Origin of the sequence: Streptomyces sp. PA03-1a, assembly GCF_033792805.1 — a bacterium.
Lineage (GTDB): Bacteria > Actinomycetota > Actinomycetes > Streptomycetales > Streptomycetaceae > Actinacidiphila.
The window spans coordinates 1-40,391 of sequence record NZ_JARAVO010000062.1; the positions used below are offsets into that span (position 1 = coordinate 1).

At 69.6% G+C, this 40,391-nt stretch carries 48 protein-coding genes, 1 tRNA gene and 1 pseudogene; 15 read left to right on the plus strand and 35 right to left on the minus strand.

The features are described from left to right. Positions 1-125: 125 nt before the first annotated feature. Genes PV341_RS16125 through PV341_RS16135 form a run of 3 tightly spaced genes read right to left on the minus strand, consistent with a single transcriptional unit; the run spans position 126 to position 1,233 of the window. On the minus strand, positions 126-383 hold the full coding sequence (locus PV341_RS16125; protein WP_500358158.1) for a hypothetical protein: 258 nt from the start codon (positions 381-383) through the stop codon (positions 126-128). Beyond that, positions 380-796 (minus strand): hypothetical protein, encoded by a 417-nt coding sequence (locus PV341_RS16130; protein ID WP_500324146.1) that lies wholly within the window; start codon positions 794-796, stop codon positions 380-382. The genes PV341_RS16125 and PV341_RS16130 overlap by 4 nt, the downstream gene beginning before the upstream one ends. Then, a complete protein-coding gene (locus tag PV341_RS16135; protein WP_500324145.1) occupies positions 775-1,233 on the minus strand; it encodes a hypothetical protein in 459 nt (152 codons plus the stop codon). Before PV341_RS16135 ends, PV341_RS16130 begins: the two co-directional genes overlap by 22 nt. A 1,164-nt stretch (positions 1,234-2,397) precedes the next feature. On the opposite strand from PV341_RS16135, the gene PV341_RS16140 reads away from it, so the two are divergent. Then, positions 2,398-2,709: a hypothetical protein gene (locus PV341_RS16140; protein WP_500324144.1), complete on the plus strand. Its 312-nt coding sequence runs from the start codon at positions 2,398-2,400 to the stop codon at positions 2,707-2,709. 2 nt (positions 2,710-2,711) lie between these two features. Here the strand turns inward: PV341_RS16140 and PV341_RS16145 are convergent, their stop codons facing one another. The 20 genes from PV341_RS16145 to PV341_RS16240 all read right to left on the minus strand — a co-directional run bounded on the left by PV341_RS16145 (position 2,712) and on the right by PV341_RS16240 (position 12,330). Further along, complete coding sequence (locus PV341_RS16145) at positions 2,712-3,161, minus strand: hypothetical protein (RefSeq protein WP_500324143.1); 450 nt, start codon at positions 3,159-3,161, stop codon at positions 2,712-2,714. 75 nt (positions 3,162-3,236) lie between these two features. After that, entirely contained in the window at positions 3,237-3,521 is a 285-nt protein-coding gene (locus PV341_RS16150) for a hypothetical protein (protein WP_500324142.1), read from the minus strand. Then, positions 3,518-3,760, minus strand: a complete 243-nt coding sequence (locus PV341_RS16155; protein WP_500324141.1) for a helix-turn-helix domain-containing protein — start codon at positions 3,758-3,760, stop codon at positions 3,518-3,520. The genes PV341_RS16150 and PV341_RS16155 overlap by 4 nt, the downstream gene beginning before the upstream one ends. After that, positions 3,720-3,986 carry a hypothetical protein gene (locus tag PV341_RS16160; protein ID WP_500324140.1) on the minus strand — a complete coding sequence of 89 codons (267 nt, stop codon included), beginning with the start codon at positions 3,984-3,986 and terminating at the stop codon, positions 3,720-3,722. Before PV341_RS16160 ends, PV341_RS16155 begins: the two co-directional genes overlap by 41 nt. Positions 3,987-4,005: 19 nt before the next feature. Beyond that, positions 4,006-4,287 (minus strand): WhiB family transcriptional regulator, encoded by a 282-nt coding sequence (locus PV341_RS16165; protein WP_500324139.1) that lies wholly within the window; start codon positions 4,285-4,287, stop codon positions 4,006-4,008. Then, on the minus strand, positions 4,287-4,595 hold the full coding sequence (locus PV341_RS16170) for a hypothetical protein (RefSeq protein ID WP_500324138.1): 309 nt from the start codon (positions 4,593-4,595) through the stop codon (positions 4,287-4,289). The genes PV341_RS16165 and PV341_RS16170 overlap by 1 nt, the downstream gene beginning before the upstream one ends. Further along, the gene (locus PV341_RS16175) at positions 4,582-4,842 is read right to left on the minus strand and encodes a helix-turn-helix domain-containing protein (protein ID WP_500324137.1); all 261 of its coding nucleotides are present in this window, start codon (positions 4,840-4,842) and stop codon (positions 4,582-4,584) included. Before PV341_RS16175 ends, PV341_RS16170 begins: the two co-directional genes overlap by 14 nt. Next, positions 4,809-5,303: a hypothetical protein gene (locus PV341_RS16180; protein WP_500358159.1), complete on the minus strand. Its 495-nt coding sequence runs from the start codon at positions 5,301-5,303 to the stop codon at positions 4,809-4,811. The genes PV341_RS16175 and PV341_RS16180 overlap by 34 nt, the downstream gene beginning before the upstream one ends. Continuing rightward, positions 5,300-6,211 carry a RusA family crossover junction endodeoxyribonuclease gene (locus tag PV341_RS16185; protein WP_500358160.1) on the minus strand — a complete coding sequence of 304 codons (912 nt, stop codon included), beginning with the start codon at positions 6,209-6,211 and terminating at the stop codon, positions 5,300-5,302. Before PV341_RS16185 ends, PV341_RS16180 begins: the two co-directional genes overlap by 4 nt. Further along, positions 6,208-6,900, minus strand: coding sequence for a hypothetical protein (locus tag PV341_RS16190; RefSeq protein WP_500324134.1), 693 nt, complete (start codon positions 6,898-6,900; stop codon positions 6,208-6,210). Before PV341_RS16190 ends, PV341_RS16185 begins: the two co-directional genes overlap by 4 nt. Continuing rightward, positions 6,897-7,151 carry a hypothetical protein gene (locus tag PV341_RS16195; protein WP_500324133.1) on the minus strand — a complete coding sequence of 85 codons (255 nt, stop codon included), beginning with the start codon at positions 7,149-7,151 and terminating at the stop codon, positions 6,897-6,899. Before PV341_RS16195 ends, PV341_RS16190 begins: the two co-directional genes overlap by 4 nt. Continuing rightward, positions 7,148-7,882 (minus strand): exonuclease domain-containing protein, encoded by a 735-nt coding sequence (locus PV341_RS16200; RefSeq protein ID WP_500324132.1) that lies wholly within the window; start codon positions 7,880-7,882, stop codon positions 7,148-7,150. Before PV341_RS16200 ends, PV341_RS16195 begins: the two co-directional genes overlap by 4 nt. Further along, complete coding sequence (locus PV341_RS16205) at positions 7,882-8,853, minus strand: recombinase RecT (RefSeq protein WP_500358161.1); 972 nt, start codon at positions 8,851-8,853, stop codon at positions 7,882-7,884. The genes PV341_RS16200 and PV341_RS16205 overlap by 1 nt, the downstream gene beginning before the upstream one ends. A 3-nt stretch (positions 8,854-8,856) precedes the next feature. Next, positions 8,857-9,891 carry a YqaJ viral recombinase family nuclease gene (locus PV341_RS16210; protein WP_500324130.1) on the minus strand — a complete coding sequence of 345 codons (1,035 nt, stop codon included), beginning with the start codon at positions 9,889-9,891 and terminating at the stop codon, positions 8,857-8,859. Continuing rightward, the gene (locus PV341_RS16215) at positions 9,888-10,352 is read right to left on the minus strand and encodes a hypothetical protein (RefSeq protein WP_500324129.1); all 465 of its coding nucleotides are present in this window, start codon (positions 10,350-10,352) and stop codon (positions 9,888-9,890) included. Before PV341_RS16215 ends, PV341_RS16210 begins: the two co-directional genes overlap by 4 nt. Continuing rightward, positions 10,349-10,678 carry a hypothetical protein gene (locus tag PV341_RS16220; RefSeq protein ID WP_500324128.1) on the minus strand — a complete coding sequence of 110 codons (330 nt, stop codon included), beginning with the start codon at positions 10,676-10,678 and terminating at the stop codon, positions 10,349-10,351. The genes PV341_RS16215 and PV341_RS16220 overlap by 4 nt, the downstream gene beginning before the upstream one ends. Further along, a complete protein-coding gene (locus PV341_RS16225) occupies positions 10,675-11,430 on the minus strand; it encodes a hypothetical protein (RefSeq protein WP_500324127.1) in 756 nt (251 codons plus the stop codon). The genes PV341_RS16220 and PV341_RS16225 overlap by 4 nt, the downstream gene beginning before the upstream one ends. After that, positions 11,427-11,657 (minus strand): hypothetical protein, encoded by a 231-nt coding sequence (locus PV341_RS16230; protein ID WP_500324126.1) that lies wholly within the window; start codon positions 11,655-11,657, stop codon positions 11,427-11,429. The genes PV341_RS16225 and PV341_RS16230 overlap by 4 nt, the downstream gene beginning before the upstream one ends. A 170-nt stretch (positions 11,658-11,827) precedes the next feature. Beyond that, positions 11,828-12,115, minus strand: coding sequence for a hypothetical protein (locus PV341_RS16235; protein ID WP_500324125.1), 288 nt, complete (start codon positions 12,113-12,115; stop codon positions 11,828-11,830). Next, positions 12,112-12,330 carry a helix-turn-helix domain-containing protein gene (locus PV341_RS16240; RefSeq protein WP_500324124.1) on the minus strand — a complete coding sequence of 73 codons (219 nt, stop codon included), beginning with the start codon at positions 12,328-12,330 and terminating at the stop codon, positions 12,112-12,114. The genes PV341_RS16235 and PV341_RS16240 overlap by 4 nt, the downstream gene beginning before the upstream one ends. A gap of 252 nt (positions 12,331-12,582) precedes the next feature. Between PV341_RS16240 and PV341_RS16245 the strand changes: the two genes are divergently transcribed. Both PV341_RS16245 and PV341_RS16250 read left to right on the plus strand, forming a co-directional pair. Next, entirely contained in the window at positions 12,583-13,038 is a 456-nt protein-coding gene (locus PV341_RS16245) for a helix-turn-helix domain-containing protein (RefSeq protein ID WP_500324123.1), read from the plus strand. A 4-nt stretch (positions 13,039-13,042) separates the two neighbouring features. Further along, the gene (locus PV341_RS16250; protein ID WP_500358162.1) at positions 13,043-13,654 is read left to right on the plus strand and encodes a hypothetical protein; all 612 of its coding nucleotides are present in this window, start codon (positions 13,043-13,045) and stop codon (positions 13,652-13,654) included. Positions 13,655-14,536: 882 nt separating this feature from the next. On the opposite strand, the gene PV341_RS16255 is transcribed toward PV341_RS16250, so the two are convergent. Both PV341_RS16255 and PV341_RS16260 read right to left on the minus strand, forming a co-directional pair. After that, positions 14,537-14,776 (minus strand): AMP-binding protein, encoded by a 240-nt coding sequence (locus PV341_RS16255; RefSeq protein WP_500358163.1) that lies wholly within the window; start codon positions 14,774-14,776, stop codon positions 14,537-14,539. A 165-nt stretch (positions 14,777-14,941) separates the two neighbouring features. Further along, complete coding sequence (locus tag PV341_RS16260) at positions 14,942-17,395, minus strand: SpoIIE family protein phosphatase (protein WP_500358164.1); 2,454 nt, start codon at positions 17,393-17,395, stop codon at positions 14,942-14,944. 271 nt (positions 17,396-17,666) lie between these two features. Here PV341_RS16260 and PV341_RS16265 point away from each other — a divergent pair, with 271 nt between their 5' ends. Beyond that, entirely contained in the window at positions 17,667-18,929 is a 1,263-nt protein-coding gene (locus PV341_RS16265) for a PucR family transcriptional regulator (RefSeq protein ID WP_500358165.1), read from the plus strand. Between the two features lie 53 nt (positions 18,930-18,982). Here PV341_RS16265 and mdlC read toward each other — a convergent pair whose 3' ends face one another. The 5 genes and pseudogenes from mdlC to PV341_RS16290 all read right to left on the minus strand — a co-directional run bounded on the left by mdlC (position 18,983) and on the right by PV341_RS16290 (position 25,953). Continuing rightward, the gene (gene mdlC, locus PV341_RS16270) at positions 18,983-20,566 is read right to left on the minus strand and encodes a benzoylformate decarboxylase (RefSeq protein ID WP_500324118.1); all 1,584 of its coding nucleotides are present in this window, start codon (positions 20,564-20,566) and stop codon (positions 18,983-18,985) included. Between the two features lie 111 nt (positions 20,567-20,677). Further along, positions 20,678-21,436, minus strand: a complete 759-nt coding sequence (locus PV341_RS16275) for a CoA transferase (RefSeq protein WP_500324117.1) — start codon at positions 21,434-21,436, stop codon at positions 20,678-20,680. After that, a pseudogene (locus PV341_RS16280) lies at positions 21,357-22,034 on the minus strand (CaiB/BaiF CoA transferase family protein); the annotation flags it as partial. The pseudogene PV341_RS16280 and the gene PV341_RS16275, both read right to left, overlap by 80 nt. A 36-nt stretch (positions 22,035-22,070) precedes the next feature. After that, positions 22,071-23,348, minus strand: coding sequence for an acyl-CoA dehydrogenase family protein (locus tag PV341_RS16285; RefSeq protein WP_500358171.1), 1,278 nt, complete (start codon positions 23,346-23,348; stop codon positions 22,071-22,073). Positions 23,349-23,985: 637 nt separating this feature from the next. After that, the gene (locus tag PV341_RS16290; RefSeq protein WP_500358173.1) at positions 23,986-25,953 is read right to left on the minus strand and encodes a SpoIIE family protein phosphatase; all 1,968 of its coding nucleotides are present in this window, start codon (positions 25,951-25,953) and stop codon (positions 23,986-23,988) included. A gap of 560 nt (positions 25,954-26,513) precedes the next feature. Between PV341_RS16290 and PV341_RS16295 the strand changes: the two genes are divergently transcribed. Together PV341_RS16295 and PV341_RS16300 are read left to right on the plus strand one after the other, a co-directional pair. Next, on the plus strand, positions 26,514-27,617 hold the full coding sequence (locus tag PV341_RS16295; protein ID WP_500324113.1) for a PP2C family protein-serine/threonine phosphatase: 1,104 nt from the start codon (positions 26,514-26,516) through the stop codon (positions 27,615-27,617). Positions 27,618-28,209: 592 nt separating this feature from the next. Next, positions 28,210-28,383, plus strand: coding sequence for a hypothetical protein (locus PV341_RS16300; protein WP_500324112.1), 174 nt, complete (start codon positions 28,210-28,212; stop codon positions 28,381-28,383). A gap of 392 nt (positions 28,384-28,775) precedes the next feature. On the opposite strand, the gene PV341_RS16305 is transcribed toward PV341_RS16300, so the two are convergent. From PV341_RS16305 to PV341_RS16315, 3 genes are all read right to left on the minus strand, one after another. Continuing rightward, positions 28,776-29,606 (minus strand): tyrosine-type recombinase/integrase, encoded by an 831-nt coding sequence (locus PV341_RS16305; protein ID WP_500358188.1) that lies wholly within the window; start codon positions 29,604-29,606, stop codon positions 28,776-28,778. 238 nt (positions 29,607-29,844) lie between these two features. Continuing rightward, positions 29,845-30,762: a site-specific integrase gene (locus tag PV341_RS16310; RefSeq protein WP_500358174.1), complete on the minus strand. Its 918-nt coding sequence runs from the start codon at positions 30,760-30,762 to the stop codon at positions 29,845-29,847. A 364-nt stretch (positions 30,763-31,126) separates the two neighbouring features. After that, a tRNA-Trp gene (locus PV341_RS16315) sits at positions 31,127-31,201 on the minus strand. 517 nt (positions 31,202-31,718) lie between these two features. On the opposite strand from PV341_RS16315, the gene PV341_RS16320 reads away from it, so the two are divergent. Next, on the plus strand, positions 31,719-32,255 hold the full coding sequence (locus PV341_RS16320; protein ID WP_500358176.1) for a hypothetical protein: 537 nt from the start codon (positions 31,719-31,721) through the stop codon (positions 32,253-32,255). Positions 32,256-32,363: 108 nt separating this feature from the next. Here the strand turns inward: PV341_RS16320 and PV341_RS16325 are convergent, their stop codons facing one another. Further along, positions 32,364-32,837 carry a hypothetical protein gene (locus PV341_RS16325; protein WP_500358178.1) on the minus strand — a complete coding sequence of 158 codons (474 nt, stop codon included), beginning with the start codon at positions 32,835-32,837 and terminating at the stop codon, positions 32,364-32,366. A gap of 733 nt (positions 32,838-33,570) precedes the next feature. Here PV341_RS16325 and PV341_RS16330 point away from each other — a divergent pair. The 7 genes from PV341_RS16330 (at position 33,571) to PV341_RS16360 (ending at position 38,391) form a co-directional block, all read left to right on the plus strand. Beyond that, positions 33,571-33,849: a DUF6510 family protein gene (locus tag PV341_RS16330; RefSeq protein WP_499509531.1), complete on the plus strand. Its 279-nt coding sequence runs from the start codon at positions 33,571-33,573 to the stop codon at positions 33,847-33,849. A 79-nt stretch (positions 33,850-33,928) separates the two neighbouring features. Next, positions 33,929-34,363 (plus strand): nuclear transport factor 2 family protein, encoded by a 435-nt coding sequence (locus PV341_RS16335; protein ID WP_500358180.1) that lies wholly within the window; start codon positions 33,929-33,931, stop codon positions 34,361-34,363. 77 nt (positions 34,364-34,440) lie between these two features. Continuing rightward, positions 34,441-35,637, plus strand: a complete 1,197-nt coding sequence (locus tag PV341_RS16340; RefSeq protein ID WP_500358182.1) for a PP2C family protein-serine/threonine phosphatase — start codon at positions 34,441-34,443, stop codon at positions 35,635-35,637. 207 nt (positions 35,638-35,844) lie between these two features. Then, positions 35,845-36,498, plus strand: a complete 654-nt coding sequence (locus tag PV341_RS16345) for a VanZ family protein (RefSeq protein WP_500358183.1) — start codon at positions 35,845-35,847, stop codon at positions 36,496-36,498. A 172-nt stretch (positions 36,499-36,670) separates the two neighbouring features. Then, positions 36,671-36,937, plus strand: a complete 267-nt coding sequence (locus PV341_RS16350; protein ID WP_500358184.1) for a DUF6400 family protein — start codon at positions 36,671-36,673, stop codon at positions 36,935-36,937. Further along, a complete protein-coding gene (locus tag PV341_RS16355; RefSeq protein WP_500324247.1) occupies positions 36,924-37,154 on the plus strand; it encodes a hypothetical protein in 231 nt (76 codons plus the stop codon). Before PV341_RS16350 ends, PV341_RS16355 begins: the two co-directional genes overlap by 14 nt. A 115-nt stretch (positions 37,155-37,269) precedes the next feature. Further along, complete coding sequence (locus tag PV341_RS16360; protein ID WP_499509536.1) at positions 37,270-38,391, plus strand: baeRF3 domain-containing protein; 1,122 nt, start codon at positions 37,270-37,272, stop codon at positions 38,389-38,391. Positions 38,392-38,484: 93 nt separating this feature from the next. On the opposite strand, the gene PV341_RS16365 is transcribed toward PV341_RS16360, so the two are convergent. Beyond that, a complete protein-coding gene (locus PV341_RS16365; RefSeq protein ID WP_500324103.1) occupies positions 38,485-38,928 on the minus strand; it encodes an SRPBCC family protein in 444 nt (147 codons plus the stop codon). 214 nt (positions 38,929-39,142) lie between these two features. Between PV341_RS16365 and PV341_RS16370 the strand changes: the two genes are divergently transcribed. After that, the coding region (locus tag PV341_RS16370; RefSeq protein ID WP_500358186.1) for a S1 family peptidase at positions 39,143-40,391 on the plus strand (1,249 nt) is incomplete at its 3' end.

Sequence of the window (40,391 nt, forward strand, 5' to 3'; positions counted from 1 at the left end):
CTGGTCGGGTGGGAGGGCGGTCCGGTCGCCGGCGGCGAGGCGCTGCAGGCGGCGGACGGACAGGGTTCGCCAGCCGAGCGCGGTCGCCCGGATCACGGCCTCCCTCAGCAGGTCATCGGGGTCGGTCACTCGAACTCCCTGGGGTCGATGAGGCCGAGCACGATCGCCGACGTGCACGGCCAATCCACGTAGTCGCGCGGCCACGGGCCGGGGGTGCCGGGGACGAGGCGCATGCACCGGGCGCACACGTCGCGCTCGACGCGATCACCGCAGGCGTCGCAGGCCCCGCACATGCCGTGGTCGATCCGCCGGGGCCGATGCCCGAAGTCCTCCCGGGACGGCGGGTAACGGACCAGGTCCTCGGCAAGCACCAGGCGCTTCACGGCTGGGTCTCCGGCAGGTCGCCCCGGTCGATCTCGACCCCGTACTCGGTGCCCGTGATCGGCCCGTACCTGGCGATCAGCTCGCCCAGCGGCTTCGGCGTGGCCCATCCGTCGCCGTCGGCGAGGAACGTCAGCTGCCCGTCGTCGTCGATCCCGTACGGCATCCACCAGTCCTGCCCACTGTCCAGGTGCCAGTGCACGGCGCTGTACGCGACGCCGTCGTGCAGCACCCTCGACTTGTGGCAGGCCGCGTCGTGTCCGGGCGTATCGAAGCACCGGCAGTTGTCGACCACGGCGGCCGAGCCGGCTTGCGCCTCGGCGGCCTCGATGTCCGCGAGGAGGTCGCCCAGCTCCCGGCGCACGGTGTCGGACATGTCGCCGTGCTTCACGATCACGGCCAGCGCGGAGGCCACGCCTCCCAGGGGGTTCGCCGTCGCGCCGCCCCCTCCCGCTCCTCAGGCTGGACCGGCCACGTGTTGCCGTCGCCGTCGTCGTGGTCCTCCCGGTGGTCGGGGTCCGTGTTCACGCAGTGCATCTCCGACCCGATGTCGTTGTGGGCCATCCCGTCGCACCCGGTGGGCTTCTCGGCAAGCACCGGCACGCGCTTCGTCTGCTGCGCCCGGTTCAGCTTCCGCCGGGTCTCCATGCGCAGCCGGATCTGCGCCGGTGTCGGCGCCGTCCACTCGTGGGACTTCGCCGACCGGCCGGTCTGGATGGCGTGCCCGAGCCTCGGCAGCCCGCACCAGCGGCAACCCATCGGCGTCGGCGGGGAGTCGTCGGCCCACCGGATCGCACTGCAGCGCATCCCGGACGGGTGGTGGACGAACGGCAGGGTCTCAAGAGCGCTCATCCGGCGCTCACCTCCAAGGGTTGGGCGTGCTCGCATTCCTGGCACCGGCCCGACTGGTGGGCTCGGTACGTCCGGCCGCAGCCGCAGGTGTGCTGCGGGGCGGTCGGGTCTTCGGGCTGCCACTGGGGCAGCGGCGCATCCGTGACGGGCTGCTCGGGCCCAGTGGGCACCGGCGCCATCAAGGGCGGCTGGATGACTCGCTGACGGCCTCGGGCGCCTCGGCGCTGGCCCGGCATCGGGGTCTCACGGTGATCGACGCAGCGGGGGCTTCCCGGGCGGATGAGCGCCTTCCGGCAGACCTCGCACCGGCCGTACGGCGTGTCGTTCTCGTGGGGCGTCGAAGGCTGATCGGTTTGCTCGTCCGAGCCCCCAACAACCTGAGGTTGAGTACCTACATCAACCACTACTTGGGTAACCCCCTGGGTTACCCCTGGGTTATTCGGGCCGCTGTGGCCCGAACCAATCGGGCCGCTGTGGCCCGAACCCATACGGGCCGCTGTGGCCCGAACTGGTTCAGGCCGCTGTGGCCCGAACTGGTTCAGGCCGCTGTGGCCCGAACTCTCCTCACTGGAGTTCGGGCCGCTGTGGCCTGAACTCTCCTGATCCGGGGACGGCGTGCTCCGGGTCCGCGCGGTGGCCTTGAGGTGATGAGCAGCCGCATCCCAGTCCGGCGCCCACTCGTCGCCTCGCAGGGGGTTCAGGACATAGAGCGTCGGCACTCCACGGCGACGTTCGCCACGGACTACCACCAGGCCGGCCAGGACAGCAGCGTCCAGGTACCGGCGCGCATCCTTCTCCCTGCACCCGGCGGCCTTCGCCAGGTCCTGAATCCGGATCGCCTTGCCGTCCTTGAAGCACAGCTTGCCGGAGCTGTCGGCCACATGCCGGAGGGCGTAGAGCATCGTCAGGAAGCCGCCCTTGAGGGCAGGCGGCATCACCCGAGTCCACTGCCAGGCGAGCTTGTTGCCGAACTCATGAGGCGCGCAGTGATCGGAAGTGTGGGAGCCAGCTCCCTCTGTACTCACTGGACTCCTCTCTCGGTCATACGGGCCGAAGGGTGGGCACATGCGGTGACCGTGTCGTGACTCGCGATCACCGCATAGCCAACATACACTTGGACAACTGCCTGTTGGCTGATGGACACAAGGGTGTGTCCAAGGAGCTGTGGCCAAGGCGGTGTGGAACGATCAGCGCATGCCAGTGGAGGACCCGTTGACCCGCCTGAGGGAAGCTGCCGCCGCCAAGAACCGCGCCGACCAGGAGGCGCAGGCCATCCGCGACAACGCCGCCGCGGCCTTTGCCGACGCCGTGGTCCGCGCCCTCACCCAGGACGGCATGAAGCCCAAGGAAGTCGCCGACGCCACTGACGTCAGCTACGAGACGATCCGGCGCATCGCCCGCGCCCGGGACATCGAGCGACTCCGCGAGCCGACCGTCACCAGCCGCAAGAAGGCCGGCGAGCCCGGCCAGTCCTGACGTCATCGGCTGGCCGCCTGCCGGGCGAAATCCAGCGCGGTCCAACGGCGGTTGAGCGCTCGCCGCTGTTGGCGGGTGAGCTGGACGTACCGGTCGTACACGGTGCGGACGCGGGCGGCCTCGACTGCCCATGACGGGAACAGGTCCTCGGTGGACGGCTCGACGTCGCCGACGGGCTCGACAACGTACAGGTCCCCCCGGGGGAACAAGGACGCATACCAGCGGGCGTACTCGCGGTCGCTGGTGAGGTAGACGCGGTCGGGGCGTTCGGTGAGCGGGTCGACGATGCCGAGGCCGGGCACGTGAGGCTGCTGGCCGGCTGCCTTCGCTGTGCAGATCGGGCAGCCGTCGACGAAGTTCGGTTCGTGCGGGGTGAGCAGGTCGCCGGGCCTGAGGCCAGGGATGCCGCCATGGAAGTACCTTGCGGGCAGCGGTGAGGCGCTGTTGGTCATGAGGGCTTTCCGGGGCTGTGAGGGCAGGGAGAGGGCCCCCCGGGGAGGCAGGTTCCCGGGGGGCCGGTCTAGGGGTCAGCCGCAGGGACCGAACGTGATGTCCACGTCCAGGTCTCTGCGGTGGCGGGGGGTGCTCGAGGACGTCAGGCCTGACGGCCGGGTGGCCTGCCGGGGCGGGTCGGCCTTCTTCCACGAGCTGGAGCCGCGGGTGGCCTCGGGGGCGACGGCCGCGCCGGCGAGGCCGAGGTTCGTGCAGTCGGCGGGGGGCGGGTCTCCGTCGACGTGGATGCACCCGGCCGCGATGAAGGCGAGGAAGACCGCGAGGAGGACCCAGCCCGGCCAGAACGGGCGGGCGTTCACGCGCGCCCTCCCTCGACCGCCGCGGTGCTCTTCTTGCGGGCCGCGCGGGTACCGCTGCGGGTGCGCATCTGCACGCCCATCTCCAGCAGCACGACCCGCGTCCAGCCGTACGACCGGCCGTAGTGGTCGGCGATCGCTCGGATCGACGACCCGGCCGTGTAGAGCGCGGCCATCTTCCCGGCCATCTCTGACCGCTCGTCACCCTTGATCCGCGTCCGGTAGTTCTTGCTGTACGTCACGCTGGCGTCTTCTCTCGTTCTCGTACGACTCGGCTTGCTCGGCGATCTGTCGGGCGATGGCCTCCTCCGCGCAGACCTTGTGCGCGGGCTTCCTCTTGGAGTCGCGCAGGTTGGTGAGGCCACCGCAGTAGCGGCAGGGCTTTTGGAGGTCCGACCAGTGGTCCCAGGACTTCCAGTTGAGGACGACCCCGGTGACAGGCGGCTTGTGCCGCTGCCCCTGGGGCATGGGTGGTTCCTTCCGTGCGTCATGCGGCGGTCCGGCTGCTGGAGCTGAGGGCACGTCTCTCGTCCGGGTCCAGGCCGCCCCAGATCCCCCAGGGGTCGCCGGTGTCCAAGGCCCGGCCGAGGCAGGGCAGGCGGCACGAGCAGCGGCCGCACAGCCGCTTGGCCTCCAGGACCGCGAGCGGGTCGCTCTCGCGTTCCGCGAACCACATGTCGGGGGCCTCGTGGTTCTGGCATTCGGCGTCGTCGCTCCAATGCGGCGGACGGTCGGTGGTGTCGGGTGCGTAGCGGCTTGGACGAGGCATCAGCGGTGATCTCCTCCCGTGAGCCCGGACATGTCCGGGCCGGCGTCCACGGACATGTCCGGAGACGTGTCCGCGCAGGTCAGAGCACCGCCCTCGGGCACCTCGGGGGCGGTGTCCTCCGTCCTGTCCCCGTGTCCGGGGACAGGAGTCTCGGGTGTCCGGACATCGCGGCGGCGGCCCGTCGGGCGCAGCCGCCACCACATGGCGCCGGCCACGGCAAGGCCCACGGGCGGCCCCCACACGAGGACCGTGCGGGCCACGGAGTCGACTGCGGCCCCGTACGCGAAGACCACGTCAACCCACGACATCGGCCGCCGCCTCCCGCCACCGTGCGACGGTCCGCTCGCTGATGCCGAGCCGTCGGGCAACCTCCTTGTCGCTGACCTCGGCCTGGAACATCAGGCGTGCGGCCACCCGCTGCTCCTTCTCCTGCAGCTCTGGCAGCGGCCAGTCGCCGCTCACGACCCGCTGCACGGCCACGTAGTCGACGTCGCGGTTCCAGGTGTCGCCCTCCATCGCCATCAGCGCCTCGCCGCCGTCAGGGCCCGCAGCCACGTGTCGGAGAGGTGGGCGCCGGCCACACAGCCCGGGTAGTCGCACGTCGACAGGTGCAGCACCGGCCCGTCAGGCTCCCGCCCGTGGTGGATCTCGAAGCCGATCCGGTACGCGGTGCGGTACCGCCTGCCCAGGCCGACCACGGGTGTCCCGCGCGCGCTGAGCGACCCGGTCCAGTGCACGTGGTCGCCGTCAACCGCGACGGTCCGCGCCCCGTACGCCTCCTGCCAGGAGTCGGCCGTCCTTCGCCGCCCGCGCGGGTAGGGCGCCAGGCCGATCTCCCAGCGGATGCGCGACACCCGGTCCTTTCGACAGCGCAGCAGGCGGGCCACCGACGCACACGACACGTCCGGCCCGGTCAGGGCCGCGGCGATCTCCTCGTCCGTCGCCCGCCGCACCACCAGCACCGAATCCAGGGCTTTCGCGATTTCCTCGATCGTGATGCCGCCCGCGCCGGTCACCGGCCAGCCCCCTGCCCTGGGTTGGGGTTGGCCTTCCAGCAGGCGCGGCACCGGCCGCCGCGGTTGTGGCTGAGCTGCGCGTCACACTGGGAGCACTTACTCCGGTTGTTGCGCCGGTTCCGGGGCCGCGCCTTCCAGTACGCGCGGCTGCACACGAACGAGCAGAACACCTGTGTCGCTGTCTTCCGCCGGAACGGCTCGGCGCACCCCTTGCAGTCGACCGGCTCGGACAGGTCTCGGCCCGCTGCCTTGTTGGAGCAGAGTTTCGAGCAGTGCTTCTGGGCGGCTGGCCGGTCAGTGTTGAAAGGCTTCCCGCAGTGAGCACATAGGCGGTCGTTGTCTGTTCCCCGCGCCAGCGTGGAGTGGTGGCGAGCGACCACGACGATGGTGCGCGGGTTATCGGCGTCGCACTCCGCGATGCCGTAGGCGGCGGTTACCTGCGAGTCGTCGACCCATGCGATGCCGTTTGCCGAGTCGCAAATGTGCTTGAGCATGTTGTCGACATCGATGCGCTGCCGGTTGGGCCGAAAGAACACACAGCCCAGGGCAACGTTCCCTGTCCAGGGGCCTTCTCCCTTGAACAGGCGGCGGAAGTGCCACCCGGTGCGCTTTTCGGCGTCGGTGTCCGCGTCTGTCTTGTAGGTCTTTCCACCACGGCCGAACCGCGGGCGGCTCTTACTGGCCGGCTCGCCGGGGATGACGAAGATCTTCGCATCAGCCGTACCTGGCGAGAGGGCAGCCATGAGGCGTAGAGCACGCTCGTTGTCCAGTTCGCGGCCGCCCTCGGGAAGGAGCGAGGATCCGCCGTAGCAACGGCGCGGAAACTCTGTCGGTTCTTCTGATGAGGGGGCAGCCCCCGCCGCAGGGGCGGGGGCATCTTCGAACAGCACCAGGTCGTCGGCGTTCACTCGGCACCACCGGCCGGACCGGCCCACGACGCGAGCGCCGGAGCCACGCGGATCTCCAGGAGCACGATGTGGTCGGCGTCCTCCACCGCACAGTTCGCGGCCGCGTCCAGGAACTTGCCGAGCAGGTCGCCCGGCTGGAGGCCGCTCGCGCCCACCAGCTGGTCAACGGGGACGGTCACGGGCTCGTCCGTCTTCCACGCGGTCACCACGACCTGCGCGGTGCGCGCCCGCTCGTCGACGTCCATGACGACGACCGGGCCCCGCTTCCACTCCCCCAGCCGGCGGCCCGACAGGTACACGTGCCCGAGGTCGGTGACCTGCAGCCTCAGGTCCACGAACCTGACGAGCCACCGCTTCGTGACTTCCTGCAGCGGCCCGAGCGGGCCGTCCAGCACCTCACCGTCGGCGAGGCCGCGCAGCAGCTCCTCCGCCTCCTCGGACAGGCCCTTCCCCATGGCCAGCCGGGTCAGGGCGATCTTCGCCGCGTGCCAGGCCGCGGTGCCCGTCGTCGACTCCGCCGAGCACGGGCAGCCATCGACGGTCGGCCGGTGCTCGGCTGGCGTCGACCCGGCACAGGCCGACACCGTCGTCCGGCCCCGCGCGCACAGGGCGGCGGTGCAGCAGGGGCAGTCGGGGCAGACCTGCCGTGCAGGTTGCACGTACTCCGGGCCGAAGGTCTCAACACTCATTGGTCACCCGCTGTCTCGTGTCCGCAGCTCCAGCACCGGCGGGACCCGTCGCCACGCATCGCGTGAGGGGTCCGGCGTCCTTCGCGCTGGCACTGGTCAAAGTCGTTGCTGTCGGCGTCGTCGACCACGCCCATCTCGGGGTCGCAGTCGTCGTCGAGGGCACCCAGGTCCTCGAGGAACGTCGTTGTGGCATCGGCCATCGCCGCCCGCAGGCGGCCAGCCCGGGCGCGGAGCGCCGCGAGGGGGCTCATACGCGCTCACCCATCCCCACCGGCCACGCCGGGACGATCGGCCAGTCCTCACGGACCCCCGCCGCCAGGTGCTCCCGGCCGGGAGTGCGGGCGAAGTAAGCCCGCAGGTCGACGGCTTGGTCCTTCGCCCAGCGGGCCTGGTCCTCGTGCAGGGACTCCAGGCTCAGGTCGGTCAGCCAGCCGTGCCGGGCGGCGATCTCCCACACCACCGCGCACGCGGCCTCTGCGTCGGCGTGCGCGGAGTGCGCGTCGACCAGGGGCACCCGGTAGTGCCCGCACAGGTCGGTCAGGGTCCGGCGGCCGGGCCGCCACGGATCGGTGTGCTTGTCCAGCACCCGCGGGTCCAGGACGTACGGCACGGACACCGAGAACAGGCCCCGCTGCCCGTACCGGACGGCCTCCGCCTCCAGCATCGTCAGGTCGAAGGAGGCGTTCATCGCCACGATGGGCAGACCGCGTTCCACGGCCTCCGCAAGCGCGACCTTCACTTCGGCCACGACCTCGGCGGCCGGGCGGCCCGCAGAGCGGGCCACCCGGGTTGAAACGCCGTGCACTGCCGTGGCTCCGGCCGGGATCTCGACGCCACCGGCGTCCGAGAGCCACGACCGGGAGTCGAGCGTCCGCCCGTTCTGCCAGTAGACGACCGAGGCAGTCACGATGCGGTCCGTCTCCGGGTCCGTGCCGGTCGTCTCGAAGTCGACGCCGACAAGGACCCCTTCGTGCCAGGACATCAGCGGCGCCCCTTTCGGATGGCGCGGCGGCGGAGCGTGTTCCGCTTCACCAGGACCGGGCGGGACTCGCGCACCCGGCGCAGGGGCAACTGCGGCGCCTCCGCGTCGGCGTCCTGTCGGGCCGCGATCCACGCGGCCTCGCCGGGCGCCGGCGGGGCGTGGAGGATCTGCGGGGTGCCGGAGTCCCCGGCGTCGTCCGCAGCGGCCAGTGCCGCCAGCTCGGGCGACATAGGCACATATTTCGGCAGGCGGCGGATCGCCGACTTCACCCACATGTCGGGGAACTTGATGTGCCAGAACGAGTCCCGCTTACCGGACTCCTCGGCCCGCTGGTACGCGCGGCTGTGCTCGTCGCGGATCTGCTCGGCGTCCTCCCGACTAAGGACGATCACCTGCGAGCGGGCGCCGCCCGTCATCCAGCAGAACGCGTACGCGAGGATCGGCTCGCCACGCTTCTCCTTGGGCAGCTCCACGCGCGGCAGGTGCTTGAAGTCGTCCGGCGGAGTCGCCGACGGCGCGAAGTGCCATTCGTCGCCCTCGTAGATCAGGCCGACCCGCACCGACTGCACCTGCCCGGACAGGTGCATCAGCTCGTTGTAGCCCTGATACATGGGCACGAACACGGCCAGGCCCTCGTCGGCGACGATCGCCGCACGGCGCCCGTCGGGGACGAGTCCGAACCGGGCGCAGGCTAGGAGCGCCTGCAGCACGCTCGCCGGCGTGCAGCGGGCCAGGGACGGCAGGACCGCCCGCACGGCCGCGAAGAAGTTGTCGCGGTCGACGTGCGCGGGCAGGGCCTCGGCGAAGTGCTGCTCGTACCGGCGGAGGAAGTCCATCGCCACCTGGGCGGCCTCGGGCTCGTCGGCCTGCTGCGCGGGGATGATGCCCTCCGGCACGAGGCTCCGCGCGGTGGTGCGCTGGGGGTTGGCCGTGGTCGCGGAGCGGACCCGGTCCTTGAGAGAGGTCGTCATGGCTCACAGGCCCTTCGTGGACGGCCGCAGAACGCGGGCTCGAAACTCGGCATAGATCTCGGGGTGGTCGGCAGCGAGCCGCTCGGTGTCCAGCACTGGCGCATCGGTCGTGTACTCGGCGGCCAGATCGGGGTGGGCCTCGCGGAACTTCTTCGACGCGAACGTGCCGTTGGCCTTCCACGACCACGCCTGCTTGCCATCGGCCTTGGCGATCGCGGCCTTGCCGGTCAGGAGGCGCATCTCGTTCTCGACCGTGCGCAAGGCGTCATCGAGCGCCTTCTCCTGCGCCTTGAGGTCCGCCCGGCGGGCCAGCAGCTCCTTCGCCTTCGCGAGGTCGACGGTGGCCACCTCGTCGGCCTTGACCGACCACAGCTTGGCCAGGAGGTTCGTCGTGGCCTCCAGGCCGTCAGGCGGGGGCGGGAAGCCCTCCACCACGTGCTTCTGGAACCACGTGCCGCAGTAGTCGACGAGGTAGCCGATCATCTCCTCGTCGCGCTCGATGCGGTGGTAGCGAAGTTTGTTCCCGCCGACGAGCGCAGCCACGTACGCGTGGTCCCAGCCACCGACCGCGAGGTACCAGTGGGCCTGGAGAGCCGGGCCGTCAGGCACGCCCTCTTCCCAGTCGTCGATCTGGTACTCGGATCGGTTTTTGCACTCCAAGGGCGCGATGACTGCACCGGCCTCATCGAGGACGTACCTGTCGACGTTGGCTCGCATCCATGCGTGCTCGTTGTGGACGAGCGTGCCCGGCGGCTCGGCGATCGTCAGGCCAGACCGCTTGGAGAACAGGTAGGCGATGAACGACTCGATCTCCACGCCCACTTCGGCGTACTCGGTGTTGCCGTCGAAGGTCGAGCGGCCGTGCTTGGCCTCGAAGACCTGCCGAGGGCTGGAGTACTTCCCGGCCAGGCCGAGGATCGCGGCGACGTCCGAGCCGCCGATCCCGGCGCGGCGCACGGCGTGCCACTCAGCCTCGGACGCGTCGGCGGGGAGAAGGAGACGGGCGGTTGGGGCATCAGCGGCGATCGCGCTCGTCATCGCGCACCTGCCTGACGACGAGCCGCCTTGAAGGCGGCAACCCGCTCGTTACGGCAGATACGACAGGCGCGGCCACCGTCGGTCTGGATGTACGTGTTCGCCGCGTCGTACGCATGGCCTCTCGGACAATGCGTCTTATTGGCCCAGTGGTGGCTGCCGCGCTCCACGCAGTCCTGCGAGTTTTCGCCTACCGAACCCTCCCGCAGGTGCTCCGGATCGGCACACGGCGGGTTGTCGCAGGAGTGCAGCGCGAACATCCCGTCCGCGAGGCGTCGACCAAGGCGCACCTCAAGCGAGGACCTGTGCGCGGTCAGGACGACGCCGTCCATTCGGAATCGGCCGTAGCCCCCGCTCCTGGCGCCCGTCCCCACCAAGCAGCCGTCGCGACGCTCGGTGCGGTCTGCGAGCAATGCGAGGAAGCGTGCCTTCCCGTCGGGAAGGTCGTAGATGCTGCGACTCACAGGGGGACCCTCCTGGTCATGATGTAAAGGGCACCGCGGCAGCTCTCGCAGCGGTGAGAGACGGGGTGGCGGGCGGCCTGAATGCGGCGCATGCCGGCCAGGGCCTCAATGTGGGCGGCAATGCTGATCGCGTCGTCGCTGTCGAGGGACGGCGGCCGCTGTTCCTCGCCGCGGACGATGGCGTCGGCGTAGTAGCGGGTCATCCGCTTGAACCGGGTCGGGTTCTCGGACTCGGCACGACGCTTCCGGGCGACGTCCTCGATCGCGGTGACCAGCGGGTGAACCTGCCGCGCGGTCTTGGCGGTCTTGGCGCTCGTGGCGGTCATCGGCCGTCACCCCTGCCGAGGGTGTGGAGGTGGTGGGCGGCCTGGTTGGCCGACATCAGTCCCCGGCAGGCCTGGAGCTGTTCCCAGACGATTCCGGCGGCCTCGGTGTGCCCTGCCTCGTCGAGCGCCTGCGCGCCCTGCTTGGCGTGAACGAAGCGCTTCGCCGTCGCGCCCTTGACGAGGAATTCCACGGCCTCGGCGAACCGGCCGCCGTTGGTCTCGACGACCGGCACGACCGGGTTGGCCCTGCGCCTCAGGCTCCGAGCCTCGGACAGCACGTCCTCGTACATGTCCTTGTGCGTGCACGGGTTGGCCCACTGATCGCGGACGTGCCAGACGTCGTCTCGCTGGAAGCAGTCCGGCACGATGCGGTCGAAGCCGCGCGGACCGCCGCAGACGGAGCAGGTCGGCAGGATCGACACCTCCACGATCCGCACGCCCTGGTAGTCAGGGCCGGGCCCGTAGTCGGGAACACGGACCGTCATCCGCTCCGGCATCGGCGGCGGGACCGGGCCGTCGCCGCCGACGTAGCGGACCCACACGGCCGCGCCGGTGGGGACGAGCGCGGCGTACGCCTCGAACTCCCCGGCCGGGCCGTACGCGAGTCCGCCGCTCCTGGCGAGCCGTGCGATCTGCTGCGCGGTCGGCGTCGCCCGGTAGGTGAACACCGGCACCCAGACGCCGCGCTCACCGCGGGCGGTCGCGGCAGTGGTCACGTGGTTGGCGCGGTACAGGTCGCGGCTCCGGCTCATGCCTGGCCTCCGATCCGGGGGCGGGGCATCGCGGCGAGCGCGGCGCGGGCGGCGAAGTTGGACGGGTGCCGCAGCCCCGCGCAGTCCTTGCACGTGACGGCGTCGTGCGGCGGGGCCTGCGTCCGGTCGGTCAGGAACCGCTGGAGGACGATCGCGGCGGGGAGCGCCAGGGCAAGGAAGCCCATGGTGGCGAGGATGCAGGCCTTGATGGTCTCGACGACGTCCATCAGTGCTCGCCTCCAGCCGGGTTGTGGTCGGGCGAGGCGAGGCCGGCGAGAAGAGTCATCGCCTTGCGCTGCGGGCTAGCATTGGGTTTCACGGGTTCCTCTTCTTCTCGTGGTTGAGGGCTCGTGGTCGGCGGGGCTGTCCGGACGTGCGAGGTCCGACGGCCCCGCGCTCATGAGGCGGCGCGCTTCCTTCCCGGCCCCGAGGGACGGATGGCAGCGAGCGCCTTGGGCGGGGTGGTGGTCTGCGGCTCGACCGCCGCGAGCACCGGCATGGCGCGGAACTGCGCCTGGATCCGGCGGAGTTCGCAGTCGCAGAACGAAACCGATTCGCCGATCTTCTGGTGCAGGGGGCGGCTGATGTTGTCCTGCAAGAACCGCTTCTTGCACCGGAGTTTCTCGGCGGCTTCGTCGTAGTCGTAGTTCCGGACGACCTCGCAGCCGCACGGGTGGCCGGTCATGCGGGGAGCTCTGCGATCAGGTCGCTGACGGGGACCTCGTAGGCCGCCCCGAGCGCCCACAGCGTGTGGACGCTCGGGAAGGTCTGGCCCGTGAGCAGGCGCGTGACCGTCGACTGGCGCACACCGATGCGCTTGGCGATATGGGCGTCGCAGTTGTCACCGACCTCCCCTGCCTTCTCGCGGAGGAAGGCCGTGCGGAGAACAAGCTCGGGCACGTTCACTCCTTGTCACACCTGTCGTGCATGCATGCATGGAATTGCTTGCATGCATACACGCTAGGACGCGTGCACGCATGCACGCAAGTCAGACACGGGCTGATTGGAGTGTGATTTTTCGGGTGAATGCGCCCAGCGCACCTCTGGCACTACCTGGGCAAATTACGACACGCCTTGATCACCTGGGCTAATGCGTGCATGCACGCCTTCCCCTGATGCATGCATGCGCGCTAGCTTGGAGACATGCGGAGTATGGACGACACATCCGAGCCGACGGTGGAGCGCTTCCGGGCACTGATCGTCGACCTCGCCGACAGGGCCGGCTACGACCTCACCAGCGGGGCCGGCGGACGGAAGCAGCTCGCAGCCGCAACCGGCATGAGCCAATCCGCGGTGAGTCGCATGGTCGACGGCATCACCCTGCCGCACCCCAACCAGTTCGAAGCACTCGCTCGCGCCCTCCACACCGACGTGTGGACTCTTTTGATCACTGCGGGGGTCGTCTCGGCCACAACAAGCCCGACATACCCAAATCAGGATGTACGCTCACAATCCGAACCGATTCAACCGCTAACCCCCGAAACTGCCGCTGACGCGTGGGGCATTCACGACCCCAGCATCCGCAGCATGCTGATCGCCAACATCGAGCACGCGCGACGCCTGCAATCCGAGTTGGGCAACCAAGGGGGTGCGAGAGCAAGGGGGTGACGGGATGCAGCGACGCTTCCCACAATCCACCGTCACAGCCGCCGCCGTCGGCGGACTGACGGGCGGAACCGCGATCGGCCTCGCCGTGGCCGACGACGCCCCCACGGCCCACGACATCAGCGTGGTCCTGCTGCCCGTCGCCTTCGTCACGGCCGTTGCCACCAGGTCCATGCAGCGGTGGCTCCGCCGCCGCGACGAGCAGACCCGCGAGGCGTACAGCGAACTCGCCGAGCGCCGCATCCGCCTGGACAAGGAGCACGGGGAACGCCTCACGCAACTCGCCGAGCGGGAAGCGAAGCTGACGCAGTCACACTCGGCCCGATCCGGAAGCGTCGCCATCCTCGCCAAGTACATCGGCGACACCCTCGGCACCCTCGCCAGGGAGCGAGCCCAGCGCGAACAACTGCAACGCGACTACGAGACCCTGGCCGGCGAGTACAACGACCTGGTGCAAGAGGCCATGCAAGAGCGCGCCGACCGCTTCAACCGGACCGCTCCCCCGGAGGCCCGCCCCGGCGTGCCGCGGCTGGTCCACGCCCGCTCCCCCGTGGTCGGTACACCGTCCCGCCGCAGAGGCGAACGCTCTCCTGCAGACGGCACACGCGACCGCGTCTAACGACAAAGGCCCCGGCCGATGGCCGGGGCCCTTCACGTTGCCTGTATCGGTCACAGGTGCGGCAGGCTGCCTGGCGAGTGATAGTGGGAGATACGAGCCGGATATCAGGTTCGCAGTTCGAAAGAGGCCATGCGCCACAACCCCTCTCCCTGCCGCCGCACAGCAGGGGGAAAAGGGGACGCTGGCCACCGACACGGCATTCGGCGATCGCGCCGCCATGCTCGCCGGAGCGGCGGCTGGGCTCGCCACGCTGGTGGTGCTGCATGCCCAGCACAATGCCAATCGCACTCCCGCCACCTCCGATGCGCCAAAGCCAGCCTAGGATCCGTCATCAGAGATCACAGATGGTGGCGATCGCGAACGCGCAGAACACCGGGTCAAGGCGAGATCGGAGATGGTGGCGCTGTGGACGAAGAGGGCGCCGCTCCCTGCCGCATCATCGTCTGTCCGGCCCGGTTGGCGGGACGATCTTCCGCCTCAGGACCTTGCCGGTCGGTCCCTCCGGCAGCGCGTTCGTGATCCACACCTTTCGCGGGTAGGCGGCCACCTGACTGTGACGTAAGCACGCAGACTCGTGGCCGTGGCGTGGGCGCCCGGCTTGAGAACGATTGGCTACCTCCTCACCCAGATCGGGGTTGGGGAAACCGACGACCGCGACAGCGGCCCCACTGCGGTGTCGTCCTCGTGCCGGTCGGACACGTCCTCGAGGGCTGGGATGGAGCTCAGCAGGTCGCCAAATTCTACCAGCCCACGACGACCGTACCGGCCCTGGCCTGCCGAGCACCGGCACGCGCCTCGTCGGCGCAGGCGTGCCAAGCGAACACCACCCGATCCTCTGAGTCGCCAAGGTGGTAGGCGACCTCCCGAGGCTTGAGCAGGGGTTCATCGGAACGATGATGCCGCCGGCCCGCAGTACGGCGAAGTAGGCGCGAACTCTGGGGTGTTGGATAGCCTGATTGCGACTCGGTCGCCGCGTTTCACGCCGCGGTCGCGGAGCAGCCCGGACACGCGGGCGCTGCGCTGGTCGAGCGTGCGGTAGGAAACCGTGTCGTCTTCCAAACGCAGTGCGGAGCGATCCGGATGGGTCCGGGCGCAGCGCATCACGTGGGCTGCGAGGTTCATGTCAGCTCCTCTTTCCTGCGCGCCAGTCCCTCAGTCACATAGCCCCTAGCAGGATCCGAAGGGGTCATGCCAGCGCCCGTGACGGCCATGTCCGCCATTCCGGGACGGGGTCGCGAAAGTGGTCAGCCTCGCCAGGGGACTCGGCTCGGCCCCAGGTATCAACGCTCAGCCGTGTTCGGGTAGATCCTGTTCCGCCCAGACGACCTTGCCGCCGGTTGTCCAGCGGCTGCCCCACCGGTGCGAGAGCTGGGAGACCAGGAGAATGCCGCGGCCGCCTTCGTCGCTGCTGCAGGTGTGGCGCAGGCGCGGGAAGGACTTGCCGGCATCCGAGACTTCGCAAGTCAGCAGCCGATGTTTGATCAGACGCAGGGAAACGGGTCCGGCGCCGTGGCGGATCGCGTTGGTGACGAGTTCACTGGTAATCAACTGCGTGTCAATGGCCAGGTTTTCCAAGCCCCACTGGGTCAGTTGCCGGGTCACCAGTGCGCGGGCGCGGCAGACAACGGCGGGGTCGCGGGGCAGATTCCATGAGACGGTCTGGACGGGGGTGAGCGATTGGGTCCGCGCCACCAGCAGCGTGATGTCGTCAGAGGGTGACCGAGTCGGCAGCGCCTCGATCACCGCGGAGCAGAGCGCTTCCAGAGACCGCTGGGGCTGGGCCGCGAGGGTCGCGCCCAACTGCCGCATCCCGGTGTCGATGTCACTCTCGCGGGCTTCGACCAAGCCGTCGGTGTACAGGGTAAGCAGGGACCCGTCGGGGAGGTCCACATCCACCGATTCGAAGGGGACCGATCCAATGCCGAGTGGAGCCCCTGAGGGCAGGTCGGGAAACGTCACCCGGCCTTGCGGATCGACGACCGCGGGCGGAGGGTGCCCGGCCCGTGCCATCGTGCACCGCCGGAGCACCGGGTCGTACACGGCGTAGAGACACGTGGCGCCGACCGCGGCGCAGGCCCCGTTGTCGACGTCGGCATCCTCGTCGGCCTGGTGCCGGACCGTGTCGTCGAGATGGGTCAGCAGTTCGTCGGGAGCCAGGTCCATGTCCGCGAGAGTGCGTACGGCCGTCCGGAGCCTCCCCATGGTCGCCGCGGCGTTGATACCGTGCCCGACGACGTCTCCGATGACCAGCGCCACCCGAGCGCCGGAGAGGGGGATCACGTCGAACCAGTCGCCCCCGACACCGTTGCCCGCATCGGCCGGCAGGTAGCGCGAGGCCGCCTCGATCGCTGTGCCGCTCCTCGAGCGCTGGGGCAGCAGGCTGCGCTGCAGTGCGAGAGCGGTGGCGTGCTCGCGCGTGTACTGGCGGGCGTTGTCCAACGACAGCGCGGCCCGGGTGACCAACTCCTCCGCAAGGAGCAAGTCGTCCTCCTGGAACGGCTCGGGATCCTCGCTGCGGATGAACAAGGCCACCCCCAGCACGGCATGACGCGCCAGGATGGGCACGAGCATCATGGAGTGCATCCCGTGCTCACGGATCGCCCGCGCCCGCGCGGGGTCGAGGTCCACCCAGGTACCCGGAGACGTGTCCAGGACCGGTTCGAGGTGGGAACTACCCGAGGACAGCACCTTGATCCAGGGCGAGGTCGGCGGCACGAGGATCAAGTCCCCACGCGCCCACGGCGACTCCGGGGTGCCCGAGTGGATCGAGGCCAGGCCCGCACGGCGGAAGGTCTGGCGGCGCTCCCCCGTCGAACGGACGCGGGCCGTCGGCTCGTCGCCGAGCCGGACGCACTCCGCGAGGTCGACGACCGCGTAGTCGGCCAGGAGGGGCACGGCGAGGGCGGCAAGTTCCTGACCAGTCTCCATCACGTCCAGGGTGCTGCCTATCCGTGTGCCGGCCTCGCTGAGGATGGCGAGACGCTCGTGCGCCCGTCGGCTGCTGGTGACGTCCACGGTCAAGCAGCACACCCCCAGCGGTCGACCTTGGCTGTCGTGGAGGCAGAAGAACGACGCCGCCAGGGCACGCTCCCGGGACTGGTCGTCCACGGGCGACGCCCGGTACTCGTACGCCGCGCGAATGCCGCTGTTCAGCGCCTGCCGCATCACCGCCTCGAGCGCTTCGGATTCGAAGCCAGGTCGCGCATCCGTAAGGCGACATCCCAATCGCCGGCCATGCGGGACGCCGTCCAGGCGTTCCATGACCTCGTTGACCCAAGTGCAGCGCAGTTCCAGATCGCGGACCACAACGCCGATCGGCGTGCGCATGAGAAGCGACTCGCGCACCGATCCGGTGGTCGCCGATGACGACAGCGCGGCGATGTCGGTGCCGGAGACGAGCCAATGGACATTCCCGTCCAGTCCCCACAGCAGCGAAATCCGCACCCCCACCTGGAGCGTGCGGCCGTCGCGATGTCGAACCGCCGTCGTGCCGGACCAGCCGCCCCGCACGCGGCACTCCTCGACGAACGCCTGTACCTGCCACATGCTCCGGGACAGGGGCATCACGAACCAGACGGGTTGGCCCACCACCTCCCGGGCCGAGTAGCCGACGAGCCGTTGTGCGGCGCTCGTCCACGCGACGACCCGCCCCTCGGAGTCGACCATCGCGATTGCGGAATCGGTCGTCTCGAGCGTGGTGTACTGCTGCGTGCTGAGGCTGCCTCGGTAGGTGTCGGTCACTGAGGACCATCTCCTCGGATGGTTCTGGTCTCGAAGCATGGGCTGGCGTGCGCCGACCGCCGCAGAACGGATTCGGGGCGATCCCGCCAAAGGACGACGCTAGGGGTGGGAGGCACGGCAGCCACTGGGCGCGTAATACGACCTTCGCGCGAAATTTGGTGCCGTTGAACCAATCCACGCGGGCGGACTGCGTCGGTGTGCGGCCGGGGGCATCGCTGTCCATCACCGGCAGAAGAGCAAGAAGATCATGAGGCCGCTGTAGAATCGAACCATGGTTGCGGAATATCCCGGCACCGCAAAGCAACTGTCCGTTGTCGCGGAGAACGTAGGGTCACACCTGTCGGCGGTAAGCCACGACATAAGGCAGATTCTGATTGCCGAGATCCCGGATCTCAGGGGCGACGAGACCGTCGTCAAAATTCTCCAGGCGAGCGTCACGGAAAACGTCGCCACCTTGCTGCACATTTTCGAGAACGACATTCCGCTGGACAACGTCGAGGGGCCCGTGGCCGCCTCGGAGTACGCCAGGAGACTCGCGCAGCGGAATGTCTCCGTCAGCGCGCTGGTTCGGGCCTACAGGATCGGCCATTGGCGGTTCATGCAGTGGTGCCTCGATGAACTTGACCGGCAGGGCGCCGAAAGGGATCTGTGGGCCGCCACCAATCGGCACATGCTGCAGGTGAGTTTCGGCTACATCGACCGGGTGACCGAGCACGTCATCGACGTGTACCAGTTCGAACGGGAGCACTGGTTGCTAAGCCAGACCGCCGTGCGCGCCGCGCGGGTGCGGGACATCCTGGCCGAGCAGGATGTCGACCTCGACTGGGCGGAATCGGCACTTGGTTACCGACTCCGGCAGCATCACCTCGGAATGGTGGCTTGGCTGCCTCCGCTGACCGGTGAGGGAAATGGATTGTCCCGGCTCGACCGGATGGCGCATGTGATCGCCAAGGAGTTCCAATGCCCTGCCAGGCCGCTTTTCGTTCCCCGCGACGAGATTCTTTCGTGGGTCTGGCTGCCGTTCGGCTCGCGTGTCGACGTTCCCTGGGATCGGCTGTCGAATATCGCCGAGCTCGGTGATCATTCCGTGCACTTGGGTTTTGGTGGCATGGGATTCGGAATCGATGGATTTCGCTGTACGCACCGGCAGGCACTGCGCACTCAGGAGCTGGCGGCCATGGCCGACCCGGCACCGCGGTTCACCGAGTACTCCCAAGTCGCTCCGATCGCCCTGATGGCCGGGAACATCCAGGACTTGCGCACCTGGGTGCAGAGCGTCCTGGGTCCGTTGGCCACCGACAACGAGAGCTGCGCACGGCTGCGGGAGACCGTGCAGATCTTCCTGAACAACGGTTGCAGTTACACCGCGACCGCCAGCGCCCAAATTCTGCACAAGAATACCGTCCAGTACCGCATCCGGAAAGCTGAGGAGACGCTGGGACACTCTGTCCAGCAAGGGCATACCGATCTGGAGGTCGCGTTGCTCGCGGTCCAGTACCTCGGCTCGACGCTTCTTCGCACCATCCCCGCATGACACGCCGGATCGGTGCCCGTGAGGTGCGACACGGCGGATTTCAGGACGGGGGGTCACAGCATCGCCTTCTGGGGTCGCGTGGGGACCACGATGACGGTGGTGGTGGCGGCGGACAGCGCGGCCTTGAATTCGCGTTCCAGGTCCTCGGTGGTGTCCACGTCGACCGCGCGGCAACCGAACCCTCGGGCCACGGAGGTGATGCCGAGCCCCGGCAGGTCGAGTCCCGGAACGCCGGGCGTCCCCTCCAGTACCGCGAACGACTTCAGGATCGAGTACTCCTGGTTGCGCATGACCACGTAGACGATGGGCAGCCTGTGCTGGGCCGCCGTCCAGATGGCCTGTACGGAGTACTGGAACGAGCCGTCGCCGATCAGGCCGACGACCGGCCGGTCGACACCCCTGTCCCGGTCGCCCAGCGCGATCCCCACCGCTGCCGGGACGCCCCAGCCGATGCCCCCGCTGGCCGTGGCAAAGAACGATCCGGTCCTGACTGTGGGAAGCCACTCGACCTGCTGGGCCATGGTGGAGGTGGTTTCGTTGACGATGACCGCGTCCGGAGGCCTGACTCGGCTGAGGGCGGCATACACCTCCGGCGGGGTGAGGGGACTGTTCGGCACCTGCGGAAGGTACCGGGGCCGCGGCATCGGTTCCGGCGTGGACCGTGCGGATCCGTCCGCGACCATGTCCTGCAGCAGCTCGATCGCCGTTGCGGGGTCGCCCAGGAGACTGTCGCCCACCCGTGCCGCCCCGGCGGCCGAGGGGTCGGCAGTGATCTGCAGCAGTTCCGTGCCCACCGGGAGGTGGTCGCCGGGGACGTAAGGGTAGTAGCGGAAGACCTCCGCCCCGATCACGACCACCAGGTCGTGCCCGTCCAACCGGCCGCTGATGGCCTTGACCGACATCCCGAGCGGACCGGCGAAGAGGGGATGGTCCTCCGGGAAGGAGGCGCGATCGAGCAGCGGCGCCCCGTAGACGGCCGCACGCAGCTTCTCCGCCAAAGCGACGGCCGCATCCCATCCGCCGCCGCGGTCCACCTCCGGCCCGAAGACCAGCGCGGGGCGTCGGCTGGCGGACATCCGGTCGGCGAAGCCGCGCAGTCGCTGGGTGTCGGGGGCCACCCGGTCGCTCACCGTCCGCACGCGGGCGAAGCCGGACAGCGGCTGCTTCCAGTCGTCCATGGGAATCGAGAGGTAGACCGGACCCGCCGGAGGCTGCAGCGCCATCGCGTAGGCCCGCATGAAAGCCTCGGGTACATCCTCGGCGCGCGCGGGTTCGTATGACCACTTCACCCAGGGTTTCGGCAGAGTGGTGGCATCGCGATTGCCCAGATACGGGTCCCCGATCATCAGTTCCCGATGCTGCTGCCCCGAGGTGACGATCAAGGGCGTGTTCCCGTGGAACGCCGCCACCAGGTTCCCCACAGCATTGCCGAGGCCGGCCGAGGAATGCACGTTGACCAGTGCCGGGCGCCGGGTGACCTGTGCGAACGCATCGGCCATCGGGACGACGGATGCCTCTTGCAACGCCAGGACGTAGGTGAAGTCCTCGGGAAATTCCTGGAGGAACGGCTCCTCGGTGGATCCGGGGTTACCGAAGACCGTGGTGAGTCGGAGGGTCCGCAGCAGATCGTAGGTCACGCTTCGGACAGTGGATTGCTCGGTCATCATGGGTCACCGGCTTCGTACGGTGTGAACAGGGGCTGTGCCTGTGGGCGCGGGCCATGAGCGCCGTGCGCGGCAGGGCGGGAGTCAGCGCCCCTGCCAGCGCGGCCGTCGCTTCTCGGCGAAGGCGCGGGCGCCCTCCTGCGCGTCCTGCGATGACAGGACCGGTCCGACGATCCGGTCCTGGTCGTGGAAGGCCTCCTGGTCGCCGAACGCGGTCCGTTCGTCGACGACCGGCTTGACCGCTGCCACCGCCAGCGGGGCGTTGCGCGCAATGCGGGCGGCGAGTTCCAGAGCCCCCTTCAGTGCTTCACCCGGTTCGGTGAGGTGGTTGACGAGGCCGAAGCGTTCGGCGCGCTCGGCGGGGAGGGGATCGCCTGTGAGCAGGAGTTCCAGGGCGATGTTGCGGGGGATGCGGTCGGGCAAGCGCACGATGCCCCCTTCGGGCGGCACGATGCCGCGCGTCTGGACGACCCCGTAGGTGAGCCCCGCCGTGTCCAGCAGTTCGCGCCACTCGGCCAGCGGCCGGGTCGCGAAGGTCTTGTCCAGCAGGGCGGCGATCTCCGACGCGTGCGCGCGGCGGCTGCGGGTGTCGGCGTAGCGCGGGTCCTCCGCCGCTTCGGGATGGCCGATGGCCTTCAGGAACGGCGGGACCTGCTTGTCCTCGATGACGAAGACGAGTATCAGCCAGCGGTCGTCGGCCGTCCGGTACATGTTCCCGAGCGCGTTCGGCGGGTCGGACCGGTCGACCGGGCGAGGGGGGGTCCCCCCCGACCAGTACGGCCTGCAGCCACAGGCCCGCCGCCCAGGCGCCCTCGGCGAGCAGCGACGCCGTGACCCGCGCACCCTGGCCGGTCCTGTCCCGCCGGTACAGCGCGGTCATGATCCCGGCGAAGAGCGTGATCGCTGTTGAGTGGTCACCGGACCCGACCACGTTCATCGCCGGCGGCACGCCGTGTTGGCGTGTGAGATCCATCAGGCCGCTGCGCGCCCAGTACGCCGTCACGTCGAAGCCCGGCAGGTGCGCGTCCTGTCCGTCCTCGCCGAAGCCGGTGACGTCGGCGTAGATCAGCCGGGGATTGAGGGGGGCCAGAGCGTCGTACTCCAGGCCCAGCCTCTCGCGCGTGGGCGGTGGGAAGTTGGTGATCAGTACGTCGGCCCACCGCACCAGCCGTTCGGGCACGGGCTTGGCGGCGGGCGACTTCAAGTTGAGCGCGATGCTGCGCTTGTTCCGGTTGTCCAGCTGCCAGGGGTAGTTGATGCCCTCGACATGGGGGTTGGGCGGAATCCGGTCGAGCGACCGGTAGGCGTCCCCGGTGTGCGGTGGTTCGACCTTGACCACGTCGGCGCCGAAGTCTCCGAGAACGGTGGCCGCGGCCGGTCCGGCGATGAAGCTGGCGAGATCGACGACGTGCAGTTCTTGGAGGAGGGGCGTGTTCTCCATGGCTGGTCCTGTTCTTCGGACGTGACGTGTACCGGGTCAGCGGGCCGGGGACGTGGGCACGACGGCGTTGTAGCCGGTGATGTCACGGCCCACGATCAGTGCCTGCACCGTGTCGGTCCCCTCGTAGGTGTTGATGGCCTCGATGTCGCACAGGTGCCGGGCCACGTGGTAGTCGAGGAGGATGCCGTTGCCGCCGAGCATGTCGCGTGCGTCGGCCAGGATGGCCCTGGCGCGCTCGGTGTAGTGCATCTTGGCCAGCGCCACACGCGGCATCGAGTACTTGCCCTCGTCCAGGAGCTGGCTGAGCCGGAACTGCATGCACATCATGTCGGTGATGTCCGCCAGCATCCGCGCCAGCCGGTACTGGACGAGCTGGAAGGCGGCCAGTGGTGTGCCGAACTGCTTGCGCTGCTTGGCGTAGGCCAGCGCGGTCTCGTAGCCGGCGACGGCGGCGCCGATCGCCTCCCAGGCGACGCAGAAGCGCGAGGCCAGGAGCACCTTCTCGGTGTCGCGGAAGGTGTCGACGTTCGCCAGCCGATTCTCGGCGGGCACCCGGACGTCGGTGAGGGAGATCTGCGCGTTCTGCACGCAGCGCAGTGCCGTCTTGCCCGTGATGACCTCGACGTCGAACCCCGGGGTGTCCTTGACGGCCACGTAGCCGCCCACGTGGCCGTCCTCGCCGCGCGCCCAGATGATCACGTAGTCGGCGAAGCTCGTGTTGCCGATCCACCGCTTGTGACCGTTGAGGACGTAACCGTCGCCGTCCCGGCGCGCGGTCGTCTCCAGCTTGACCACGTCCGTGCCGTGCGCGGGCTCGGTCAGCCCGAAGGCGCCGATCTTCTCCAGGCGTGCCATCGGCGGCAGGAAGCGCTGCTTTTGCTCTTCCGAGCCCAGCAGCGCGATGGACATCATCGCCAGCGCCGAGTGCACCCCGGTGAACGTGGAGATGCTCAGATCACCGCGGGCGAGTTCGAGGATCACCAGCCCGGCCGTCACATTGCTCATCCCCGGACAGCCGTAGCCGGAGATCTGGAAGCCCGCGATCCCGAGTTCCGCGAGCTTGGGAAGCAGCGGGAAGGGGAATTCCGCCCGCTCCCAGTAGGGGTTGATGATCGGGGTGACCTCGTGGTCCATGAAGTCCCGGACCCTCTGGCGGAGCGCCTTCTGCTCGTCCGTCAGGAGGTCGCCCAGCAGGTAGTAGTCCGCGTGCTCGGATCCGCCCAGCACGGGAGGCTGGACAACCGGGTGCCCGTTCCCGGGGCCCACGGTGGTGAGGTCGACGGGCGCCAGCGTGTCCTGGCCTGTCGCGTTCATCTACCGCTCCTTCCGTTCCGGAAGACCGGATCGTGTCGGTGACTTCGACGCTACGAGCACGCCGCACGGAAGCCATTAGCCCCGGAACACCACCTTTGGTCTGGTTTTGGTGGCCCCGAACCATACCTCCGACAGCGCCGTCGAACCTGCCTTGCAGCAGGACTTCGGGTGCACCGCAACTCCGCTCGGCCGACCGGCACCGCACATGACCTTTGACCAGGCGATTTGCAGCGAAGACCGGACAACGAGCGCAAGAAGATCTACGCTTCGGCGACCACGCCGGATTTACGCCTCCCAGCCCACCGGCGAGGTCCACGGATTCCTCGCCAGGACGCTTCGCCGAAGACAACGCCGGCAAGCCGTGGGAGCACCAGAGCCGCCTTGGGGCTGTCGAAGGAGTTCATCTGAGGAGGTGCGCGTCGACCGACGCACCTACAAAGCAACCCTCAGCATCAACAACTTGACGCCGATGATCAGCCCTGTAACTTCACGGCCTTGGGCTTTGGGGGTCCGAATGGAGGGTGTGTAAGGACGCGGGCGCAACGCACGGTGCACCTGTCCGGCCGCCTTTGCAGCCAGGGTGCAGAGCACCTGCGGGAGCGAACCGGAGAGGGGTGGTGTCAGGGCGCCGGCGACCTCATGTGCGGCGGATCACCAGTACGGCCACGTCGTCGGCATGGTCTACCGCGACCGCGGCGTCGAGGATGCGGTCGGCGGTCTGCTCGGCGTTCAGTCCGTCGTGGAGGGCTGCGCCGGCCAGTGTTCCGGCCCGCTCCAGTCCGGCTTCCAAGGTCAGGCCCGGTCCTTCGACCACGCCGTCGGTGACCATGATCAGCGCGCTGTCCTTGTCCAGGGTGAAGGTCTCCTCGCGGTACTCGGTGTCGGCCACGACTCCCAGGACCGGCCCACCCGGCAACTCGTGGATGCTGTGGCTGCCGTCCCTACGCGCGCACAGCACCGGCACATGGCCGGCGCTGGCGCCGGTGACCTGTCCGTCGCACGGGTCGAGATGCAGCATGGTGCAGCTGGCGAACCGTGCCGCATCCATCGTGGTCAACAGCTCGTTGGTACGCCTCAGCACGGTTGCCGGATCCGGTTCCTGGGCGGCGATCGCACGCATGGACAAGCGGACCTGCCCCATGAGGGCGGCGGCGTCCACGTCGTGCCCTTGGACGTCGCCGATCTCCAGTGCGATGGCGCCGTCGGGCACAATGAAGACGTCATACCAGTCTCCGCCGATATCCAGCCCGTCCCGGCTGGGCCGGTAGCGGGCAGCCACCTCCAAGCCCGCGAGGTTCTCAGGCAGCCTGGGGAGCATGGTCTGCTGCAGCGCAGTGGCCAGTTCGACTCGTGCCTGCTGCAACCTGACGCGCCTCAGCGCCTGGCCTGCCAGGTCGGCGAGCGTACCCATGAGGGTGTGCTCCTCCGGGGACGGGCGGTGTCCGCTGCCGTAGAACACCATCCACGCCCCGAGTGGCTGATCCCCGGTCTCGCTGAGGGGGGTGATGGAGGTGGTGTAGTCGAAGCCGAGTCGGCCGAGCCGCGGAAATCCGGCCCCATGCGGCCAGCGGTGGATGTAATCCTCCCGGTCGCGGATGAACTGCGGCCTGCCGCTGCGGATCGCCTCGGGCAGCGGGCTCGGTTTGTCCAGCGGCAAGCCGTGCAGGGCTGCGACCTCCCACATGGCTACTCGGGCATCGGTGGAGACGCGCAGGCGGCCTTCGTCGACGAGGGCGAGCAGGGCACCGGTACCACGGAAGGTCGCGGCGAGCCGGGTCAGGACGACCTGCTGCACCTCCTGCTCCGTGGCTGCGCTGATCAAGGCGGAGGAGAAGTCGGTGATGTCCTTAGCGCGCTGTCGCTCGGCAGTCAGTGCGGCATGCGCCTTCTTCTTGCGCTTTTCCTGCTTGGTGTCGTCGCGGACCACCCCGAAGATCCGCTCCGGGCCGCCATACCCCAACTGAATCCGACGGCTCTGAGCAGCCAGTTGGTGCCACCCATCGTGCTCAGTGAGGTACCGCAACCTCACCCAGGGGGACTGCGCGGGGGCTGAGCGCAGGAGCTGCCGCAAGGCCGCACGGTCGTCAGCGTGCACTGCCGAGATCACGCTGGAAAGCGACACAGTGGGATCCGGGAAGAGCGCGGCCAGGGCGGGTACGCCACCAAGCCATCCCATACTGTTGTCACGGGACGAATACATCCACAGGCCGAGGTCAGCGGCCGTGGTGGCCATCCGAAACGGGATCAGCAGGCTGGCCAGGTCGTTTCGCGCGTCCAGTGCATGCACCCAGACCAGTTGCTCGTCACCGGCGGGATCCTTCACTTGCCGCGCCTCGATCAAGCAGACAACGGGTGCTCCGCCTCGCCCGGGGAACTCCATCACCTGCATCGCGACCGTCTTCGTCCTGGCGGCGTGGAGCACGAGACTCCTGGCCGACATGCGCTGGCTTGCGGGCCACAGATCACCAAAGTCACGTCCCAGGGACTGCTCTGCCAGCCTGCCGAGCGCCGTGGCCATCGCGGCGTTAAGGCTGAGGATGGCACCGTCCAGCCCGAGTAGAGCCGCCGGGTCAGCCCTTCGAAGGAGTGCGTCCGAGGCGTCCATCCGTGACTCCCTGGCACATACCGAAACAGTCTCTTCAGCAATCTTTGCGCATTTTGCCCGTCACCGAGAGGGTGCGGCGCATGACTGACCAGTCACCTAGAGTGACGACTATGCCTCAACAGAGGCCAACGACTCCTCCGATGGGTGATTGTGCGCTGGCAACAAGCTATCGCCCCAGTTTCGTACGGTCAGGACATGGGCGCCGCCTGGCCTCCTTCGCACGCTGGGGAAGGCGCTGTGCCGGCCGACCCAGACCGGGTGAAGCGAGGAGGATAGGCGCGATGGATCCAAAGCTCGGCGGGCAGTTCGGGAATCGCCTTAATGAGATCCTTGTCAACGTACTGTCCCGCGTGGTGTCGACTGTGCCCGTGGTCGGGCAGAGCGCAGGGCGCAGCTGGCGCCGTCGCTTCTGTCGGGCGTCGCGAGTGGCGCGACCGAGTGCACCCAGCGAGCCGACGGGCACAACCGACAGACGCGGGCCACTACTTCCAGCACGGAACGACGCAGTCTCGAAAGGCGGTAACGCCGTCGCGCGGCGCAACCATGGCCCGTGGTCGAACATGAGAAGAAAGGGCCTCTCCCGGCGGGTACGGGAAGAGGGCCGGCCGTTCTCGCCTGCGCTCCTGATTCCGCTGCTGGTGATCGTGCTGGACTCGGTGGTGGCACTCTTCACGCCCCACCTGCAGTTCTACCGGTTGATCGGGGCGGCGCCGGCGCTGGCCGCCGCGATGTTCTCCGTGGCCGGCACGCTGGGCATCGGGCTGCTCGCCCTGATGGCCGGGTTCGCCATCTCCGCCGCCGATCACACTCTGGGCCGGGCGCCGGGCAATTTCACCCTGCTCGCGATCATGGTCGTCACCCTGGCCGCCACCTACGCTAGCCGGGTACGGCAGAACCGGGAGCGCACCCTCGCCGAGGTCCGCACCGTGGCGGAGACCGCGCAGCGGGTGCTGCTGCGCCCACTCCCGCAGCGCCTCAAAGACATCGACGTCGAGGTCCTCTACCGGGCCGCCGCCGCACAGGCCTGCATCGGCGGCGACTTCTACGAGGCGATGCAGACCCCGCACGGGGTGCGGTTGATCATCGGCGACGTCCGCGGCAAGGGACTTCCAGCCGTCGAGGTCGCCTCGGTCATCCTCAGCACGTTCCGGGTACTGAGGATGAGCGCGCCCGACCTGCCATCCCTGGCAGGACACATGGAGACCGTCATGAGCCATTACTCCCGAGAGGTCCCCGACGACGCGCTGGAGCGCTTCGCCACCATCGCGCTCGTGGAGATCCCCGCCGGGGAACCGATCGCGCGCGTGCTCAACTGCGGCCACCCTCCGCCACTACTGTTGCACGGCGGCGAAGTACGCGAGGTGGAACCCAGCGCGCCGTCACCCCCCATCAACATGGCGGACCTCGTCGGCGACCACTACCAGGTCGACACCATCCCCTTCACCCCCGGCGACCGCCTGCTGCTCTACACCGACGGCGTCAGCGAGACCCGCGACCGGACCGGGACCTTCTACCCCCTCGCCCAGCGCGTTCCCCGATGGGCCCTCGCCCCGCCCCGCCAACTCCTCGACCACCTCCACCAGGACCTGCTCACCTACGGTCACGGCACCCGCGACGACGACCTCGCCGCCCTCGTCGCCCATCGCGTCACTCCACACCCCTGACCCGCACCGCCGCACCCCTGTGCCCACCGCGTGCCCGTACGGAGGGCACCACGTTGGACAACGCGGAATCACGGCGACTTGCCAGCTCCCCCATCGCTCGCCATGACGGCGGCCTCCGCCATGGACCTGGTGCTGGCCGCCGCGGTGGGCGTCGCGGCCAACGCAGCAACGAGCGAGGACCGATGGCCCGGAGTCCTGGACGTACTGCACCGCCACCCGTGGACCGCCGTCGGAACGCTGCTCGCGCTCGCCGTGGTCACCTTCGCAGCCCGGACCTGGAAACAAGAGGCTCGCCAAGCGAATGATCCGCCGCTGCCGCCACGGGCGGTCGTACCGGAGTGGTTCGTGGCGCGGTCCGAGACACGGCAAGCGGTCGCGGCAGTCTGCCAGGAGACCGGCGGGGCGGTGGGCCTGACCACCGCCCTGTCCGGGGCCGGGGGCTTCGGTAAGACCACCCTTGCCACCGCGGTGTGCGCGCACCGGCAGGTGCGGCGGCACTTCCGCCGGCGGATCTACACCATCACCATCGGTCGCGGGACTCCTTGGGCTACTACGTCCCTCCGCGCATGGCACCACTGCCGCGGGGGCATCTATGACGCTGTTCGGTCTCGGCTCGTGCCTTGGCCGGGCCGTCTCCGGCCAGCTGACCAACCGCGCCGGCCAGCGCACCGCGCTGGTGCTCCAGTTAAGTCGGAAGAAACCCCCAGGTCAGGTGGGCCATCACTATTGGAATTCTCGCCTCGATGTCCTGTATTTTCCCACCTGACGTCACATCAATTTCTCACTGGCTGTCATCCGTAGCTCTGCCCCGCACAGCCAATCCAGCACGTGATACGGATGCCAGCCAGAAGAACGCCGGACACTGAAAAGAGAACTCATCCGGACATCGAAGTGAGACTCAGCACGCCGAGACGTACAAGCCACGGGTACCGGACGGTGCAGATGCCGCACAGCGCGGTCCAGGCCACCCTGTTGATCCGGGCGCAGCACCGCCCGCCCTGACGCGGGATCCGGGACGGCGGAGAGGGGGTGGCGGTGCTCATGGAGAGCATTCTCCCGGGCCAGTGGGTAGCGGGCCGAAAGTGCCGGAGAAGGGGACGGATCCGCAACCTGGGGAGGCATGCAGAACGGCGGGCCAGTGGTCACCTTTGGGCGGCATCAGGTGACTGCGCCCCTGCCATCAGCCACGCCGCGGCCCGGGTGCAGTCCGCAGATTCTCAGAGCGTCCGTGCGGGCCTCCGCGTAGGCAGCCCGCACGGAGGCTTCGTAGAGGCCCCATGCGGCCGCCACTGTCAGGCCGTCGGCGCCGTCGAGCCACTCCGCCCGCGACCGGGCGGGCTCGCTGGTGTACAGGTCGTCCCACTCCCACGCCCACCGGCCGCGCAGCTCGTGCACGTTCGGGTCGCTGGCCAGCTCGGTGCCGTCCGACCCGTACACCGCCGGGCCGAGCTGCCAGACCCACAGCCGGTCGGGCACCTCGCTGCGGATGTCCCTCACGCCGTTGCCGACCGTGCGCGACCACCACTGCGCCGACCACGTCTCGACGCGGGTCGCCCCGCCCGGGTTCTCGCTCCAGGCCGCGGAGGTCTCCAGCGCGTGCGCCCGCTTCCAGAACCCGACCAGGCGCTCCCCGAGGTGCGCGATGTACACCGTGCCCCGGGCGCCCGGCACCGGCGCGGTCGTCTCCTCGGTGTCGTCGTCTCGGCGCAGCGACTCGTCGATCGTGTCCATCGCCGCGTCGTCGGCCTCCGGCAGCAGGTGTCCGTACCGGTCGGACGCCGTCTGGATCGACTCGCGCCCGAACCGCCGCTGAACGTACGTCAGCGAGTGGCCGGCGGAGATGAGCGCCGAGGCGTGGGAGTGCCGCAGGTCGTGAAAGGCCGGCACCTTGAAGTCGAGCAGAGTGCCCTCGGCATGCGCCTTGGCGACGGCAGCCATCCAGCGGTCGTAGAAACGTGCTGTACGGCAACCACTTGCCTTGCCCGTTATGGAAGAACACCGGCTGGTTGCTACTGAGCCCGTACGGGCCCGCCTGGCACAGCTCCCGCCACACCTCGGGCGACGCCCACAAGGTGGGCCGCAGCTTCTTTGCCTTCGGCCGCCGAGGTAGTCGCCTCGGGCCTTCTCCTACTTACAGGCGGGCGCGACGCGCAGCATCGGCTTGGCCAGGTCGGCGTCGACTGCGTAGGGGCGCGAGCGCGGCCATCGCGCACAACGTAATGCGTTCTCAGTCAGCTGACACTACGCAGCCGACCGTGCGCCAAAGGGGCGGGCTAAGTGTCGCTTCGATCGTAGACATGGCGTCGTCGTCGGCCTCTGGAAGCAAGTGGCCGTAGGTGTCTGACGTCGTCGTAAAGGACTCGTGTCCAAGACGACGCTGCACGTACGTTAGAGGATGCGAGGCCGAGATCAACGCGGCTGCGTGAGAATGCCGGAGATCGTGAGGGGTGGGGTGCTTCTCCGGCGGCAACAAGCCAGAGTGCCTTGCTCGCCTAACGGCACGATGCCATCGTCCCGAGAAGGTTGCATAGGAGAGGCGTTGCCCGCTATCGCCCGTGAAGAAGAGCGCATCATGCTGTAGGCGATTGAGACCCAGTTCCTCGAGGGCTTCCATCACCCCCGCGCTCACTCGGAGGGTACGCCGGCTACGTCGCGTCTTCGGCGGACCGAGAAAGTAGCCCGTCCCGCCATCACGCTTCCATGCTCGGCGCACCCGGATCTTGGGCTTATCAGTGTCGACATCCTGTACGCACATGGGTGCCAGCGCGGTGATCTCCGACCACCTCAAGCCCGTCCCGTACTTCACGAGTACGAGTAGCTGGTCGCTGCGCCGTTCCATGCACGAGATCAGGCCCTCGACTTCGGTCGGCGTCAGGAACTCGATGTCCTCGCCGTCCACGCCGCCGTCATCGTCGCAGCGCGGCAGCACAGTGAGTTCACATGGATTCCGGGCGCGAAGTGGCGGCTCAGCGGTCACAGCCTCGTGTCCGAACTCCTCAACAGCTGTGGCGAACACGTGAGCCGACGCCTCATCGGCGAAGGTCTCCGACTGCCATTCGCCTGTGCGTGTGCCACCGAGGCGCCACTTCACTCGGTAGCCGATGATGTCTCCTGCGCGGTTCCTTCGCGCCTGCACGCTCGCCATGGATGCGATGAAAGCAGTCCGTGTGGCCGCGGTGTGGCCTCATCCAGGGAACATCACCCTCGTGTTTCGGCTATTTTCGCAGGACAACGCGGGTGCGGAAGGCCACGCACGGAGTAGTACGACGACCTCTTCCATGCAGACAGCCGATCACCGGCTTGGACTTGGGGCAATAAGTATGGCCACATGCCAAGCCCGTTGGCCTGGTAACCCCGTTGTCGGCCGCCCAACCAACTCCCTGGCGAGCCCTGCACTTCGAGCGAGCATCGAGCGAGCAGACGATCTTCGAAGAGGGTACCCCCGGATTCCTGGAGCGGCAGGTGCCAGGTCCTCCCAGGTCCGAGGGCTGCGACCCCGTCACGCCTTGCAGGGGCGGCAGGATTTGAACCTGCGGCGTGCGGGTTTGGAGTCCGCTGCTCTGGCCGGGCTGAGCTACGCCCCTTCGGTGGCTCCACCTTGACATGTGCGGCAATGGGCGGGCCACGCAATTTCCGGGGCGGCGAAGGCTGGTCAGCCGCCCGGGCGTTCGTAGCAGTCGCAGTTGCGCTGGGGCGGTGATCCTGCCGTCGCGGAACTCCAGGAACGGCGCGATCTGGGCGCGCGGGACGTGGCCGGCAGGGTGCTCGGACGCCTTCCGTATTAGGACTCACGGTTCGGGCCGGCTTCCGTTGGATCGACCGAAGCATTCTGATCGTGGTCTCGTCGGTGAGCCCCATCGGTCATTTCCATGAGTACGGGCTCCGGCTCGACTTTCTGTGATGCGGCACGCCGAGACAAATAGATACCTGGGGGCGCTGTCCGTCCCTGATCCGGCCCCGTCGTGTGTGGCACGGCTGTGGCACGTCGTTGCGAACCGACACCCGTCTGACGCGCAGCGCCCCGGCAGATAGCCCGCGAAGCGCGTCATGCATCATTCTTCGGGCGGCGCTGGACGGCGCTGCGGGACGAAGGACCAGAACATGCCCGATCGACTCGGACCTCTTGCGTTCACCGACGGGGAGTGGGTGATCGGTGATCCCGCTGGAGACCACGTAAGGCTGAGGAAGGAGGGTCTATCGCACTGGGTGCAGGGCGTCGAGACCCAGCAGATTCCGTGGGCCCGCGTGATGGACATCGTGCTCGACGTCCAGCCTCACCGGCACAACCACTCGAAGAGGCTGCGGAAGGTTGCGAAGATCCTGTCTTGGCTCGGCCAGCCGACCGAGCACGTGGGGCTCCCCGCTTCCATCGGGGGGCTTGCGCGCTGTCCCTATGAAGAGTGGAGCGCGAACTTCACCCACCATGCCTACCGGTACCCCCGGCGGGAGATCACCGCAGCTTGCAAGCTACTCGACGAGGTAGCGACCAGCGGCCGAGTTGCGCAGCTCGGCGACGCCGAGTGGCTCGCCGCCATTACCCAAAACCTGAGCGGCCACCGGTACGGCTCACGCGCACTCTTCCCCCGCAGGCGGGCAATCCGAGAGGTCCTGGAAGCCGACCCGGACCGCCGCCTGTGACCGTCATGTGCTCACAGCCCTACGGCCGGCACCGGGCAGACCTCCTGCGGGCCGCCCGGAGGTCATCCACCAGCCAGTTCTTCCCCAAGACGGCCCAGTCGCGGGGGCTCAGGAATCGGCACTGCCCCCGAAGCGTTCCCGAAGGTCATTGGTGATCGTAGACATCACGGCAATGCCGTCCGGGGCCGAAAGCTCGGAGAGCGGAAGCTCGACCTGTGGGTCGTAGCCTTGCATGCCGGTCTCGCGTTCGATGATCGCGCCTAGCGCATACGCCATGCCGAGGACGTGTTCCGCCTTGTCCCCCATGTGCCAGTAGGGCACCGTGATCGTTACCTCGTCGATGAAGACAGATGCCTGAATGCCTGTGGCGTGGTGCGTGAGCTCTCGTGCCTCATCGGTCTCGAAGAGATTGAGCTCGCCAAGCAACCCCCGAGCCTGAGGGACGATGCGGTCCCACGCGTCGATGAGCTCTGGCGTCACCGGCCCGTCGAGAACGTCCTCACTTTGCGCTTCGAGCTCCTCCAGGGCGTCGTCCCACGACTGCTCTGGGCGCCGGTTCAAAAAGTAGATGTCGTAGCTCACGGCGGAACCTTAGAGCCCCGGCACCTCTGCCACCAGGCAGGAGGTCGGGGCAGCGGCTTCGGGCGGGAGCTGCCTTGGGCGAGGGATCGGGGGCCCGTAAACTTGCGGCGACTTGGGCAGCACTTGTTCGGTCGGCGGCGACCCATGCGGCGTCCGGCTCGTCCTGGCGCACGAAGCTCGCCGCGGCTACCTGGCAGGTCCGGGCCGGTACGGCGTGGAGCTCCGCGCGTTCGGCTTCGGGGCCCTGGCGTACGGCGACTTCGAGTTGCGGAAGGACCTCTGGCTTCCCGCCCGGCTTTCCAAATCAGTTGGAGTCGCACGGGGCTGTTCATCTGCATTCGCGCGGGGTCGGCGGTACAGGCGGCGGCTCCGGTCTCGCCATGAACCCTCGTGCACGGTGCCGAATGAGGCGGAACACAAGACGGGGACTGCGGTGGAACGAGTAGAGGCTGAGCTGTCCACCGATGGCAACGACGCCGTACTCCGCCAGGTCGCCGCGCCCCACGGCACAAGCAGTCAGGCTCTCCGGCATGGGCCGGCACTCGCGGCCAAGCATGGAGAGGCCCTCCTGGACCCGCCACGGGAGACCGTCCCATGGTGCGGAGGAGTGGATGACCGGGGGGTTGCGGGCCGTAGCTTCGTGCGGCCCGGGCCGCCGCGATGGGCGCGCGGGGCGGGCTGTGCGTGCATAGGGTGGGTGGCGCTGGGGCGGCCGGGGCGACGGGAGGCTGGGATGAGCGCACAGGGCACGGACGCGTACACCGACGGCAACGCGCTGGCCGGGCCGCTCCGGGAGATCTTCGCGGTGGACATGACGGCTGCCGAGGGCCGCTGCGTGGGCTGCGGGCGTACCGGGCCGGTGGCCACGCTGCGGGTGTACGACCACTCCCCCGGGCTGGTGGCCCGCTGTCCCGGGTGCGACACCGTGATCCTGCGGGTGGTGCGCGGGCCGTCCGCCGCGTGGCTGGACCTGCGGGGCTCGGTGAGCATGCGCATCCCGCTCCCCGAGTGACGTCGCCGGGCTGACAACCGGCCCGGTCGACCGCCGCACGGGTCTTGGCTCTTCGTGCCGTGTGCCCAACACTGTGGCGATGACGACGCGAGCGGAGTGGGAGATCCTGCTGGACCGGCTGGCCGTCGACGAGCTGATCAGCGGCTACGCGGCGGCCGTCGACGACGGCGACTGGGCGGCGTACGTCGCGCTCTTCGCCCCGGACGGCCGGGCCGATTATTCGTCCGCGGGCGGCATCGCCGGACCGGCCACCGAGATCGCCGACTGGCTCGCCTCGACGATGCGCCTGTTCCCCGTGCGCCAGCACCTGGTCGTCAACCGCCGGATCGCCCTCGACCCGCCGTCCGCGGTGGCGCACGCCGACTACGTCAACCCCATGCGGCTCGGCGAAGCGGGGGCGGGCCCGACCGCCCCCAACCTCGTGTGCGGCGGCCGCTACACCTTCGGTCTGCGGCACACCGGGACGGGCTGGCGGATCGCGGAGGTGCTCGTCCGGGAGAAGTGGCGCTCCTGAGGCGGGGGCGGAGCGGGCGGAGCGGGCGGAGGGCGTACGAGCGGGCAGGGCCACGGACGCGGGTGTATCCAAGAGTCATGGATGTTGCACGACGCCTGGAACAGTGGGGGCGGTCGTGGCGGCCCGGGCATCTGCTGGTCGCCGCCATGCTCACGCTGATCCTGATGGTCACCGTCGTGGACATCATGTCACCGCCCGACGTCCATCTGGGGCCGTTCCTGGTCGCCGCCCCCGCGATCACCGCGTCGTTCGCGGGGGCCAGGACGACCGCGGTCGTCGGCGGCGTCGCGGTGGTCGCGCAGGTCCTCGTGGCGGCGGTGCGCACGACACCCCTGGACCTCAACCACTCGGCGCAGATCGCCACCCTGGCCCTGATGTCGGTGCTGGCGACCTTCTTCGCCCATCTGCGCGTGAAGCACGAGCGACAGGTGACCCGGCTGCGCTCGGTTGCGGAGACCGCGCAGCGGGTGCTGCTACGGCCCATCCCCCGGCGCATCGGGCCGCTGCGCATCGCCTCGGTCTACCTCGCCGCGGAGGAGGAGGCACAGATCGGAGGGGACCTGTACGCGGCTGTGCGCACGGACACCGGGACCCGGGTGATCGTGGGGGACGTCCGCGGCAAGGGCATGGAGGCGGTGAACGAGGCCGCGCTGACCCTGGGCGCCTTCCGTGCCGTGGCGCACCGGCAGGCGGAATTGCCGGCGCTGGTCCTGTGGCTGGAACAGGCGATCTCCTCCGACCTCACCGACCCCGCGGCCGAGGCCGGGCCGACCGAGGACGAGGCGGAGTCCTTCGTCACCGCGGTCGTCGCCGACATCCCGGACGACGAGCCGGTGGTCCACCTCGTCACCTGCGGTCATCCCCCGCCGCTGCGGCTCCACGAAGGCCGCGTGACCCCGCTCGACATGCCGGCGCCCGCGCCGCCGCTGGGGCTGACGCAGTTCGCCGGCGCGGAGCCCTCGGTGCGTACGTTCGCCTTCGAGCCGGGCGACACCCTGCTGCTGTACACCGACGGTGTCGTCGAGGCGCGCGACGTGGCCGGGTCGTTCTACCCGCTGACCGGACGGCTCGCCGGGCAGCCGGCCGGTGATCCCGAGGCGCTGGTGGAACGGCTGTGCACGGACCTGCTGGCCTACGCGGGAGGCTGCCTCGGCGACGACGCGGCCGTGCTGGCGATCAGCCGGTCCCCGGCCCTGGTGGCGGCGACCGGCCGCGCGGGTGGTCGCCCGCCCTCGGCGCCGCCGCCTCCCCATCAGGCGGCGCCCCCGGGGTGAACGCCGTTGCCCGCCGCGGAGAGCGCGGTCACCCGGCATCCCGGAGGGCGCTCGGGGTATCCGGTCTGTGACACGGGGAGACCACGACCGGAACAGACCAGAAGAGGGGGGAAGTCCGTGGCTCGGTTGGCGTTGCGCGGGCGTTCGTCGGAGACAAGGCAAGAGGGGCGGCGGTCGCCACTGGCCTCGCTGGCCCGGTGGGCGGCGATGGCGCTGGCGTTCGTGGCGATGGTCGCGTTCGGGGCGGTGCTGGCCCGCGCGACGCTGGCGCCGTCGTACGCCTCTGAGGGTCTCGCTCACGCGAACATGCACCCGGGCGCCTCGCTGCGCCAGTACTACGAGCGGTACACGGTCGCGGGCGCCGTACGGCAGGTCGGGGGGAACGTGCTGCTGGGCATGCCCTTCGGCGTGCTGCTCCCGGTGCTGGCACCGAAGGCGCGCGGGGCGCTGCGCGTGGTGGTGACGACGGGCCTGGTGATGATCCTCGTGGAGCTGGCGCAGGGGGCGGTGGTGCAGGGCCGCGCCTTCGACATCGATGACGTGATCATGAACACCACCGGTGCCCTGCTGGGTTACCTGCTCTTCGGGCGCCGCCTCGGCCGGGCCGTGCACGCCGTCCCCCCGGCGGCCCCCGCCCAGGCCCCGGCCCCGGCGGCGAAGCCCACGGGCGGCACGAGGACGTCGAGGATCACGAAGGTTTTCGGGACCCGCGGGAGCGGCACGGCCGGGACGTCGGGGAAGCCCGGGAGGTCCGGTAGGACGACGAAGGCCCGCAAGGGCGCCAAGGCCGCGCAGACGGCGCCCCGCAAGTCCTTCCTGTCCTTCGGGACGGTGCGCCGCAAGGCCGCCCGGCGCTCCTGAACAGGGCCCGGAAACCCTCCCGGGCCACCTGGCGCTCCGCCGCTGGTACGTCCCTGACCAGCGGCGGAGCCGCATGGAGTGCGTCACATCCGAGCCGGAAAGGCTTTCCCCCGAGCACGACCCTTTGTTACACAGGGTGGATTCATCCCCGATTGCCCCGGGAGCGAGCGACATGAACGACGACGACGTCCCGGACCGCCTCCACGCGTTCGAGCTGGACTTCGCCGACCACGAGACCCGCCGCCGGGCCGAGGTCCTCGCCGCCCTCGGCGACGACTGGGACCCGGTCGCCGTGCTGCGCGAGGAGGACGCGGCGTACCGGCTGCTCTACTCCGGCCTCGACGACGAGCAGGAGGCGGTGTACCGCACGCTCGTGGCGGCCGGCGTGCTGCCGCCCCGTGAGGGGTCCGAGGAGGACGACGGTGCTGCTTCCGATTGATCCCACGGCCGACCCCGGCCGCCGGGCGTGGGTCCCCTGCCCGCGCTGCGAGGACCACCGGGAGTGCGCCACCTGCGCCGCGGGCCGCAACTGCCCCGACCACTGGCGCTACTTGCTGTCGAACAAGGGGCCCGTGGTGCATCTGCAGTGCCCCGGCTGCACCCACATGTGGGCCTGGGACTCCGGTTTCGGCGCGCACCACCGCAACGGGGCCTGAACACCGCGCGGCCGGGCCGTCCCCGGCAGGCGGCGGCCAGCCTGGTGTGCGAGGCTCGGGGTGTGGGCTGCCCCCGTCCGCGGGGAGCAACCGCGGACCCCTCAGGGAGGCGATCATGGAAACCGATGCCCTGACGGCCGGCACCCTGCGAGCACTGCGCGCGACCAGGCCGTATCCGGCGGTGTCGCTGACCATGCCGACGCATCGGCGCGAACCGGACAACGCCCAGGACGCCGTACGGCTGCGCAATCTGCTCGCCGAGGCCGAGCGCCGGATCGAGCACGATCCGGAGGCGTCCCGCCGTTCGCGGATGGCCATCAAGACGCAGCTGAAGGCCGCCGCCGCCGAAGTGGACCTGCGCTACTCGCTGGACGGGCTCGTCATGTACGCCACGGAGCGGGACCACCAGATCTGGACGCTGCCCCGGGCCGTCCCCGAGCGGGTGGTGCTCAGCGACAGCTTCCTGACCCGCAACCTGGTCGCCGCGAAGGCCAGGGCCCTCCCGTACTGGGTGCTCACGGTGGCGGCCGACCGGGCGACCCTGTGGAGCGGCAGCGGCCAGTCGCTGCACCCCCAGGACGCGCAGGGCTTCCCCATGGAGCCGGACCCCGTGCAGTGGGACCCGGAGCGGCAGGAGCAGGTCGGGGACCACCCGAGCACCTTCCGGGACGAGGAGACGCGGCGCTTCCTGCGGTCCGTCGACGGCGCCCTCGCCTCCCTCCTGGCCGCCGATGGCCGGCCGCTGTACCTGGTGGGCCTGCCGGACGCGGTCGCCCTGCTCAAGGAGGTCGGCACCGCCGCGGACGCCGCGGTGGCCGTCGTGCACAAGGGCGGCCTGGCGAACGGCCCCGCGCAGACGCTCCTCCAGGAACTCGCCCCGGCGCAGAGGGAGTTCGCCGAGCGGGAGACGGAAAGGACCGGCCGCAGGCTGGTGGACGCCCGTAGCCGCAGGACCTTCGCGGCGGGGCTGGACGAGGTGTGGGAGTCCGTGTGCGAGGGCCGTGCCGAACTCGTCGTGGTCGAGGAGGACTTCCAGCGCACGGTACGCCTGAGTGACGGTCACCTCACTCCGGTGGACGGTGACGGCCCGGAGGCGGGCGGCTTCGAGGACGGCATCCGCGAGGACATCGTGGACGAGTTGGTCGAGGCGGCGCTCGACAAGGGCGCCGAGGTCCGCTTCGTGGCGCCGGACAGCCTCGCCGAGCACGACCGGATCGCGGCGGTGCTGCGCTACTGAGCCCCCGCCAGGACGCCACCCGGGTCCGCTGTCGGCGGCGCGGCCCGGGTGACGCGTGCCAGGGTGCCAGGGTGCCAGGGGGTCGGTGAGCGGTCAGGACGCCTCGGCGGCGGCCTTGATCCGCTGCCCGAACGCCGGGGCGTCCTTGCGTGCGGCGCTCAGGGCCAGACCCACCAGCAGCTTCCCGAGACCGTGCCCCTCCAGGTGGTTGAAGATCCGCACCCGGGTGGTGGTCTCGGACACCGGCTGCAGGTCGTAACCGCCCTCGGCGGTGACCAGGTTCTTCGACTGCTCGGTCCAGCGGATCCGGTTGGGCGGGTCGAACTCGGTGATCCGGAACTCCCGGTGGGACTTCATCCCGGCGTCCTTCACGACGCTGGTGAACACCGTGCCGACCGCCGTCGGGGCGTCGGGCGTGCGCAGGATCTCCTGCACCCGGGGGCTGAACTTGGGGTCGTTGCGCCCGTCGGCGAGGAAGGCGAAGACCTCCGCCACAGGACGGTCGACCTCGACGACCGCCTCGAATTGACCGCCCATGTCGCTCCTTGATGGCTCGTTGGATCGTCGGCTGCGCCGACCCGGCCACGATAGAGCGCCTCGCCACCCCGGGCACCTCCGCGCGTTCCGGATCGGCGCCGCACGCGGTGAGCGCTGCGGCTCCCCCGCACGTATGGAAGGCCGGGTCCCCTCTCGGGCCCGCGGCAGTCGATGCCGGTGACCTGCAGGTACGGAAGCGGATGTAGGGGGCACGTTGAGGCGCACACGGCGTCAGGTGCAGCGCGCGCTGCGGCTCGTGGCCGTCGCGGGAGTGGTCTGCGGCGGAGTGATGATGTCGCAGGCCTTCGGGGCGGCCCCCGACGGCACGCGTACCGGGAGCGGCAGCCAGGTGCTGGACGCCCCGGACGGCGCGCAGGGCGGGCAGGGCACGGCGGACGCCGCGGGCCTGGCCAGAGACCTGGCGGCGCGCCTCGGCGACGCCCGGACCGGCGGGAGCTGGGTGGACGCCGAGGGCCGCCCGGTGGTCGCCGTGACGGACCGGGACACCGCGGCCGAGGTCGCCAGGGCGGGCGCCCGGGCGGAGGTCGTCCGCTACAGCATGCGCGACCTGAAGGACGCGGCCGGCGAACTGCGCGAGGCCCCCCGCGTGCCCGGAACCGCCTGGTCGGTCGATCCGGTCTCCAACGAGGTCCTGGTGCTGGCCGACAGCACGGTCTCCGCCGACGAGTGGGCGCGCCTGCAGTCCGTCGCGGACGGCGTCGGCGGGCAGGTCCGCATGGAGCGCACCGCGGCCGACTTCACGACCAGGACCGCGGGGGCCGCACCGATCCTGACCCGGGGCAGCCGCTGTTCCGCAGGCTTCAACGTCACCAACGGGACGACCGACTTCATCCTGACGGCCGGTCACTGCGGCCCGCCGGGCACCGCCTGGTTCGCCGACAACCAGGGGACCAGGCCCGTCGGCACCACCGTCTCGACCTCCTTCCCCGGCGGCGACTTCTCGCTCGTGCAGTACCAGAACGACGGATCGGACCACAGCAGCGTCGTCGGGGTCGGCGCGGGCCGCGTGGTCCGGATCACCGGCGCAGCCGACCCGTTCGTGGGGCAGGAGGTCTTCCGCAGCGGCAGCACCTCGGGGCTGCACTCCGGTCAGGTGACCGGGCTGAACGCGACGGTCAACTACCCCGAGGGGACGGTCAGCGGGCTCATACAGACCTCCGTGTGCGCCGAGCCCGGCGACAGCGGCGGCCCGTTGTTCGCGCAGGGCTTCGCGCTCGGGATCACCTCGGGCGGCAGCGGCGACTGCACGGCGGGCGGCATCACGTTCTTCCAGCCGGTGAACTCGGCGATGGCGGCGCTCGGCGTGAGCCTGCCGCGCGCCACGGACAGCGGTGACGCCCCGGCGCCGTCGGGGCGGCAGGGGCCCCCGGGGCCGCCTGCTGCCCGCCCTGACCGTTGCCGGAGCCGCCTGTGCCGCCGGAGCCGCCCCGACGGCGCCGGGT

What these genes read in the sequence shown, in the direction of transcription:
- PV341_RS16135 (WP_500324145.1), bottom strand. Translation starts at nt 1,233, where the DNA reads ATGAGCGCTCTTGAGACCCTGCCGTTCGTCCACCACCCGTCCGGGATG.
- PV341_RS16145 (WP_500324143.1), bottom strand. Translation starts at nt 3,161, where the DNA reads ATGACCAACAGCGCCTCACCGCTGCCCGCAAGGTACTTCCATGGCGGC.
- PV341_RS16160 (WP_500324140.1), bottom strand. Translation starts at nt 3,986, where the DNA reads ATGCCCCAGGGGCAGCGGCACAAGCCGCCTGTCACCGGGGTCGTCCTC.
- PV341_RS16165 (WP_500324139.1), bottom strand. Translation starts at nt 4,287, where the DNA reads ATGCCTCGTCCAAGCCGCTACGCACCCGACACCACCGACCGTCCGCCG.
- PV341_RS16170 (WP_500324138.1), bottom strand. Translation starts at nt 4,595, where the DNA reads ATGTCGTGGGTTGACGTGGTCTTCGCGTACGGGGCCGCAGTCGACTCC.
- PV341_RS16190 (WP_500324134.1), bottom strand. Translation starts at nt 6,900, where the DNA reads ATGAGTGTTGAGACCTTCGGCCCGGAGTACGTGCAACCTGCACGGCAG.
- PV341_RS16195 (WP_500324133.1), bottom strand. Translation starts at nt 7,151, where the DNA reads ATGAGCCCCCTCGCGGCGCTCCGCGCCCGGGCTGGCCGCCTGCGGGCG.
- PV341_RS16200 (WP_500324132.1), bottom strand. Translation starts at nt 7,882, where the DNA reads ATGTCCTGGCACGAAGGGGTCCTTGTCGGCGTCGACTTCGAGACGACC.
- PV341_RS16205 (WP_500358161.1), bottom strand. Translation starts at nt 8,853, where the DNA reads ATGACGACCTCTCTCAAGGACCGGGTCCGCTCCGCGACCACGGCCAAC.
- PV341_RS16210 (WP_500324130.1), bottom strand. Translation starts at nt 9,891, where the DNA reads ATGACGAGCGCGATCGCCGCTGATGCCCCAACCGCCCGTCTCCTTCTC.
- PV341_RS16220 (WP_500324128.1), bottom strand. Translation starts at nt 10,678, where the DNA reads ATGACCGCCACGAGCGCCAAGACCGCCAAGACCGCGCGGCAGGTTCAC.
- PV341_RS16225 (WP_500324127.1), bottom strand. Translation starts at nt 11,430, where the DNA reads ATGAGCCGGAGCCGCGACCTGTACCGCGCCAACCACGTGACCACTGCC.
- PV341_RS16230 (WP_500324126.1), bottom strand. Translation starts at nt 11,657, where the DNA reads ATGGACGTCGTCGAGACCATCAAGGCCTGCATCCTCGCCACCATGGGC.
- PV341_RS16235 (WP_500324125.1), bottom strand. Translation starts at nt 12,115, where the DNA reads ATGACCGGCCACCCGTGCGGCTGCGAGGTCGTCCGGAACTACGACTAC.
- PV341_RS16245 (WP_500324123.1), top strand. Translation starts at nt 12,583, where the DNA reads ATGGACGACACATCCGAGCCGACGGTGGAGCGCTTCCGGGCACTGATC.
- PV341_RS16250 (WP_500358162.1), top strand. Translation starts at nt 13,043, where the DNA reads ATGCAGCGACGCTTCCCACAATCCACCGTCACAGCCGCCGCCGTCGGC.
- PV341_RS16255 (WP_500358163.1), bottom strand. Translation starts at nt 14,776, where the DNA reads ATGAACCTCGCAGCCCACGTGATGCGCTGCGCCCGGACCCATCCGGAT.
- PV341_RS16265 (WP_500358165.1), top strand. Translation starts at nt 17,667, where the DNA reads ATGGTTGCGGAATATCCCGGCACCGCAAAGCAACTGTCCGTTGTCGCG.
- PV341_RS16285 (WP_500358171.1), bottom strand. Translation starts at nt 23,348, where the DNA reads ATGAACGCGACAGGCCAGGACACGCTGGCGCCCGTCGACCTCACCACC.
- PV341_RS16290 (WP_500358173.1), bottom strand. Translation starts at nt 25,953, where the DNA reads ATGGACGCCTCGGACGCACTCCTTCGAAGGGCTGACCCGGCGGCTCTA.
- PV341_RS16295 (WP_500324113.1), top strand. Translation starts at nt 26,514, where the DNA reads ATGAGAAGAAAGGGCCTCTCCCGGCGGGTACGGGAAGAGGGCCGGCCG.
- PV341_RS16300 (WP_500324112.1), top strand. Translation starts at nt 28,210, where the DNA reads ATGACGCTGTTCGGTCTCGGCTCGTGCCTTGGCCGGGCCGTCTCCGGC.
- PV341_RS16310 (WP_500358174.1), bottom strand. Translation starts at nt 30,762, where the DNA reads ATGGCGAGCGTGCAGGCGCGAAGGAACCGCGCAGGAGACATCATCGGC.
- PV341_RS16320 (WP_500358176.1), top strand. Translation starts at nt 31,719, where the DNA reads ATGCCCGATCGACTCGGACCTCTTGCGTTCACCGACGGGGAGTGGGTG.
- PV341_RS16330 (WP_499509531.1), top strand. Translation starts at nt 33,571, where the DNA reads ATGAGCGCACAGGGCACGGACGCGTACACCGACGGCAACGCGCTGGCC.
- PV341_RS16335 (WP_500358180.1), top strand. Translation starts at nt 33,929, where the DNA reads ATGACGACGCGAGCGGAGTGGGAGATCCTGCTGGACCGGCTGGCCGTC.
- PV341_RS16340 (WP_500358182.1), top strand. Translation starts at nt 34,441, where the DNA reads ATGGATGTTGCACGACGCCTGGAACAGTGGGGGCGGTCGTGGCGGCCC.
- PV341_RS16345 (WP_500358183.1), top strand. Translation starts at nt 35,845, where the DNA reads ATGGCGCTGGCGTTCGTGGCGATGGTCGCGTTCGGGGCGGTGCTGGCC.
- PV341_RS16350 (WP_500358184.1), top strand. Translation starts at nt 36,671, where the DNA reads ATGAACGACGACGACGTCCCGGACCGCCTCCACGCGTTCGAGCTGGAC.
- PV341_RS16360 (WP_499509536.1), top strand. Translation starts at nt 37,270, where the DNA reads ATGGAAACCGATGCCCTGACGGCCGGCACCCTGCGAGCACTGCGCGCG.
- PV341_RS16365 (WP_500324103.1), bottom strand. Translation starts at nt 38,928, where the DNA reads ATGGGCGGTCAATTCGAGGCGGTCGTCGAGGTCGACCGTCCTGTGGCG.